Annotated in this window: 52 protein-coding genes and 1 rRNA gene (1 of these 53 running past the window's edge); 28 read left to right on the forward strand and 25 right to left on the reverse strand. The window is 62.8% G+C overall.

Annotated features, from left to right (window positions below):
* A 16S ribosomal RNA gene (locus FFS60_RS19115) occupies positions 1–76 on the reverse strand; the annotation flags it as partial.
* Positions 77–579: 503 nt separating this feature from the next.
* Complete coding sequence (gene tyrS / locus FFS60_RS19125; protein ID WP_028631045.1) at positions 580–1,779, reverse strand: tyrosine--tRNA ligase; 1,200 nt, start codon at positions 1,777–1,779, stop codon at positions 580–582.
* Positions 1,780–1,963: 184 nt separating this feature from the next.
* Here tyrS and FFS60_RS19130 point away from each other — a divergent pair, with 184 nt between their 5' ends.
* Both FFS60_RS19130 and FFS60_RS19135 read left to right on the forward strand, forming a co-directional pair.
* A complete protein-coding gene (locus FFS60_RS19130; RefSeq protein WP_137822856.1) occupies positions 1,964–3,403 on the forward strand; it encodes a peptidoglycan DD-metalloendopeptidase family protein in 1,440 nt (479 codons plus the stop codon).
* 4 nt (positions 3,404–3,407) lie between these two features.
* Entirely contained in the window at positions 3,408–4,499 is a 1,092-nt protein-coding gene (locus FFS60_RS19135; RefSeq protein WP_137822857.1) for an anhydro-N-acetylmuramic acid kinase, read from the forward strand.
* Positions 4,500–4,561: 62 nt separating this feature from the next.
* On the opposite strand, the gene erpA is transcribed toward FFS60_RS19135, so the two are convergent.
* Together erpA and argC are read right to left on the reverse strand one after the other, a co-directional pair.
* The gene (gene erpA / locus FFS60_RS19140) at positions 4,562–4,912 is read right to left on the reverse strand and encodes an iron-sulfur cluster insertion protein ErpA (RefSeq protein WP_028631048.1); all 351 of its coding nucleotides are present in this window, start codon (positions 4,910–4,912) and stop codon (positions 4,562–4,564) included.
* A gap of 151 nt (positions 4,913–5,063) precedes the next feature.
* Positions 5,064–6,098 carry an N-acetyl-gamma-glutamyl-phosphate reductase gene (gene argC, locus FFS60_RS19145; protein WP_028631049.1) on the reverse strand — a complete coding sequence of 345 codons (1,035 nt, stop codon included), beginning with the start codon at positions 6,096–6,098 and terminating at the stop codon, positions 5,064–5,066.
* Positions 6,099–6,231: 133 nt separating this feature from the next.
* Between argC and hemJ the strand changes: the two genes are divergently transcribed.
* The 5 genes from hemJ to FFS60_RS19170 all read left to right on the forward strand — a co-directional run bounded on the left by hemJ (position 6,232) and on the right by FFS60_RS19170 (position 10,120).
* Positions 6,232–6,657 carry a protoporphyrinogen oxidase HemJ gene (hemJ, locus tag FFS60_RS19150; RefSeq protein ID WP_137822858.1) on the forward strand — a complete coding sequence of 142 codons (426 nt, stop codon included), beginning with the start codon at positions 6,232–6,234 and terminating at the stop codon, positions 6,655–6,657.
* Positions 6,658–6,677: 20 nt separating this feature from the next.
* Complete coding sequence (locus FFS60_RS19155; protein ID WP_137822859.1) at positions 6,678–7,640, forward strand: nitronate monooxygenase family protein; 963 nt, start codon at positions 6,678–6,680, stop codon at positions 7,638–7,640.
* A 220-nt stretch (positions 7,641–7,860) separates the two neighbouring features.
* Positions 7,861–8,145 carry a hypothetical protein gene (locus FFS60_RS19160; protein WP_028631052.1) on the forward strand — a complete coding sequence of 95 codons (285 nt, stop codon included), beginning with the start codon at positions 7,861–7,863 and terminating at the stop codon, positions 8,143–8,145.
* 93 nt (positions 8,146–8,238) lie between these two features.
* The gene (locus FFS60_RS19165; protein ID WP_137822860.1) at positions 8,239–9,276 is read left to right on the forward strand and encodes a DUF805 domain-containing protein; all 1,038 of its coding nucleotides are present in this window, start codon (positions 8,239–8,241) and stop codon (positions 9,274–9,276) included.
* Between the two features lie 55 nt (positions 9,277–9,331).
* Positions 9,332–10,120, forward strand: a complete 789-nt coding sequence (locus tag FFS60_RS19170; RefSeq protein WP_028631054.1) for an SDR family oxidoreductase — start codon at positions 9,332–9,334, stop codon at positions 10,118–10,120.
* A gap of 6 nt (positions 10,121–10,126) precedes the next feature.
* On the opposite strand, the gene FFS60_RS19175 is transcribed toward FFS60_RS19170, so the two are convergent.
* Entirely contained in the window at positions 10,127–11,608 is a 1,482-nt protein-coding gene (locus tag FFS60_RS19175; RefSeq protein ID WP_028631055.1) for an AAA family ATPase, read from the reverse strand.
* A gap of 90 nt (positions 11,609–11,698) precedes the next feature.
* Between FFS60_RS19175 and FFS60_RS19180 the strand changes: the two genes are divergently transcribed.
* Positions 11,699–12,037, forward strand: coding sequence for a histidine triad nucleotide-binding protein (locus FFS60_RS19180; RefSeq protein ID WP_028631056.1), 339 nt, complete (start codon positions 11,699–11,701; stop codon positions 12,035–12,037).
* 118 nt (positions 12,038–12,155) lie between these two features.
* Positions 12,156–12,803, forward strand: a complete 648-nt coding sequence (gene coq7, locus FFS60_RS19185; RefSeq protein ID WP_137822861.1) for a 2-polyprenyl-3-methyl-6-methoxy-1,4-benzoquinone monooxygenase — start codon at positions 12,156–12,158, stop codon at positions 12,801–12,803.
* 60 nt (positions 12,804–12,863) lie between these two features.
* On the opposite strand, the gene speD is transcribed toward coq7, so the two are convergent.
* Positions 12,864–13,658: an adenosylmethionine decarboxylase gene (speD, locus tag FFS60_RS19190; RefSeq protein ID WP_137822862.1), complete on the reverse strand. Its 795-nt coding sequence runs from the start codon at positions 13,656–13,658 to the stop codon at positions 12,864–12,866.
* Between the two features lie 248 nt (positions 13,659–13,906).
* Positions 13,907–14,329, reverse strand: coding sequence for an OsmC family protein (locus tag FFS60_RS19195; protein ID WP_028631059.1), 423 nt, complete (start codon positions 14,327–14,329; stop codon positions 13,907–13,909).
* 226 nt (positions 14,330–14,555) lie between these two features.
* On the opposite strand from FFS60_RS19195, the gene crp reads away from it, so the two are divergent.
* Positions 14,556–15,200: a cAMP-activated global transcriptional regulator CRP gene (gene crp / locus FFS60_RS19200; RefSeq protein WP_028631060.1), complete on the forward strand. Its 645-nt coding sequence runs from the start codon at positions 14,556–14,558 to the stop codon at positions 15,198–15,200.
* A gap of 60 nt (positions 15,201–15,260) precedes the next feature.
* On the opposite strand, the gene trpC is transcribed toward crp, so the two are convergent.
* The 12 genes from trpC to FFS60_RS19260 form a co-directional block, all read right to left on the reverse strand.
* Positions 15,261–16,097, reverse strand: a complete 837-nt coding sequence (trpC, locus tag FFS60_RS19205) for an indole-3-glycerol phosphate synthase TrpC (protein WP_028631061.1) — start codon at positions 16,095–16,097, stop codon at positions 15,261–15,263.
* Positions 16,094–17,143 (reverse strand): anthranilate phosphoribosyltransferase, encoded by a 1,050-nt coding sequence (trpD, locus tag FFS60_RS19210; RefSeq protein WP_028631062.1) that lies wholly within the window; start codon positions 17,141–17,143, stop codon positions 16,094–16,096. The genes trpC and trpD overlap by 4 nt, the downstream gene beginning before the upstream one ends.
* Entirely contained in the window at positions 17,143–17,736 is a 594-nt protein-coding gene (locus FFS60_RS19215) for an aminodeoxychorismate/anthranilate synthase component II (protein ID WP_028631063.1), read from the reverse strand. Before FFS60_RS19215 ends, trpD begins: the two co-directional genes overlap by 1 nt.
* A gap of 10 nt (positions 17,737–17,746) precedes the next feature.
* Entirely contained in the window at positions 17,747–19,234 is a 1,488-nt protein-coding gene (gene trpE / locus FFS60_RS19220; RefSeq protein WP_137822863.1) for an anthranilate synthase component I, read from the reverse strand.
* A 91-nt stretch (positions 19,235–19,325) separates the two neighbouring features.
* Positions 19,326–20,165 carry a phosphoglycolate phosphatase gene (locus FFS60_RS19225; protein WP_137822864.1) on the reverse strand — a complete coding sequence of 280 codons (840 nt, stop codon included), beginning with the start codon at positions 20,163–20,165 and terminating at the stop codon, positions 19,326–19,328.
* Position 20,166: 1 nt separating this feature from the next.
* Positions 20,167–20,835: a ribulose-phosphate 3-epimerase gene (rpe, locus tag FFS60_RS19230; protein ID WP_137822865.1), complete on the reverse strand. Its 669-nt coding sequence runs from the start codon at positions 20,833–20,835 to the stop codon at positions 20,167–20,169.
* Positions 20,836–20,974: 139 nt separating this feature from the next.
* Entirely contained in the window at positions 20,975–21,802 is an 828-nt protein-coding gene (locus FFS60_RS19235) for an ABC transporter permease (protein ID WP_028631067.1), read from the reverse strand.
* A 10-nt stretch (positions 21,803–21,812) separates the two neighbouring features.
* A complete protein-coding gene (locus FFS60_RS19240) occupies positions 21,813–23,060 on the reverse strand; it encodes an ABC transporter permease (protein ID WP_028631068.1) in 1,248 nt (415 codons plus the stop codon).
* A gap of 112 nt (positions 23,061–23,172) precedes the next feature.
* Positions 23,173–24,204: an ABC transporter substrate-binding protein gene (locus tag FFS60_RS19245; protein ID WP_028631069.1), complete on the reverse strand. Its 1,032-nt coding sequence runs from the start codon at positions 24,202–24,204 to the stop codon at positions 23,173–23,175.
* A 49-nt stretch (positions 24,205–24,253) separates the two neighbouring features.
* Entirely contained in the window at positions 24,254–25,363 is a 1,110-nt protein-coding gene (locus tag FFS60_RS19250) for an ABC transporter ATP-binding protein (protein WP_028631070.1), read from the reverse strand.
* A gap of 151 nt (positions 25,364–25,514) precedes the next feature.
* Complete coding sequence (locus FFS60_RS19255) at positions 25,515–26,144, reverse strand: response regulator transcription factor (RefSeq protein WP_028631071.1); 630 nt, start codon at positions 26,142–26,144, stop codon at positions 25,515–25,517.
* A complete protein-coding gene (locus tag FFS60_RS19260) occupies positions 26,141–28,531 on the reverse strand; it encodes a PAS domain S-box protein (RefSeq protein WP_137822866.1) in 2,391 nt (796 codons plus the stop codon). The genes FFS60_RS19255 and FFS60_RS19260 overlap by 4 nt, the downstream gene beginning before the upstream one ends.
* 134 nt (positions 28,532–28,665) lie before the next feature.
* Between FFS60_RS19260 and FFS60_RS19265 the strand changes: the two genes are divergently transcribed.
* Entirely contained in the window at positions 28,666–29,685 is a 1,020-nt protein-coding gene (locus FFS60_RS19265) for an alpha/beta hydrolase family protein (RefSeq protein ID WP_137822867.1), read from the forward strand.
* Between the two features lie 15 nt (positions 29,686–29,700).
* On the opposite strand, the gene FFS60_RS19270 is transcribed toward FFS60_RS19265, so the two are convergent.
* From FFS60_RS19270 to FFS60_RS19280, 3 genes are read right to left on the reverse strand one after another with little or no spacing between them, the layout of a single operon-like run.
* Positions 29,701–30,468, reverse strand: coding sequence for a TerB family tellurite resistance protein (locus FFS60_RS19270; protein WP_028631074.1), 768 nt, complete (start codon positions 30,466–30,468; stop codon positions 29,701–29,703).
* A gap of 1 nt (position 30,469) precedes the next feature.
* Positions 30,470–31,141 (reverse strand): N-acetylmuramate alpha-1-phosphate uridylyltransferase MurU, encoded by a 672-nt coding sequence (gene murU / locus FFS60_RS19275; RefSeq protein ID WP_137822868.1) that lies wholly within the window; start codon positions 31,139–31,141, stop codon positions 30,470–30,472.
* Entirely contained in the window at positions 31,138–32,163 is a 1,026-nt protein-coding gene (locus tag FFS60_RS19280; RefSeq protein WP_137822882.1) for an aminoglycoside phosphotransferase family protein, read from the reverse strand. Before FFS60_RS19280 ends, murU begins: the two co-directional genes overlap by 4 nt.
* Before the next feature lie 126 nt (positions 32,164–32,289).
* Between FFS60_RS19280 and FFS60_RS19285 the strand changes: the two genes are divergently transcribed.
* The 12 genes from FFS60_RS19285 (at position 32,290) to FFS60_RS19340 (ending at position 46,927) form a co-directional block, all read left to right on the forward strand.
* Positions 32,290–35,067, forward strand: coding sequence for an LPS-assembly protein LptD (locus tag FFS60_RS19285; RefSeq protein ID WP_137822869.1), 2,778 nt, complete (start codon positions 32,290–32,292; stop codon positions 35,065–35,067).
* Positions 35,048–36,340: a peptidylprolyl isomerase gene (locus tag FFS60_RS19290; protein ID WP_137822870.1), complete on the forward strand. Its 1,293-nt coding sequence runs from the start codon at positions 35,048–35,050 to the stop codon at positions 36,338–36,340. Before FFS60_RS19285 ends, FFS60_RS19290 begins: the two co-directional genes overlap by 20 nt.
* Positions 36,341–36,414: 74 nt before the next feature.
* Entirely contained in the window at positions 36,415–37,413 is a 999-nt protein-coding gene (pdxA, locus tag FFS60_RS19295; protein WP_137822871.1) for a 4-hydroxythreonine-4-phosphate dehydrogenase PdxA, read from the forward strand.
* A 123-nt stretch (positions 37,414–37,536) separates the two neighbouring features.
* Positions 37,537–38,343 carry a 16S rRNA (adenine(1518)-N(6)/adenine(1519)-N(6))-dimethyltransferase RsmA gene (gene rsmA / locus FFS60_RS19300; RefSeq protein WP_137822872.1) on the forward strand — a complete coding sequence of 269 codons (807 nt, stop codon included), beginning with the start codon at positions 37,537–37,539 and terminating at the stop codon, positions 38,341–38,343.
* 31 nt (positions 38,344–38,374) lie between these two features.
* On the forward strand, positions 38,375–38,755 hold the full coding sequence (gene apaG / locus FFS60_RS19305; protein WP_028631081.1) for a Co2+/Mg2+ efflux protein ApaG: 381 nt from the start codon (positions 38,375–38,377) through the stop codon (positions 38,753–38,755).
* 10 nt (positions 38,756–38,765) lie between these two features.
* On the forward strand, positions 38,766–39,605 hold the full coding sequence (locus FFS60_RS19310; protein ID WP_137822873.1) for a symmetrical bis(5'-nucleosyl)-tetraphosphatase: 840 nt from the start codon (positions 38,766–38,768) through the stop codon (positions 39,603–39,605).
* Positions 39,598–39,927: a thiosulfate sulfurtransferase GlpE gene (glpE, locus tag FFS60_RS19315; protein WP_137822874.1), complete on the forward strand. Its 330-nt coding sequence runs from the start codon at positions 39,598–39,600 to the stop codon at positions 39,925–39,927. The genes FFS60_RS19310 and glpE overlap by 8 nt, the downstream gene beginning before the upstream one ends.
* A 288-nt stretch (positions 39,928–40,215) precedes the next feature.
* Entirely contained in the window at positions 40,216–42,138 is a 1,923-nt protein-coding gene (locus tag FFS60_RS19320) for a PrkA family serine protein kinase (protein ID WP_028631084.1), read from the forward strand.
* A gap of 98 nt (positions 42,139–42,236) precedes the next feature.
* Entirely contained in the window at positions 42,237–43,508 is a 1,272-nt protein-coding gene (locus tag FFS60_RS19325) for a YeaH/YhbH family protein (protein WP_028631085.1), read from the forward strand.
* Positions 43,509–43,521: 13 nt separating this feature from the next.
* Positions 43,522–45,087, forward strand: a complete 1,566-nt coding sequence (locus FFS60_RS19330) for a SpoVR family protein (protein ID WP_028631086.1) — start codon at positions 43,522–43,524, stop codon at positions 45,085–45,087.
* A gap of 65 nt (positions 45,088–45,152) precedes the next feature.
* The gene (locus FFS60_RS19335; RefSeq protein WP_028631087.1) at positions 45,153–45,662 is read left to right on the forward strand and encodes a DUF4136 domain-containing protein; all 510 of its coding nucleotides are present in this window, start codon (positions 45,153–45,155) and stop codon (positions 45,660–45,662) included.
* 32 nt (positions 45,663–45,694) lie between these two features.
* Positions 45,695–46,927 (forward strand): multifunctional CCA addition/repair protein, encoded by a 1,233-nt coding sequence (locus FFS60_RS19340; RefSeq protein WP_137822875.1) that lies wholly within the window; start codon positions 45,695–45,697, stop codon positions 46,925–46,927.
* Here the strand turns inward: FFS60_RS19340 and folK are convergent.
* Both folK and folB read right to left on the reverse strand, forming a co-directional pair.
* The gene (gene folK, locus FFS60_RS19345; RefSeq protein WP_137822876.1) at positions 46,900–47,442 is read right to left on the reverse strand and encodes a 2-amino-4-hydroxy-6-hydroxymethyldihydropteridine diphosphokinase; all 543 of its coding nucleotides are present in this window, start codon (positions 47,440–47,442) and stop codon (positions 46,900–46,902) included. The two genes, FFS60_RS19340 and folK, sit on opposite strands and share 28 nt — an antisense overlap.
* Positions 47,433–47,786 carry a dihydroneopterin aldolase gene (folB, locus tag FFS60_RS19350; RefSeq protein ID WP_028631090.1) on the reverse strand — a complete coding sequence of 118 codons (354 nt, stop codon included), beginning with the start codon at positions 47,784–47,786 and terminating at the stop codon, positions 47,433–47,435. Before folB ends, folK begins: the two co-directional genes overlap by 10 nt.
* A gap of 51 nt (positions 47,787–47,837) precedes the next feature.
* Here folB and plsY point away from each other — a divergent pair, with 51 nt between their 5' ends.
* The gene (gene plsY, locus FFS60_RS19355; RefSeq protein WP_028631091.1) at positions 47,838–48,407 is read left to right on the forward strand and encodes a glycerol-3-phosphate 1-O-acyltransferase PlsY; all 570 of its coding nucleotides are present in this window, start codon (positions 47,838–47,840) and stop codon (positions 48,405–48,407) included.
* Between the two features lie 31 nt (positions 48,408–48,438).
* Here the strand turns inward: plsY and tsaD are convergent, their stop codons facing one another.
* Positions 48,439–49,464, reverse strand: a complete 1,026-nt coding sequence (gene tsaD, locus FFS60_RS19360; RefSeq protein ID WP_137822877.1) for a tRNA (adenosine(37)-N6)-threonylcarbamoyltransferase complex transferase subunit TsaD — start codon at positions 49,462–49,464, stop codon at positions 48,439–48,441.
* A 206-nt stretch (positions 49,465–49,670) separates the two neighbouring features.
* On the opposite strand from tsaD, the gene rpsU reads away from it, so the two are divergent.
* From rpsU to FFS60_RS19380, 4 genes are all read left to right on the forward strand, one after another.
* The gene (gene rpsU / locus FFS60_RS19365) at positions 49,671–49,886 is read left to right on the forward strand and encodes a 30S ribosomal protein S21 (protein ID WP_010795989.1); all 216 of its coding nucleotides are present in this window, start codon (positions 49,671–49,673) and stop codon (positions 49,884–49,886) included.
* Between the two features lie 189 nt (positions 49,887–50,075).
* Positions 50,076–52,064: a DNA primase gene (dnaG, locus tag FFS60_RS19370; protein ID WP_137822878.1), complete on the forward strand. Its 1,989-nt coding sequence runs from the start codon at positions 50,076–50,078 to the stop codon at positions 52,062–52,064.
* Between the two features lie 66 nt (positions 52,065–52,130).
* Positions 52,131–53,984 carry an RNA polymerase sigma factor RpoD gene (rpoD, locus tag FFS60_RS19375; protein WP_137822879.1) on the forward strand — a complete coding sequence of 618 codons (1,854 nt, stop codon included), beginning with the start codon at positions 52,131–52,133 and terminating at the stop codon, positions 53,982–53,984.
* A gap of 141 nt (positions 53,985–54,125) precedes the next feature.
* On the forward strand, positions 54,126–57,671 hold the 5' portion of the coding sequence (locus FFS60_RS19380; RefSeq protein WP_137822880.1) for a bifunctional diguanylate cyclase/phosphodiesterase. It continues 192 nt past the right edge of the window; 3,546 of the gene's 3,738 nt are visible here — the first part of the coding sequence; the start codon lies at positions 54,126–54,128; its stop codon lies off the right edge, out of view.

Here is a 57,671-nt window from a genome sequence, read left to right on the forward strand (position 1 = left end):
CCCGCTGCCGCTCGACTTGCATGTGTTAGGCCTGCCGCCAGCGTTCAATCTGAGCCATGATCAAACTCTTCAGTTCAATACTGCTTGGGTTTTGAGAAAACCCTAAACTTGGCTCAGCAATCGCAAATAAACTCTCGAATTCACGAGTGTTACTTGTGATGCTGATAATCAGTTGACTATCAGTCTTACCTCACAAGCACCCACACGAATTGCTTGATTCAGTTGTTAAAGAGCGTTTCGATCAAGCCTTTCGGCTCAACCGAGGCCGCGCATTCTACAGCAGCCTTTCTTACTGTCAAGCTGTTTTTCGAAAATCTCTTTTCTACTCAACCGCTTGCGCCTTCGATCCGATCTCTCTTCTCGTCAGCGGGAGGCGCATTCTACAGCGCTCAATCACGCTGTCAACACCTCCTTTCCAACTTCATTCGCCAGTGGCGAACCTTGCGAAGCGGAACCTCCCAGCACCCTCACCAACCACTTAACTCATTGATCTACAAGGAGTTTTGCTTGGCAACTGCGCTGGAAGAGGTGCGCATTATAGGGATGCAGATTCTGCCGTCAACACTTAATTGAAAGGTTTTACTCGACAGCCAGGGATACGCGAGCAAATGCCTTCTTGCCGGCCTGCAGCACATGAGTTGCGCCCAGCTTGAAGGTAAAAGCACGATCCACAACTTGACCGTCCACACGCACACCACCAGAGCCAAGAAGGTCACGGGCGACCGCGGCATTCTTCACCAGACCTGCCTTATTAAGGACAGACGCAATGGGCATGTCTTCGGCGGAGTACAGCTGAACCTCCGGTAAATCCATCGGCAGTTCGCCTTCCTTCATGCGATTGCCGGCGGAGCGGTGAGCAGTGGCCGCAGCTTCCTCACCATGGAAACGAGCGACGATCTCCTCAGCCAGCTTGATCTTGATGTCGCGAGGATTGGCACCCGCCGCTACGTCACACTTGAACTGCTCGATTTCCTCCATGGAACGGAAGCTAAGGAGCTCGAAGTAACGCCACATCAATTGATCCGGGATGGACACCAGCTTGTTGTACATGACACCCGGCGCCTCCTGGATGCCCACGTAGTTACCCAGGGACTTGGACATCTTCTTCACGCCATCCAAACCTTCCAGCAATGGCATGGTCAGGATGCACTGGGACTCCTGCCCGTAGGCACGCTGTAGCTCACGCCCCATCAGCAGGTTGAACTTCTGATCAGTACCACCCAACTCGACATCAGCGCGCAGCGCTACGGAGTCGTACCCCTGCACCAGCGGATAGAGGAACTCATGGATGGCAATAGGCTGATTGGTGCCGTAGCGCTTGCTGAAGTCATCGCGCTCGAGCATACGGGCGACGGTGTACTGGGAGGCCAGGCGAATAAAGTCCGCTGGAGTCAACTGGTCCATCCAGGTCGAGTTGAACGCCACCTCGGTCTTGGCCGGATCAAGAATCTTGAACACCTGAGCCTTGTAGGTCTCAGCATTCTCCAGAACCTGCTCACGAGTCAGCGGCGGGCGAGTGGCGCTCTTGCCGCTGGGGTCGCCGATCATCCCGGTGAAGTCACCGATCAGGAAGATCACCTGATGCCCCAGCTCCTGAAACTGCCGCAGCTTATTAATAAGGACGGTGTGCCCCAGATGAAGATCGGGGGCGGTCGGATCGAATCCTGCCTTGATACGCAACGGCTGGCCACGCTTGAGCTTTTCGACCAGCTCGGACTCGACCAGAACCTCTTCCGCACCGCGCTTGATCAGCGCCAGCTGCTCTTCAACCGACTTCATGACAGGACTCGTAGACCGTTGGATGGACAAAAGGGGAACCAACCATACAAGATCGCGAACTAATTACAAGTTCTGAGCCCAGCGCCGTGCCAGTCAGCGGAAGGCTGCACTCCAAGGTTGCCTAGGGCGGATTTTGATTATATTTTAGGCAGTTAGTTCATATTCCAAAACAACACCACACGCCATGACGCATTCAGTACCCAAAGCGCCGCCCTATCCGAAGAGCCACTTGCTGGCTGCTAGCGGTGTGGCTGCGCTGCTCAGCCTGGCCCTGCTGGTGTTCCCGTCTCGCGAAGTCGAGGCGAAGAAGACCTACATCAACCTGGAGCTGGAGAACAGCTCGGAGATGGTAATCCAGGAGAAGGACGACCTCCGACCAGGTTCCATCACCGGGGATGAGGGTTTCTCGCCATTCACCAAGATCGAGAACCCTGCCGACAACCAGAACAGCGCCGGAAAAGACGCGGATAAGAAGAAAGAAGAAGCTACCGACCTCGTTGCCACTCAGAAGCCTGTCGATCCCAGCCTCAAGGCCGTGACCGTAGGCAACGGCGATACTTTGTCTACGGTGTTCGCCAAGGTCGGCCTATCCGCCAATGTCCTGCACGACGTCCTGAACAGCAGCAAGGACGCCAAGCAACTCAGCCGCCTGAAGGTTGGCCAGAACTTCGAATTCAAGCTCACACTCAGCGGTGAGCTCGAAAAGATCAGCACCAAGGTTAGCGGTCTCGAGAGCGTTCACCTGGAAAAGACCCCCAAGGGCTACGCCTTCAAGCGTGATGTAATCAAGCCGGAGTTGCGCTCTGCGTACGCCCGCGGCGTAATCGACAGCTCGCTGTTCCTGTCCGCTAAACGCGCCGGCCTTTCCCACGATCTGGCCATGGATCTTGCCAATATCTTCGGCTACGACATCGATTTCGCCCTCGACATCCGTGAAGGCGACGAGTTCGAGATGATCTACGAAGAGAAGGTGGTTGAGGGCAAGAAAGTAGGTAGCGGGGAAATCCTCGCCGCTCGCTTTATCAACCGTGGTAAGACCTTTTCCGCGGTCCGCTATGTCGACAAGCAGGGCACTGCCAGTTACTTGCGCGGCGACGGCACAGCTATGCGCAAGGCCTTCATCCGCACACCAGTGGACTTCGCCCGCATCAGCTCGCGCTTCTCCAACGGTCGCCGCCACCCAGTCCTGAACAAGATCCGCGCTCACAAAGGCGTGGATTACGCTGCTCCCCGCGGTACTCCGATCAAGGCCACCGGTGACGGCAAGATCGTCCTGGCAGGCCGCCGCGGCGGTTACGGCAACGCCGTGATCATCCAGCACGGCAGCAAATACAAGACGCTGTACGGCCACATGCAAGGTTTTGCCAAGGGCATTCGTACCGGCGGCAGTGTCAAGCAGGGCCAGATCATTGGTTATGTGGGTACTACCGGCCTGTCTACCGGTCCGCACCTGCACTACGAGTTCCAGGTCAACGGTGTGCATGTCGACCCGCTGGGCGTGAAACTGCCGATGGCTGATCCGCTGATCGCCAGCGAGAAGAAGCGCTTCCTGCAGATGAGCCAGCCGCTGATGGCACGCATGGATAGGGAAAAGGCCAGCATGCTTGCCTTGAACAAGCGCTGACCGCATGCAGCGCTATCTGGGGGTGATGTCCGGGACCAGCCTTGATGGCCTGGACATTGCCTTGGTCGAACAGACCGATCGGATCACCCTTCTCGACACCCACTACATCCCCATGCCCGGCTCGCTACGTAGCGAGCTGCTGGCGCTCTGCGCCTCCGGCCCCGACGAGCTCGCCCGCGCTGCACTGGCGGAGAACGGCTGGGTCGAGCTGGCCGCTGCGGGTATCAACGCCCTGCTGGTTCGCAACAACCTGGGCGCCAGGGATATTCGCGCCATCGGCAGCCACGGACAGACCGTGCGCCACGAACCTGCGCGTGGTTTCACCATCCAGATCGGCAATCCCGCACTGCTTGCCGAGCTCACAGGTATCACCGTGGTTGGAGATTTCCGCCGACGCGACGTCGCTGCTGGCGGACAGGGTGCGCCTCTCGTACCCGCCTTCCATGAATCGTTGTTCGGCGACGCCAACAGCTACCGTGCCGTGCTCAACGTCGGCGGTTTCAGCAATCTGAGCCTGATCGAGCCGGGCAAAGCAGTGCATGGATTCGACTGCGGTCCTGGCAACGTTCTGCTGGACGCCTGGATTCATCTTCAGCGCGGCGAGAGCTACGACCGCAATGGTGACTGGGCCGCCAGCGGAACCCTGCAGCAGCGGCTGCTGGATACCCTGTACGGTGACGCCTTCTTCACCACCCAAGGGCCCAAGAGCACTGGCCGCGAGCTATTCAACCTCGGTTGGCTGCAGTCCCGGCTGGCACGTCTGCCGCTCTTCAAGCCCGAAGATGTACAGGCCTCCTTGCTGGAGCTCACTGCCCGCAGCATCACGGAAGCCCTCCGCGCCGCGCAGTCGAAGACTGACGACCTGCTGGTCTGCGGCGGCGGCGTCCACAATCAGCATCTGATGCAGCGTCTCGCTGTCCTTTTGCCTGACACTCGCGTGTGCAGCACTGCCGACTTTGGCGTGGACCCGGACTGGGTCGAGGCCATGGCGTTTGCCTGGCTGGCCCACTGCTGTCTGGAAGGTATTCCCACCAACCGCCCCAGCGTCACTGGCGCCCGCGGCTTGCGCATCCTCGGCGCCATTTACCCCGCCTGAACGAAGTCAGCAGAAACTAAAACGCCGTGCATAAGCACGGCGTTCGCTGTACGAGCTGAAAATCAGATCGAGAACGAAGACCCACAGCCACAGGTGGTGGTGGCATTCGGGTTCTTGATCACGAAACGCGACCCTTCGAGACCTTCCTGATAATCAACCTCGGCACCCGCCAGGTACTGGAAGCTCATCGGGTCGACGACAAGGCTGACGCCGTCGCGTTCGACGATGGTGTCGTCGTCCGCCACGTCTTCATCGAAGGTGAAGCCGTACTGGAATCCCGAGCAGCCGCCGCCGGTCACGAAGACACGAAGCTTCAGGCGCGGATTGCCCTCTTCATCGATCAGGTTCTTCACCTTGCTGGCCGCGCCCTCGGTGAACATCAGGGCTGAAGGGGTGAAGGTTTCGACGCTCATGCTGCAACTCTCCCGGCTTGACGCCGCCATACTGCGCTAAGGCGAGGCATTATCCGCTTACCCTAGAAAACTGGTCAACTATTAAGCGATTCGACCCTGCCAATGGATCGAGGTGCGGCGCCGGGACACGAACCTCCGGCGCCGCCTGACATCACGGCAGCAGAGCCGCGTGGGAGAGACCAAGGCGCTCATCAAGGCCGAACATGATGTTCAGGTTCTGTACCGCCTGACCGGACGCACCCTTCACCAGGTTGTCGATCACCGAAAGCACCACCACCAGGTCGCCGCCCTGGGGACGGTGAACCGCGATGCGGCATACGTTGGCGCCGCGCACACTGCGGGTTTCGGGATGGCTGCCGGCCGGCATCACATCGACGAAGGGTTCGTTGGCGTAGCGCTTCTCGAACAGCGACTGCAGGTCGACGCCTTTGTCCACAACGTTCGCATAGAGGGTGGCGTGGATACCGCGGATCATCGGAGTCAGGTGCGGTACGAAAGTCAGGCCTACCGGGCCACCGGCGGCGCGGCGCAGGCCCTGGCTGATTTCCGGCAGATGGCGATGCCCCTTCACCGAGTAGGCCATCATGCTTTCGCCTGCCTCGCAGAACAGCGAGCCCACCTTCGCACCACGACCGGCACCACTGACACCGGACTTGCAGTCGGCGATCAGTTGATGCGTATCGGCCAGGCCGGCTTCCAGCAGCGGGATGAAACCGAGCTGCGCAGCAGTCGGATAGCAACCGGGGACGGCGATCAGGCGTGCGCCTTTGATGGCTTCACGATTCACTTCCGGCAGGCCGTAAACAGCCTCCGGCAACAATGCCGGCGCGCCATGGGGCTGGCCGTACCACTTGGCCCATTCCTCGGCGTCTTGCAAACGGAAGTCCGCGGAGAGGTCGATGACCCGGGTTCCGGCCGCCAGCAACTCACCGGCCAGCGCATGGGCTACGCCATGGGGCGTGGCGAAGAAGACCACGTCGCACGCTCCCAGGGTTGCGGCGTCAGGCACGCTGAATGCGAGGTTGTCGTAGTGACCGCGCAGGTTCGGATACATGTCGGCGACCTTGACCCCGGCCTCGGATCGCGAGGTGATCACCGCGACCTCTGCCTGCGGATGCTGAGCCAGCAGACGCAGCAATTCGACACCGGTATAGCCTGTGCCGCCGACGATTCCGACCTTGACCATCACTTGCCCCTCAATGAACCGATTGGAAAGCTGCCGATGATAAGGCCGCATCGGCCAGGGGCCAACCGCTGAGGTGACGTGCGGCCGCTCAAGCCTCTACTATCCGGACCATCTGTCCGATGGAAACCTTCCCATGCTCTATCTGTGGCTCAAGGCCTTGCATATCATCGCCGTCGTCTGCTGGTTCGCCGGCCTGTTCTACCTTCCGCGACTCTTCGTCTATCACGCCCAGGCCGAGGACGAGCCCAGCCGTGAGCGCTTCAAGGTCATGGAGCGCAAGCTCTACCGCGGCATCATGGGGCCCTCGATGATCGCCACCCTGGTCCTGGGAATCTGGATGCTCTATCTCAACTCGGGCTGGCTGAGCCAGGGCTGGCTGCACGCCAAGCTCACTCTGGTGATCCTGCTGATCGGCTATCACCACGCCTGCGGCTCCCTGCTCAAGCGTTTTGCCCGGGGCGAAAATCGCCGGGGCCATGTGTTCTACCGCTGGTTCAACGAAGTCCCGGTGCTATTCCTGATCGCCATCGTCGTCCTGGTGGTGGTCAAGCCCTTCTGAACTGACAAGAGGAACTCCAGATGTCCCTGCCTGCCTTGCTCGATCAACGCCTGCGCTTGCCGGTCGTGGCCGCACCAATGTTCCTGGTGTCCAATCCCAAACTGGTCCTGGCCTGCTGCAACAACGGTATCGTTGGCAGCTTTCCCGCCCTCAACCAGCGCGAGAGCAGCGGCTTTCGCGCCTGGCTGGATGAGATCGAGGCGGGACTTGCGGCAGACGCTGCGCCCTTCGCGGTGAACCTCATCGTTCACCACAGCAACCCGCGACTTTCGGCCGACCTGGCCATCTGTGTCGACAAGCATGTCCCCATCGTCATCACCAGCCTCGGCGCAGTGAAGGAGGTCGTAGACGCTGTGCACAGCTACGGCGGTCTCGTATTTCACGACGTGACCACTCGCCGCCACGCCGAGAAGGCAGCCGAGGCAGGCGTGGACGGCCTGATCGCCGTAGCGGCGGGCGCCGGCGGCCATGCCGGCACCTTGAGCCCCTTTGCGTTGATCGCCGAAATTCGCCAGTTCTTCGACAAGACCCTGCTGCTCGCTGGCTGCCTCAACCACGGCCACGAAATCTTTGCCGCGCAGATGCTCGGCGCCGATCTGGCCTACCTCGGCACCCGCTTCATCGCCACTCAGCAGAGCGATGCCGAAACCCGCTACAAACAAATGATCCTCGATGCCCGCGCAGCCGACATCATCCACACTCCGGCCGTTTCCGGCGTACCTGCGAGCTTCATGCGCCAGAGCCTGGAAGCGGCCGGCTACGACCTGAAGCGCCTCGCCGACAAGGGCGATATCAACTACGGCGAGAAGTTGAAACCCGTCAGCGATGAAGCCAAGGCCTGGAAGACCGTTTGGTCAGCTGGCCAGGGGGTGGGCAACATTCGCGACCTACCCACGGTGGACGAGTTGATCGCCCGTCTTGACCAGGAGTATCGCGCCGCCCGCGACAAGGCCGGGCAACTGGGTCAACGCTGGGCTCAATGAGGCGGCGCACCCTGCTCGGGCTCGGGCTCGGAGCGCTAGGCGCCCTGGGCCTGTGGTCCGCGCGTCCGACTGATCACGGCCGCCCCCACGATGCCTACTTCATGGGCCTCAACCATTCGACAGTGACCTGCTCCACGAGCACCTGCCGGCCCTGTGGATAGCCACACCCGTACTCAAGGTACTCGATGGCGCCTTACCCTATCTGGAAGGCGCACAAGGAGTGCTGCAGGGCTGGAACCCCAATTGCCAGCGCGCCCATTACCTCTATGGAGGCAACTGGCAAGCCACCCCGGTTTCCCCGGCCGGACCCACCCATGACAACCTCTACGGCCGCAGCGCCAACCAGGAGCGCTTGGCCGGCTCCCACGCTACAGGGCTCGCCGTGGACGACTGGGTCTTCCTGCGTCCGACGCATTCTGAAGGCACCCTAGGCGAGTTCGCTGACCTGCGCCTGTTGCGCCGCGGAAGCCTGGTCGGACGCTGGAGCCCGCTCGGCCTCGCCTGAACCCTGTTTTTTGTGCGCCAGCCCGCTTGTGCCGCGGGCCAGAGCGCAATTACGCTGTGCCATCATTTTTCTGTCGCTGACAAGGATGCTCGCATGACCGAAGCCCGCTACAAGATCGTCTTCGACGGAGAACCCATGCCCGGTGTGGCGCTGGACACCGTCAAGGAAAACCTCGCCCGCCTGTTCAAGAGCGATACCAGCAAGATCGACAGCCTGTTCGGCGGCCGCAGTGTCGCCCTCAAGCGCGACCTGGTGGAAGCCGAGGCGGACAAATACCTCGCCGCGCTGCAACGCGCCGGCGCCAAAGTGCGCAAGGAGCACGACCTGGCAGCAGGCCTGAGCCTGGTGTCCACGGATGATCACCCGGAGCCCAGCGCCCCTGCAGCCGAAGCCGCCCCGGCAAACGACAGCATGAGCTGCCCGAAATGTGGCCATGAGCAACCGAAATCGACTGAGTGCCAGGCCTGCGGGATCATCATCGACAAATACCTGGCCCGTCAGGCGCAACTGTCTGAAGAAGCCGCCTTGGTGAAAGCCTCAATCACCAGCAGTGAACCCGCATCACCCTACGCTCCGCCCCAGGCCCAGGTCGGCGAGCAGTTACCGGAGTTCGGCGAGCTGAAGGTGTTCGGTACCAACGGCCGCATCGGCCGGGTGCGCTACCTGGGCTGGAGCATGGCGCTGCTGCTGGCATTCCTGCCTATCGGCGGTGTCATCCTGGGCAGCTTCGCGCTTTCCGAGACCCTCGCCGGTCTGCTGACTCTGGTCGCGAGTCTGGCGCTAGTTGTGGTCAGCGTATGCATTGGCGTGCAGCGCCTGCACGACATCGGCTGGTCCGGGTGGCTCTGGCTGTTGAACTTCGTCCCCGTCGTCGGCAGCGTTTTCGCGCTTCTGATGCTCTTCGTCCCTGGCACTGACGGCCCGAACCGCTACGGCCCGCCACCGCCGCCAAACAGTCGTGCAGTAAAAGTGCTGGCCTGGCTGATCATTCTGGTGCCGGTAATCGGTATAGTCGCCGCCATTTCGATACCGGCCTATCAGGACTACCTGATGCGCGCCCAGATGGACGCTGCCGCCAGCTTCGAGCAACCGGCCGAAGTGCCCCCGCTCGAAGGCGAGTCCGCCGAGTAAGCAACCTCCCGGGGCCGGCGTTGTCCAACCCGGCCCCATTATGGAGAACCTCCAGATGCCCCGTTATGCCTTGATCACCGGCGCCTCCAGCGGTATTGGCCTGGCCCTGGCCGAGGCCCTGGCGAGACGGGGGCGCCACCTGCTGCTGGTGGCCCGACAGCGGGACGTGCTGGAGAGCATCGCCTGCGAGTTGACCCAGCGCTTCGGCGTCGAGGTGCTGTTCCGCTACTGCGACCTCGCCGAACCCTTGCAGGTGTCCGGCCTGCTGATGGACCTGGAACAGGGTGAGCGGGAAATCGACCTGCTGGTGAACAACGCAGGCATTGGTTCCTGCGGCGCCTTCGTTGACCAGGACTGGGGCCGCGAGCAGGAGCTGATCGAGTTGAACATCCTCGCCTTGGCCCGGCTCTGCCATGGCATTGGCGGTCTGATGGCACGCCAGGGTGGCGGGCAGATCCTCAACGTCGCCTCGGTGGCGGGCTTCCAGCCCGGCCCCTGGATGAGCAACTACTACGCCAGCAAGGCCTACGTCTTGAACCTCTCCGAAGGCCTGCGAGAAGAACTGCGCCCGCGCGGCGTGAATGTCTCGGTGCTGTGCCCTGGCCCAACCCGCACCGCCTTCTTCCGCGGCGCCCATCTGCAAGTCGACAGCCTGGAAGGCAGCAAACTGATGATGAGCCCCGAGGAAGTAGCGCTGATCACCGTACGCGCCCTGGAAAAGAACCGCGCCATCATTATCCCCGGCTGGCGCAACCGGCTCGCCGCCCTGGTCCCCAGGCTGGCCCCGCGCTGGCTGGTACGCCGCTTGCTGGGCCGGGTCATTCGCCGTTTCGCCCAACCCTGAGGGGCCTCACTCGGCTTTCACGCAACGCCCGTTCGCCCATGCCCGCAAGTTTGCCAACTGCTCGGCCATCAGCACCGACAATGGCGCGGTACCCTTGATCTCACGCAGCAGCAGAGCCTGGTCGGCCGGGCATTGCTGGGCCTGGGCAGCGTAGAGCATGCCTACCACCGCCTGTTCGATCTCAGCGCCGGAAAAACCGTCACTGGCACCCACCAGTTGATGCAGGTCGAACTGCGCCGGGTCCAACTCGCGTCGGCCCAGGTGAATACGGAAGATTTCGGCACGAACTTCAGGCTGCGGCAAGTCGACGAAAAACAGCTCATCAAAGCGTCCCTTGCGGAGCAGCTCTGGCGGTAGCCGGTCGATGGCATTGGCAGTCGCCACCATGAACACCGGCGCCTTGCGCTCGGCCATCCAGGTCAGCAAGGTCCCCAGCACGCGCTGGCTGACACCGCCATCATGGTCGCCGCTTGCCAGGCCTTTCTCCACCTCATCCATCCATAGCACGCAGGGGGCCATCTGCTCTGCCAGCTTCAGCGCTTCGCGCAGGTTGCGCTCGGTTTCGCCAAAGAATTTGTTGTACAGGCAAGCGAAGTCCAGGCGCAGCAGTGGCAAACCCCAAAGGCCGGCTACTGCCTTGGCCGCGAGGCTCTTGCCTCCACCCTGCACACCGACCAGCAATACCCCTTTGGGTCGGTCCAGGCCCTTGTCGTCCAGCAACGCAGACTGACGCTCGGCCAACCAACGCTTGAGGTTGGCCAGCCCCCCAACCTCGGCAAAACGAGCCGTCTCGTACTCGAAACTGAGCACGCCCTCCAGATCCAACAATTGAAACTTCGCCTTGTTCAGCTCCGGAAGGTCTTCCTGGGTAATGGCGCCGTCGTCGCAGATCACATTGCGCGCAAGGGCCCGGGCCTCACCATGACTCATGCCACGCAAATTCTTCACCACCTGTTGCAAGGTGCGGTTGTCGGTGCGGACCCGCGCACCACGATTACGCTCGCTCCAGCGCGAGGCCTCTTCGCGAACGATGCTCAGCAACTCATCCTCACTGGGTAGTGCCAGATCAAAGCGCGCCGCGTAGCGCTGCACTTCCGGCGGCAGCTTGAGCGCATGGGACACCAGCACCAGGGTTGGCTTATGGGTGCCCTCGGCCATGGCCACTTCCTTGAGCAGCCTTACCACCTTGGGGTTGTCGCCCAGAAAGGGATGCAGATCGCACATCACATACAGGTTTGGTTGCGGATCAGCCTTAATCAGCTTGAGCGCCGTTTCCGGCTCGCGACTGTCACCCTCGCCCATGCTGTCACCACCGAAACCCAGGCGCTGCAGCCCTTCGCTGACCGCCCAGGTGAAGAGTCCGAGACCGCGCTTGACGGCCAGGCTGGTGAGGGTTTCAAGTACCCGGCGCTCATCCCAGGACTCGATCAGGACCAGCTTGACCCGCGAGTCCAGCACCAGGCTGAGGTCGTGGATATCGTTCTTCACAGAGGCTCCTTGTGGGCATCGGCCGATGCTGGCCGGGGAAATCACTCGCCGTTAAACTCGGTCATTCTTATAACAGGCCGGAGAATTCCCGTGGACTGTCTGTTCTGCAAAATCGCTGCCGGGGAAATTCCCGCGCGCAAGCTCTATGAGGACGATCAGGTCGTCGCCTTCCACGACATCGCGCCGCAGGCTCCCGTGCACTTCCTGGTGATCCCGAAAAAGCACGTGCGCACGCTCACCGACCTCACCGAGGACGACAAGGCGCTGGTAGGCCATATCGCCTACACCGCCCAGCGCCTGGCGATGGCGCAAGGCTGCGACGAAGGCTTCCGCGTGGTGATGAACTGCAACGAACAGGGTGGCCAGACCGTCTACCACATCCACATGCACGTGCTTGGCCAGCGCCAGATGCACTGGCCGCCGGGCTGATCCGGCCTCGTCCCAAGGGCGGGAAGCCCTCCCGCCCACCGACCACCGTCTGACTCCGGTCAAACCTTGGTCATCCCCTTGCGGTAGAATGCCTGCCGACGTCCTACGGAGGTGCCGCATGGCCAGCGAACGTTCCTACTCCCCCGCCGACCGCCTGTTGCTGCAGGCCGATGCCGCACTGCGCACCCTGCTGCCATTTACCGGTCAGCCTTTCCGCCCCTCTCCCGCCGATGGCCAACCCGATGCTGAACTCAAGGCAGAGGACGCCCGCCACATCGCCGGGCTGATGCGTATCAACCACACCGGCGAAGTCTGCGCCCAGGCGCTCTACCAGGGGCAGGCGCTGACCGCGAAGCTGCCGGAAGTGCGCGAAGCCATGGAGCACGCCGCCGAGGAAGAGGTCGACCACCTGGCCTGGTGCGAACAGCGTATCCGCGAGCTGGGCAGCCGCCCGAGTGTCCTCAATCCGATCTTCTATGGTTTGTCGTTTGGCGTCGGCGCCGTAACCGGCCTGATCAGCGATCGAGTGAGCCTGGGCTTCGTTGCCGCGACCGAAGACCAGGTGTGCAAGCACCTCGACGAGCATCTGGAGCAACTGCCCGCCGAAGACGCCAAGTCCCGCGCCATCCTCGAGCAGATGCGTACCGACGAGGAGCAACACGCCACTAGCGCCATTGAGGCCGGCGGCCTGCGCTTCCCCGCTCCGGTGAAGTTCGGCATGACACTGCTGTCGAAGATCATGACCAAGAGCACCTACCGGGTCTGAACGCCGCACATGAAAAAGGGCGCCATCAGCGCCCTTTTTCGTTTCTACCGGGAAGCGTCCTCAATGAGGCATGTTTCGCGCGTAGAAGATTTCCAGCATCTCGTGCCGTACGCGCTCTTCGACTTCCTTGCGCTGCTCGACAGTCAGATTGCTGGTGGCATCGCCGAACAGGTAATTGTCCAGTTCGAAGTTCTTGAGCAGCATCTTGGTGTGGAACATGTTCTCCTGGTACACGTTGACGTCCGTCATCTGATAGGCGTCTTGGGTGTCGTCGGAGAGGTAGTTCTGGATCGAGTTGATCTCATGGTCGATGAAGTGCTTCTTGCCTTCCACATCACGGGTGAAACCGCGCACGCGATAGTCGACGGTGACGATGTCCGAGTCGAACTGGTGGATCAGGTAGTTGAGCGCCTTCAGCGGAGAAATCACGCCGCAGGTGGAAACATCGATGTCCACCCGGAAGGTGGCGATACCCGACACCGGATGGATCTCCGGATAGGTGTGAACGGTGATGTGGCTTTTATCAAGGTGCGCCAGGATGGTCTCCGGCAGCGGGCCCGGAGATTCCTCGATCTGGCTGTCGGTAGGGGTCACCGGCTGCTCGGAGATCAGGATGGTCACGCTCGCGCCCTGGGGATCATAGTCCTGGCGGGCAATGTTGAGGATGTTGGCACCGATGATGTCCACCACGTCGGTGAGGATCTGGGTCAGGCGCTCGGCGTCGTACTCTTCATCGATGTACTGGACGTAGGCCTGCTGATCCTCGGGGGTCTCCGCGTAGCAGATGTCATAGATGTTGAAGCTCAAGGTCTTTGTCAGGTTGTTGAACCCGTGGAGCTTGAGTTTGCTTTTCACCGTTGAGAGCTCTCTGTGCATATGCGGCTCTGCCGCGTGGTTGAGCATGCCCGTCAGAAGCGCACGACACTTCTGCGTAGGACGGTTTACACCTCTTCGCGTTGGCGATTGTGGTCGTAGGTTCGGGGCCCGACGCCCCGGAAATTGAAAGGGGGCGAATTATGCAGACGACGGGCGCCGTCTGCCAGAGTTTGCCGCGCAATTATGATGGCCGGATGTCGTTATCCGGCCATCCATCGGGACCGGGCTCAGCCCAGCTCGACGATTTCGTAATCATGGGTGATCTCGACACCTGCGCGGCCGAGCATGATCGAAGCCGAGCAGTACTTCTCCGCAGACAGCTCCACCGCGCGCTTGACCTGGGCGTCCTTGAGTCCGCGCCCCTTCACCACGAAGTGCACGTGGATCTTGGTGAAGACCTTGGGGTCCTCGCTGGCGCGCTCGGCTTCCATGAAGGCTTCGCAGCTTTCCACCGGCTGGCGGGATTTCTTCAGGATGCTCACCACGTCGAAGTTGGTGCAACCGCCAAGACCGATCAGCAGCATTTCCATGGGACGCACGCCCAGGTTGCGACCGCCAGCCTCGGGCGGGCCATCCATCACGACCGCGTGGCCGCTGCCGGATTCGCCAAGGAACAGGGCTTCGCCCGCCCATTGGATGCGTGCTTTCATCGCCTGGAACTCCGCTCGGAAAAAGGTGCGGTAGCTTATCACAGCGCGTTTTCCATGCCGGGCTGCAAATAGTTCCGGGGCAGGTGTTAGGTGCGTCGCAAAATCACGTTGTCGAATCAGGGTCCTCTGTTAAGCTGGCGCCGGATTACTGGCACACTTGGCCGGACAACTATTAGAAAATTGCCTGTTGGACAAAGGCTTACCTTCTCTATTTCGGGACTCGGGCATGGTCGCAATTACCCTTACACCAAAAATAAAGAGCCTGGACAAGATTCTCGCGCATTGTCACCGCCGCCGTTACACGGCCAAGAGCACCATCATCTATGCGGGCGATCGCTGCGAAACCCTCTTCTTCATCATCAAGGGCTCCGTCACTATCCTGATCGAGGATGACGACGGTCGCGAGATGATCATCGCCTACCTCAACGCCGGCGACTTTTTCGGCGAGATGGGCCTGTTCGAAAAGGAAGGCGCGGAGAAGGAGCGCAGCGCTTGGGTCCGTGCCAAGACCGAGTGCGAAGTGGCCGAGCTGAGCTACGCCAAGTTCCGCGAGCTCACTCAGCAGGATCCGGAAATCCTCTACGCCCTCGGCAGCCAGATGGCCGACCGCCTGCGCAACACCACGCGCAAGGTAGGCGACCTGGCCTTCCTCGACGTGACTGGCCGCGTAGCACGCACCCTGCTCGACCTGTGCAAGCAGCCGGACGCCATGACTCACCCGGACGGCATGCAGATCAAGATCACCCGCCAGGAAATCGGCCGTATCGTCGGCTGTTCCCGCGAAATGGTCGGCCGCGTGCTCAAGAGCCTGGAGGAACAGGGCTTGGTGCATGTAAAGGGCAAGACCATGGTGGTCTTCGGCACCCGCTGAAGCCGCAAACGAAAAAGCCGGCGCAAGCCGGCTTTTTCATGTCTGAAGCAAAGGCCTTGCTCAGTCCGGATCGATGCCCGCCACCACGCGATTACGCTCGGGGAAGAACAGGCGGCTCAGTTCGGTGCCCGGCTCTTCGGCGCGCATGAAGGCTTCGCCCACCAGGAAGGCATACACGCCGCTGACTTCCATCAGCTCCACATCGGCACGATTGAGAATACCGCTCTCGGTTACCACCAGGCGGTCACGCGGAATGCGCGGCAGCAGGTCGAGGGTGTTTTCCAGGCTGACTTCGAAGGTGTGCAGGTTGCGGTTATTGATGCCCACTAGCGGGGTATCCAGGCAGTTCAGCGCGCGATCCAGTTCCTTGCCGTCATGCACTTCCACCAGCACATCGAGGCCGACGTCCTTGGCGGTGGCCGCCAGCTCCTTCATCCGCGAATCTTCCAGCGCGGAGACGATCAGCAGGATGCAGTCAGCACCGAGCGCACGGGCCTCGACCACCTGGTACGGATCGATCAGGAAGTCTTTGCGGATCACCGGCAACGAGCAGGCCGCACGGGCTTCCTGCAGGTAGGCATCGGCGCCCTGGAAGAAGTCCACATCGGTCAGCACCGACAGGCAGGCGGCACCGCCGGCCTCGTAGCTTTTGGCAATCTGCGCCGGAATGAAGTTCTCGCGCAGCACGCCCTTGCTCGGGGAGGCCTTCTTCACTTCGGCGATTACTGCTGGCTCGTGGCGCTCGACACGCTCCAGCAGCGCCCGGGCGAAACCACGAGGGGCGTCGGCGGCGCGGGCCAACGCTTCGACTTCGGCCAGTGAGACGCGGGCACGGCGATCAGCCACTTCCTCGGCCTTGCGCGCCAGGATCTTCTCAAGAACGGTTGGGATGCTCACGCTTCATTCTCCACTCGGAACACCGCGGTAAAGGAGGCCAGCTCGTCCAGCTTTTCGCGGGCCAGACCAGTGTGCAGAGCGTCCTGCGCCAGGCGCACACCTTCTTTCAGGCTGGACGCCAGGTCGGCAGCATAGAGCGCCGCGCCGGCGTTCAGCACGATCATGTCGGCGGCCTTCTGGCCGTTTTCCGTCTTGCGCCTGCCCAGGGCGTCGCGGATCAGCTCCAGCGACTCCTGCGGACTGCCGACGGTCAGGCCGATCAGGCTTTGGCTCTTGATGCCGAAGTCCTCGGGCTGGATCTGGTACTCGGTCACTTCGCCGTCCTTCAGTTCGGCGACATGGGTCGGTGCGGCCAGACTCACCTCGTCCAGGCCATCACGGGAGTGGACCACCAGGATGTGCTCACTGCCCAGGCGCTTGAGTACCTCGGCCAGCGGGCGACACAGCGCCTGGCTGAATACGCCGACCACCTGATGCTTCACCCCGGCCGGATTCGTAAGCGGGCCGAGCATGTTGAACAGGGTGCGCAGACCCAGTTCGCGACGCGGGCTGGCGGCGTATTTCATGGCCTTGTGATGCACCTGGGCGAACATGAAGCCGACACCGATGCCTTCGATGCAGCGCGCCACCTGCTCCGGCTTGAGGTCCAGGTAGATGCCGGCGGCTTCCAGTACATCAGCGCTGCCGGTCTTGCCGGATACCGCGCGGTTGCCATGCTTGGCCACTTTGCCGCCTGCCGCAGCGACCACGAAGGTGGCGGCGGAAGAAACGTTGAAGATGTTGGCGCCATCACCGCCGGTCCCCACTACGTCGACCACGTGGTCGAGGCTGGAGAGTTCCACACGGGTGGCCAGTTCACGCATGACCGAGACCGCACCGACGATCTCTTCGATCGTCTCGCTCTTCATGCGCATGCCCATGAGGAAGGCGCCGATCTGTGCGTCGGTGCACTGGCCGGTCATGATCAGGCGCATCACGTCCTGCATTTCTTCGGTGGTCAGATCCAGTTGGTTGACCACCCGGTTCAGGGCTTCCTTGATGTCCATCAGCGCACTCCACCGGTTTGCTTGAGGAAGTTGGCCAGCAGTTCATGGCCCTGTTCGGTAAGGATGGACTCCGGATGGAACTGCACACCCTCGATGTTCAGCGTCTTGTGACGCAACCCCATGATTTCGTCCACCGAGCCGTCGGCGTGCTGGGTCCAGGCGGTGACTTCCAGCTCGACGGGCAGGGTTTCCAGCTTCACCACCAGGGAGTGATAGCGGGTGACGGTCAGTGGGTGGTTCAGGCCTTCGAACACGCCCTGGTCCTTGTGGAACACCGGGCTCGTCTTGCCGTGCATGGCCTGGCGCGCACGCACGACGTCACCGCCGAAGGCCTGGCCGATGCTCTGGTGGCCAAGACAAACGCCGAGGATCGGCAGCTTGCCGGCGAAATGGCGGATCACTTCCAGCGACACGCCCGCTTCGTTGGGCGTGCAGGGGCCAGGGGATACCACGATGCGTTCCGGGTTCAGCGCCTCGATCTCGGCGATGGAGAGCTCGTCGTTGCGGATCACATGCACGTCCGCGCCCAGTTCACCGAGGTACTGCACCACGTTGTAGGTAAAGGAATCGTAGTTGTCGATCATCAGCAGCATGGTGCAATCCTCAAGCGTCGGTCTTGGCGGTCTGTTCGGCGAGAGTCACGGCCCGGAACATCGCCCGGCGCTTGTTCAGCGTCTCTTCCCATTCCAGGGCTGGGACCGAATCGGCGACGATGCCGGCGCCAGCCTGTACATGAAGTTCGCCGTCCTTGATGACCGCGGTACGGATCGCGATGGCCGTATCCATGTTGCCGTTCCAGGCCAGGTAGCCCACGGCACCGCCGTATACACCACGCTTGACCGGTTCGAGTTGGTCGATGATTTCCATGGCGCGAATCTTCGGCGCACCGGAAAGCGTGCCGGCCGGCAGGATGGCGCGCAGCGCTTCCATTGCGGATATACCTTCCTTGAGCTGGCCGGTGACGTTGGAAACGATGTGCATCACGTTGGAGTAGCGCTCGATCACCATCTTCTCGGTGACCTTGACGCTGCCCGTGCTGGCGACGCGGCCTACGTCATTGCGGCCGAGATCGATCAGCATCAGGTGTTCTGCCAGCTCCTTGGCGTCGGAGAGCAGGTCTTCTTCCAGGGCGCGGTCGGCTTCCTCGGTCGCACCACGTGGGCGGGTACCAGCGATCGGGCGCACGGTGACCAATCCGTCCTCGACACGCACCAGCACCTCCGGCGAGCTGCCCACCACGTGGAAGTCGCCAAAGTTGAAGAAGTACATGTAAGGAGTGGGGTTGAAGCAGCGCAGGGCGCGGTAAAGGTCGATAGGAGCGGCCTGGAAGGGAATCGACATGCGCTGGGAAATCACCACCTGCATGCAGTCGCCGGCCAGGATGTACTCCTTGATCTCACGCACTGCCTGCTCGTAGTCCTCACGGGTGAAGCTGGAGCGGAATTCCGGCTCGCCCCCAACCGGTAGGCTCGGGTCCACGCCCAGGCGCGGCACTACCGGCTGCCGCAGCTTCTGCCGCAGCTCGACCAGGCGGGCCTGACCCTTTTCGTAGGCCTCGGGCTGGGTCGGGTCGACCAGAACGATGGCGTGCAGCTTGCCGGCCAGGTTGTCGAACACGACCACCGCGTCCGAGACCATCAGCAGGATGTCCGGGGTACCCAACGGATCGGGGTTCGGGCAGTTGGCCAGGCGCTTCTCGACGTAGCGCACGCAGTCATAGCCGAAGTAACCCACCAGGCCGCCGTTGAAACGCGGCAAGCCGGCGATGGGCGCCACCTGGTAGCGCTCCTTGAAGTCTTCGACGAAGGCCAGCGGGTCTTCGCAATCGTGGGATTCCACCTCGACATCGTCGACGCTGACGCTGACCTTCAGGCCGTGGGCGCGCAGCACAGTGCGGCTCTGCAGGCCGATGATGGAGTACCGCCCCCACTTCTCGCCGCCCTGCACGGACTCCAGCAGGTAGGAGTATGGGGTGTCGGCAAGCTTCAGGTAGAGGGAGAGGGGAGTGTCGAAATCCGCCAGGGTTTCGAACGCAAGCGGAATGCGGTTGTAGCCTTCGGCGGCCAAACGCAGGAATTCTTCGCGGGTCATGATCAGCCTCGTGGGCAAGGAGCCCGTTGAGGACTCCTGGAGATTAGAACGTCGGTGTGCAAGCGCGCCGGAGCATCCGGCCAGAATGAATTCAGGCGCGCCAGCGCCAACGGGCGACGGCCTTGATGATCTTCATTCCGGCTCGTTCGAGCCGATGCTTGCAGTGAACCACCACGTTTCTGTCTCGTTGAGGCGGATTGTCGGAGGAGTCCGGCGACATTAGCGCAGCACCGTGAGCGGCGCAACCGCCAGGCAACAGCTCGCGCAGGTCATCCACCACCAGGGCCGGTTCCTCCTCGCTAATGGGGCGGCCATGGTTGTAACCGTAGCTCAGCGCCACGCATTGCACCCCGGCAGCCTTGGCTGCCAGCACATCGTTGCGCGAGTCACCGACGAACAGCGCATCGGTACGACTGACCCCGGTCATGTGCATCACATGGAGCAGCGCGGCCGGGTCGGGCTTTTGCTGCGGCAGGGTGTCGCCAGCGATGATCAGCGGGAAATAGCGCCCAAGCTTCATCTCGTCCAGCAGGGGGGCGACGAAGCGTTCCGGCTTGTTGGTGACCAGCGCAAGTTCAACGCCTTTTTTCTTCAGCCACTTGAGGGTTTCCGCCACGCCCGGGTAGACGGTGGTCAGGGCATGGCTCTCGGCATAGGCGTCCATGAACAGCACCAGACCGCGCTCGGCGTCGCTGTCATGCACTGCGGAATGATCGATATCCCCGGCCAGGGCACGGCGCACCAGCACCCGAGCGCCGTTGCCGACCCACTCGCGAACCCGCTCCACTCCGGCGGCAGGTCGGCCAAGGGCAAGCAACATGCTGTCGACAGCGGCCGCCAGGTCGGGAACTGAATCCACCAGAGTGCCATCCAGGTCAAACATCACCAGGCGTGGCAGGCGCCCGTCGAACAGCCGCTGCAGCGCGCTCATATCAAACCAGCGCCAGCTCGGCGCGCATGGCGGCGATGACTTCGGCGTAGTCCGGGGTGTTGAAGATGGCCGAGCCGGCGACGAAGGTGTCGGCACCCGCAGCAGCGATCTCGCGGATGTTCTTCACGTTGACGCCGCCATCGATCTCCAGGCGGATGTCACGGCCGGAGGCGTCGATCAGGGCACGCGCCTCGCGCAGCTTGTCGAGGGTGCCGGGGATGAACTTCTGTCCACCGAAACCGGGGTTGACGCTCATCAGCAGGATCATGTCGACCTTGTCCATCACGTACTTCAGCACGTCCAGCGGAGTCGCCGGGTTGAACACCAGGCCGGACTTGGCACCGCCATCGCGGATGAGTTGCAGGGAGCGGTCGATGTGCTCGGAGGCTTCCGGATGGAAAGTCACGTAGGTGGCGCCCGCCTCGATGAAGTCACCGATGATGCGATCCACCGGCTTGACCATCAGGTGCGCGTCGATCGGCGCGGTGATGCCGTACTTGCGCAGCGCCGAGCAGACCATCGGGCCAATGGTCAGGTTGGGCACATAGTGGTTATCCATCACGTCGAAGTGAACGATGTCGGCGCCGGCGGCGAGGACGTTCTCCACTTCTTCGCCCAGGCGGGCGAAATCGGCGGACAGGATCGACGGTGCGATGGCGAAAGGCTGCATGGCGGACCTCAGGGCAGAATCACGGTGGCGCGGATTGTAGCCGGGATGAATGGCGCGCGGGGATTCGACCGATGACTGAGGTGAGGCGGAAAAGAACCTGCCCGCGATGGGGACGCGGGCAGGCGAAGGTTGGAGAGGCTTACTCCGGCATGGAGGTGCGCATGCGCTCACTGCGACCACGCAGCCATTCCAGCACCAGCAACAGCGCGACGGAGAAACCGATCAGCAACGTCGCGGCAGCGGCGATAGTGGGGCTGAGGTTCTCGCGAATACCACTGAACATCTGCCGCGGCAGGGTGGCCTGCTCGGGGCCGGCGAGGAACAGGGTAACCACCACTTCGTCGAAGGAAGTGGCGAAGGCGAAGAGCGCTCCAGAGATCACCCCCGGCGCGATCAGCGGCAGGGTCACCTTGAAGAAGGCGGTCAGTGGCGGCGCTCCCAGGCTGGCGGCGGCGCGCACGAGGTTGTAATTGAAGCCCTGCAGGGTGGCCGACACCGTGATGATCACGAAGGGCACACCCAGCACCGCATGCACCAGGATCAGCGACAGGTAGCTGTTGCCAAGCCCCAATGGTGCGAAGAACAGGTAGCTGGCGACACCGATGATCACCACGGGCACCACCATCGGCGAGATCAGCAGGCTCATCACCAGCGCCTTGCCGCGGAACTCGCCCCGGGTCAGGCCGATGGAGGCCAGAGTGCCGAAGACCATGGCCAGCACAGTGGCCGCCGGGGCGACGATCATGCTGTTGGCCAGCGAGCGCATCCACTCCGCCGAGCCGAAGAAATCGGCATACCAGCGCAAGGAGAAGCCCTGCAGCGGATAGACGAGGAAGGTGCCGGAGTTGAACGACAGCGGGATGATCACCAGCACCGGCAGGATCAGGAACAGCAGCACCAGGCCGCAGAGGCCGCGCAGGGTGAAGTACCACAGGCGCTCGACCGGGGACATGTAGGGACTCAGCATTTTTCTCTCCTCAACCCAGACGCAGGCGGCCAGCGCCCACCAGCCAGCTGTACACCACATAGAGAATCAGGGTGGCGAACAGCAGCATGCCGCCCAGGGCCGTGGCCATACCCCAGTTGATGGTGGTGTTGGTGAAGAAGGCGACGAAGTAGCTCACCATCTGGTCGTTCGGGCTGCCCAGCAGCGCCGGGGTGATGTAGTAGCCGATGGACAGGATGAACACCAGCAGGCACCCGGCACCAACGCCGGCCACGGTCTGCGGGAAGTACACCCGCCAGAAACTGGCGAAGGGGTGGCAGCCGAGGGAGATCGCCGCCCGCATGTAGCTCGGCGAGATGCCCTTCATCACGCTGTAGATCGGCAGGATCATGAACGGCAGCATGATGTGCACCATGGCGATGTAGACGCCGGTGCGGTTGAACACCAATTGCAGCGGCTGGTCGATCAGGCCGAGCTTGATCAGCGCGCCGTTGATCAGGCCCCCAGACTGCAGCAGCACGATCCAGGCGGCGACGCGCACCAGGATGGAGGTCCAGAACGGCAGCAGCACCAGGATCATCAGCAGGTTGCTCTGCCGGGTCGGGAGGTTGGCCAGCAAGTAGGCCAGCGGGTAGGCCAGCAGCAGGCAGATCACTGTAATCACCGCGCCCATCCAGAAGGTGCGGGCGAAGATATCCAGATAGATCGCCTGGTCCGGAGTGGCCGGGGCAACCTCGCCCAGGTCATCGATGCGATGGTCGAGGGCCGCCAACAGGTAATAGGGGGTCAGTTCACTGGCGTTGCGGCGGATCGCCTGCCAGTAGGCCGGGTCGCCCCAGCGCTCATCCAGACTTTCCAGGGCATCTTTATACGAGGCTGGCTCGGTCTTGAACGGCAGGGCACGGGCAGTCTTGGCCATCAGGCTGCGGTAGCCGGCCAGCTCCATGTTCAGGCGCTTGGAAAGGTCGCCGATAGTCTGGTTCTTGCGCGCCGCGGCGAGGTCTTCAGCCAGGGCCTTGTACACCGGTTCGTCGGGCAGCGCCTTGCCGTCCCAACTGGAAATGGCGTCGACGGTGCGCGGCATGGAACCGACCACTTCCGGGTTGTTCACGCTCCTGTATAGCAGCGCGCCGATGGGCACCAGGAAGGTCAGCAGGAGGAAAATCAGCAGCGGCAGGATCAGCGCCTGGGACTTCAGGCGATTCATCCGCTCGGCACGGGCGAGGCGCTGCTTCAGGCTGGGGCCGGCGACCTCGGTAAGGGGCACTGCAGTGGCCATGACGAACTCCGTTGGAACAGGGTTGGACTTTCAGCCCGGTAGGGCCGAGGTGAGGAAAGACTTCCCTCACCCCCAGCCCCTCTCCCGGAGGGAGAGGGAAATAGCGGCAGCCTTACTTGGCCGCCCAGGAGTTGAAGCGCTGCTCCAGTTGCTCGCCGTAGTCAGCCCAGAAGGTGACATCCATGGCGACCTGGTCCTTGATGTTCTCCGGGGTGGTCGGCATGTCCTTGAGCAGGGCCTTGTCCAGCAGCGGCACTGCCTGGGTGTTGGCCGGCCCGTAGGCGATGTTCTCGGAGTAGATCTTCTGCTGCTCGGGCTTGACCGAGAAGGCGATGAACTCCTTGGCCTTGTCGATATCCTTGGCGCCCTTCGGAATCGCCCAGGAGTCGAAGTCGTAGATACCGCCGGTCCACACGACTTTCAGGTTGCTTTCCTTCTGCACGGCAGCGATGCGGCCGTTGTAGGCGGAGCTCATGACCACGTCGCCGGAAGCGAGGAACTGCGGCGGCTGGGCGCCGGCTTCCCACCATTGGATGCTCGGCTTGATCTCGTCGAGCTTCTTGAAGGCGCGGTCCTGGCCTTCCTTGGTGGCGAGCACGCTGTAGACGTCTTTCGGCGCAACGCCATCAGCCATCAGGGCGAACTCCAGGGTGTACTTGGCGCCCTTGCGCAGGCCGCGCTTGCCGGGGAATTTCTTCACATCCCAGAAATCAGCCCAGCTGGTGGGCGCGCTCTGCAGCTTGTCGGCGTTGTAGGCCAGCACGGTGGACCAGACGAAGAAGCCGACGCCGCAGGGCTGGATGGCACCGGGGACGAAGTCTTCGGACTTGCCGAACTGGGCGGCGTCGAGCTCTTCGAACATGCCTTCGTCGCAGCCACGGGAAAGCTCAGGCGACTCCACTTCCACCAGGTTCCAGGACACGCTGTTGGTGTCGACCATGGCTTTCACCTTGGCCATTTCGCCGTTGTACTCACCGGCGATGATCTTGTTGCCGGTGCTCTGCTGGTAGGGCTCGTAGAACGCCTTGACCTGAGCATTCTTGTTGGCGCCGCCAAAGGACACCACGGTCAGGTCAGCAGCCATCGCCTGGGAGGCGCAGGCCAGCCCGAGAGCGATGGCGGTGAGTTTCAGGGATTTCGACATTGTTATTTTCTCCACAGTGCAGGGTTGCTAATGCCTTGGCGCCGTCGCGTCATTCCGCCAGAAGCGGGTCCAGTGCGCGGACGTGCTCCACTTGCCAGCCGAGCGGCACCACATCGCCTACCGCCAGTGCGGGGTCGAGCTCAGCAATAGGTTGCTTGACGAAGAAATCGGGCTTGCCGCACACCTCCATGCGGATACGCACGTGATCGCCCAAGTAGATGAACTCGGCAACGCGCCCGGAAAAGCGATTCACGCAGCTCTCGCTGTGGCCATTCAGGCGGACGCGCTCCGGACGGATCGACAAGGTCACCGACTCACCCGGCTTGCCGACGTTGATCGCCAGCGCCTCGATCTTCTCGCCACGGGCCAGACGCACCACGCAGCGATCGCCGTCGTGGCTTTCCAACTGCCCGTTCATGCGGTTGTTCTCACCGATGAAGTTCGCCACGAAGGTGTTGCGCGGCAGCTCGTAGAGCTCGCGCGGCGGGGCGATCTGCTGGATCTCACCCTGGTGGAACACGGCCACGCGGTCGGACATGGTCAGGGCTTCGCCCTGGTCGTGGGTCACGTAGACCACGGTCACGCCGAGGCGTTGATGGATGTGCTTGATCTCCATCTGCATGTGTTCACGCAGCTGCTTGTCCAGTGCGCCGAGAGGTTCATCCATCAGCACCAGCTGAGGTTCGAACACCAGGGCACGGGCCAGGGCGACACGCTGCTGCTGACCGCCGGAAAGTTGGCCCGGGTAGCGATTGCGGAAGGCGTCGAGCTGGACCATGGAGAGCGCACGCTTGACCCGCTCGCTGGCGTCGGTCTTGCTCATGCCGCGCACCGAGAGCGGGAACGCGAGGTTCTCGGACACGGTCATGTGCGGGAACAGCGCGTAGTTCTGGAACACCATGCCGATGTCGCGTTTGTGCGGGGGCACGTTATTGATGGAGCGACCGGCCAGGAGGATCTCGCCGCTGGTGGGGGTTTCAAACCCGGCGAGCATCATCAGGCTGGTGGTCTTGCCGGAGCCGGACGGCCCGAGCAGGGTCAGGAACTCGCCTTTGCGAATGTCCAGGTTGAGGTCTTTGACGATCAGGGTCTCGCCGTCGTAGCTCTTCTGCACGCCGCGAAAGCTGACCAGGATGTCGTTGCCTTGTGTCTCGGCCATAACCGCACCTTTGTTTTTGTGTCTGCCGTAGACAAAAGCCTAGAGAAGGTGGCAGGTCACGCAAATCGGGCGGTATGAGAGATTGCTATAAGGCTTAGAGAGGATTTCTTGTAGGGATCGCCCTACAAACCAGAGCGCCATTGTCGGACACTCACAGCAGCTTGTGCTCCACGGCGTATTTCACCAGGTCCGCAACGGAATGCAGCCCCAGCTTCTGCATCAGGCGGGCCTTGTGGGTGCTTATCGTCTTGCTGCTGACCGCCAGTTGCTGGGCGATTTCGTTCACCCCTTCGCCCCGCACCAGGCGCTCGAACACCGAGAACTCCCGCTCCGAGAGCAAGGTATGGGCAGGGCGGGCATCAGTCAGCCCGACCTCGAAGACCATGCGGTCGGCCAGGTCAGGGTCGATATAACGCCCACCCGATGCCACCTTGCGTATGGCCGTGAGCAACAGCGCCGGGTCGCTGTCCTTGGTCGCGTAGCCGGCCGCACCGATCTTCAGCGCCCGCGCAGCCATCTGCGCTTCATCGTGCATGGACAGCACCAGTACCGCTGGCGGATTTGTCAGGGCGCGGATGCGAGGAATGGCTTCCAGGCCGTTGACGCCGGGCATGGAGATATCCAGCAGCACTACTTCGCAGGGCGTCTGGCGCAGGGTTTCCATCAACTGCTCACCATTGCCGGCTTCACCCACCACGCAAAGGTCCTTGGCCAGCCCGATCAGTTGCTTGATGCCCTCGCGGACGATGGTGTGGTCTTCGGCCACCAGTACTCGGATCACGCTGCTTTCTCCTTATCCAATGCCACGCGTACACAGAGGGTGGTGCCCTCCCCTGGTTGGCTCTCTATCTGCAGGCTGCCGCCCAGCATCAGCACCCGCTCGCGCATGCCCACCAGGCCGAAAGAGCTGCTACGCGCGGCGCGGGTGTCGAACCCTCGACCGTCATCGCTGATCCGCAGGCTGAGCATGCCGTCCTCCTCGCAGAGACGAACCGCGACAGTATGCGCTTCGGCATGACGCATGACGTTGGTCAGCGCCTCCTGCAGCACCCGGAATAGCCCAACCGCCTTGGCATCGGACAGCTGCGGCAGTTGCTCGGGCACTTCCACCAGGCAGGGAATCTGAGTGCGCGCCTCGAAACGCCGGGCCTGCCATTCGATGGCCGAAGCGATACCTGCATCGAGGATGGGTGGCCGCAGCGCGGTGGCGACATCGCGCACCAACTGGAAGAGCTGAGCGATCAACCGCTTCATGCTTTCCAGACGCTCGCGCAGGCCCGCATCGAGCCCGGCGAACGCCAGCTCGCACATGGACGTTTCCAGCTTGAGCACCGTGAGTACCTGGCCCAGTTCGTCATGCACTTCGCGAGCGATACGCGCCTTCTCTTCTTCGCGCACGCTTTCCAGGTGCGCCGAGAGGTCGCGCAACTGGGCGCGGGATGCGGCCAGTTCCAGCTCGATCTGCTTGTTGCCGGTGATGTCCCAGACCACGCCGTCCCAGACCGCACGGCCGTCGTCGAAGACCCGCGCACTGGCCTTGATGTCGGCCCAACGCAGTTCGCCATCGCGAGTCAGGATCCGCCCCTGCCAGTGCCAATCACGGTCAGCGTCCAGCGCCTGGGTCTGGCTGTCCCAGTAACCATCGCGGTCATCCGGATGGACCAGGCCTCGAATGCCACGCCCGGTATCCAGCAGCTCGCTTGCGCTGTAGCCCACCAACCCCTCGCTACCTTCACCGATGAACGCAAAATTCGACGGCGCGCCGGCCTTCGGTCGTTCCAGCCGGAACACCAGGCCGGGAACGTTGGAAGCGATGCCCTTGAGGCGCGCCTCGCTTTCCTCCAACGCCTCGCGGGCGCGACGGCGCTCGGTGGCATCGGAAAGGAAGACCACCAGGTACTCCGAGGAACCGAAGCGCAGGAAGCTCAGCGACACATCCGCCGGCAGCCAGCTGCCGTCCGGCCGCAGGCTGCGCGTCTCGAAGCTCAGCGGGCCCTCGTCGCTATTGCGCGCGCGGCGCCAGAGGTTCAGCCAGCGGTCCATGTTCAGTTCGGGCTGGAAGTCCGCCAGGGGCCGGTCCGCCAGGCTGCCAGGCGCATAACCGAGCATCTGTTCGGCGGCTCGGTTGGCGTAACGCACATGGCTGTCCCAGTTCACCCAGAGGATGCCGAGGGTGCTGTGGTCGATCGAGAACTGGGTGAGGCGCAGGGCTTCCTCGGCCGCTTCGCGCAGTTGCAGCGCCTGGCGGGCATCGAGCAGTTGCCGCTCAAGCCCGCGCCGCTGTCGACGCAGCCAGGTGATGATGGCCGCAGCGGCCAATAGCAGTACGCCGAGCAGCAGGCTGAGGTTCTGCCAGAAGCCGGCGGACTCACCCAGGCGGGGGTACTTGGGTTGCAGCCAGCGCTCATGGAGCTGGTCGAGGTCTTTGGCCGGCAGGCTGCGCAGGGCGATATCGACGATGGTCGCCAATTCCGGCCAGTCGCGCCGCGACGCGACTCGCAGCAGCTGTGGAAAACCGACATCCGCCACCACGGCGAGCCCGGCGAACTCCTGCTCACGGGACAATCGACTGAGCTGGGCCTCGTCCAGCACGGCATAACGCACCTGCTCGGCGAGCAATGCCTGCAAGGCCTGCCGTTCGCTAGCCACGGGCTTGAGGTTGAGGTTGGAGTATGTGGCTCGCAGGTAGTCGGCCACCGCGCTGGGCTCGCGCAGGGCGACCGGGGAGGTGGCGTCCAGCTGCTCCAGGTCCACCGCCGCGTTGCCCTCTCGCTCCCCAACCATCAATTGCGAGACCCGCATATACGGGTCGGAAAATAACCACAGGCGCAGACCGGCAGGTGTCTGGCCGAGGCCAGGAGCCAAATCGATCTGCCCGGCACGCAAGGCCTGCTCCAGCTCGCCCAGGCTGTCGTAGGTACGCCAGACCAGCTCCACCCCCATGGACGTGGCCAGCCAGTTCATCAACTCGACGTTGGCCCCCGAGAGCTGTTGCAGGCGACGGTCCAACTGGACATAGGGCGCCTGCAATACGGCGCCGACGCGGAGTTGACTATGGTTCTCGAGCCATTGTCGCTGGCTCTCTGCCAGTGGCAGCCGGGCAGGTGCCGCCGATACGGGTATCGCCAGGCAGCAGGCAAACAACAGGGAAAGGAGCGCACGCATCATCGAAGGCCAACCGCAACGAGGAGAACAGCCGACATACCTTACTCCAGCCTCGACGAACCATGCGAAGGCACGGCCTGACAAAGATCCAACGAGCCATTAGGCTCCTGCTTTCCAGCTCGACCAGGAACTCCCAGATGCCCCGCGTCTTTCACCCGACCCTTGCAGCCCTTTGCTTCGCCCTGTTGCCCGCGTCTCCCGCCTTGCTGGCGGAAGACGAGGCCGCAACCATGTCCAAGGAATCCGCACCAACGCTAGAGCGTGCGCCCCTGGTGGAGCGCAGCCAGGAGGAAGCCGCCAACCTGGAGCGCAAACTCCCGAGCCGGGAGCAACAATCGCTCGTGGCCGGTGAAGAGGCGTTCCTTGCACTCTGGCAGCCGGCCAATGTGAGCAATCCCAACGGCCTGGTAATCCTCCTGCCCGGCGAGGGCGAAAGTGCCGATTGGCCAGAAGCCATAGGCCCGTTGCGGCGTCAGTTGCCGAACGCTGGCTGGAGCACCCTCGCACTGACCCTGCCGGACCCCAGCGGCAACCCGCCGCCACCGCGTCCGCTGAAAACCGAAGAACCGACCAAGGCGGAACCCGCGGTAAGCCCGGAGAAGGCGCAGGAGGAAGGCCCGGCCAATACCGAACAGGCCGGCAGCGCCGAGCCCAACACCGACCCGGCGCCTCCAGCGCTGTCTCGCGACGCCATTCAGAAGACCCAGACCGATCGGGTATTCGCCCGCATCGAAGCGGCCCTGGCCTTCGCCCGCCAGCAGAAGCCGAAGTCCATCGTGCTGCTTGGGCACGGCAGCGGCGCCTACTGGGCAACGCAATTCCTCACTGCCCATGAACCGAAGGACGTACGCAACCTCTTGCTGGTTGCAGCAGAGCTGCCCCCCGGCTATGAACCGGCGTTGGAAGATTCGTTGCCTGAGCTGAAACTGGCCACCGGCGACTTCTACTACAAGGACCAGCCCACGGACCGCGATGCGGCTCTGCGACGCATCCAGGCGAGCAAACGACAGCAACACCCGGCCTACATCCAGATCGCCATGAAGGCGCTGCCGGCCGATCCCGACACCGAGCAGGCACAACTGATCCGGCGCATTCGCGGGTGGCTGAGCCTGCATCTGGAAGCGGACAACGGCAAGTCCCCGGCCGGAGGCGGTTGAGCGACGAACGAGCAATCAACGAAAGCCGTGGCGCTCGCGAATCAAGTTGTACGCACTGTGCAATTCGCGAGTGCGGTCAGTGGCGGCGCGCACCACGGCCTGGCTGGCGCCGGAGCCGGCCAGCTTGTCCGGGTGGTTCTGGCTGATCAGGCGGCGGTAGGCTCGCTTGATCACCGCGGGTTCGCAATCGGCGGTCACGCCCAACAAGGTCAACGCCTCTTTATAGCTGTTGCTGCGTTTGGGCGGTAGGCCTTGAGGCGTGTCATAACCGGCACCAAGGGTCTCCACCCGGGACGCCGAGAAACCAAGCCAGCGCCCCCACTGCAGGATGAGCTCGCGCTCGCGCTGGCCGATCCTGCCATCGGCCGCAGCCATCTGCCAGCAACTGCGCAGCAGGCGCTCGGCCGTCAGGCGTTCGTCCTTCAATTTGCACAGGCAGGGATGCAGGTTGTCGCCGCCCGCTTTGCCCCGGTTGAATGCGGCAATCGCGCGGCGGGCACCCGCCTCGTCCAACCCGAGACGTTTCATTTCGGATCGCGCCTGCTGGATATGAGCTTCTTGCACCCGGCCATCGCTCTTGGCGAGGCGACCGAGCAGGATGAACAGCAGGTCCTGCTGGTCAATGGCAGGATCACCGCGCAGCCGGGCGCGCAGGGCGCTCCAGGAATCCAGCGCCAGACGGCGATCGAGCACATGCCCCAGGAGCCCGCCAAGCATGGCCCCTGGAATGCTCGCCAAGGCGAATCCGGCGGCGGCGCCGATCAGGGTGGCTGGCCAGACCAACTCAGGCCTCCGCCAGCAACAGGCTTTCGACTTCCGCCAGGCGCTCGTGGGTGCCGACATCCACCCAGCGCCCGCGGAAATGCTCGCCGCTCACCTGGCCGGCAATCATCGCCTGCCTCAGCAGCGGCGCCAGCTTGAAGGCTCCCGCCTGGCAGCCCTCGAACAGGCGCGGATGGAGCACGGCGATACCGCTGTAGGTAAGGTTCGGTTCGCCGTCCACGGCATCACTCACCCGGCCGCCGTCCAGGCGGAAGTCACCGCGCGGGTGATGCGCCGGGTTATCCACCAACACCAGGTGGGCCAAGCCGTCCAATGGCCGGCGCAGGTGGTTGAAGTCGAAGTCGGTCCAGACATCACCGTTGACCACCAGGAAGGGTTCGCCCCCCAGCAGCGGCAACGCGCGGAAGATGCCACCTCCGGTTTCCAGCGGCTCCCCTTCAGCGGAATAGCGGATGGACAGGCCGAAGCGTGCGCCATTGCCCAGGTGATCCTCGATCTGCTGGCCCAGCCAGGCATGGTTGATCACCAGCTCACGGAAACCGGCCTGCTCCAGGGCGCGAAGATGGAACTCGATCAGCGGAATGCCCGCGGCACGGACCAGCGGCTTTGGGGTATGCAAGGTCAGCGGGCGCATACGCTCGCCCTTGCCAGCGGCAAGAATCATGGCCTTCATGGTTGTCTGACCTCGTCCTGGGGCAGGCTGGCCAGCAGGTCACTCAGCTCTGCCAGCTCGGGGCGGCGTTCGATCACTGCCTTTATATAGGCGAAGAATCGCGGCACATCACCCAGGTACTTGGGCTTGCCGTCGCGGTGGCAGATACGCGCGAAGATGCCGATGACCTTGAGATGGCGCTGCACACCCATCAAGTCGCTGGCGCGATGGAACTCGGCGAAATCCGCCTGGACCGGAATACCCTCCTCGCGGGCCTGATTCCAGTAACGCTCCAGCCAACCGGCGACGCGCTCCTCCGGCCAACTGAGGAAGGCGTCCTTGAACAGGCAGGTAACGTCGTAGGTGACCGGACCGTAGACCGCATCCTGGAAATCCAGCACGCCGGGGTTGGGCGCGCTCAGCATCAGGTTGCGCGGCATGTAGTCGCGGTGCACCAGCACCTTGGGCTGGGCCAGGGCGCTATCGATCAGCAGGTCGGAGATACGCTGCCAGGCGGCCAGGCGCTCACCTTCCAGCTCGACGCCCAGGTGGCGCTGCAGGTACCACTCGGGGAAGAGCTGCAGCTCACGACGCAGCAAGGCGTCGTCGTAGCTGGGCATGGGCACGTCGAGACTGCGCTTCTGGAAAGTCAGCAGCGCCTGCAGGGCGTCATCGAACAACTGATCAGCGTTGTCGCTGTTGATCACGTCGAGGTAGGTCTGGCGCCCGAGGTCGTCGAGAACAAGGAAGCCCTGCTCCACATCGGCCGCAAGGATGCGCGGCACATGCACACCCGCTTCGGCGAGCATTCCGGCCACCTTGACGAAGGGCCGGCAGTCCTCGCGGGGCGGCGGGGCGTCCATCAGGATCAGGGTGCGGCCTTCGGCCTCCCAGCGGAAATAACGGCGGAAGCTGGCATCGCTGCTGGCTGGAACCAGCTCGGCGGCAGGCACGGGGCCCCAGCCTTGGGCAGCGAACAGGGTCGGCAACTGCTGGTCAAGCCATTGGCTCAGCTGCTGAAGGCGAAGGTCTTCATGGTGCATCAGGTGGTCTCCGGCGGCGCTAGCCGTTGTGCGGGTCATGCTTTATTATCCAGCATCTTTTTCAGCCCATCGAGAGGCGTGCGGCCCCAGCGGGCCGAAGGCGCGCAGGAAGCCCGGACTAACAAGATGGCAGTAAGATCCCCCGCGTTTCGTAGAAAGTTCCCTCTGCTGGTGACCGGCAGCCTGCTGGCCCTTCAGCCAGTAGCCACCTCATTCGTCGTCGCCGCCGAGCAGTTCGACTGCCAGGCTTCCGCCACTGGGAGCTGGGCGTGCGCGCCCAAAGCCAGCGCCGAGAGCCTGCCGCCGCGCCCTGTTCACAGCGGCAGCGCCGTGAGTTCGACCACTGGCGGTGCTACCCAGGCCTCCGAAGGCGGCGAAGCTGAAGGCAGCAAGGCCACCCTGGTGACCGAGGCCGAAGGCAAGGGGCTGACCTCCCGCAGTGCCGACTACAGTCACCTCGACTGGGTACCGCGCGACAAACTCACCCCCGCGCAGCTGGCCGAAGCCGGCCCCTATTGCGCTGGCGCTTATATAGAGCCGCCGCGCCCGGGCATGGACGATGACACGCCAACGGAGGATGCGCCCACCTATATCTCCGCCAAAGCCTCGCGCTATGAGCAGGAGAAGCAGATCGCCACCCTCGCTGGTGATGTCGTGCTTCGCCAGGGCAGCATGCAGGTAGAGGCCGACGAGGCCAACCTGCACCAGGCGGAAAACCGCGGTGAACTGGTCGGAAACGTCAAGCTGCGTGACAAAGGCGCCCTGGTAGTCGGTGATCACGCCGAGCTGCAACTGGACAACGGCGAAGCCAAGGTCGACAACGCCGAGTACGTCCTGCACCAATCGCACACCCGCGGTAGCGCGCTCTACGCCAAGCGCCAGGAAGACGCCATCATTCGCCTGAAGGACGGCACCTACACCCGCTGCGAACCGGGTGACAACGCCTGGCACCTGAAAGGCAACAACATCAAGCTGAACCCGGCTACCGGCTTCGGCACCGCGACCAACGTCACGCTGCGGGTCAAGGACATCCCGGTGTTCTATACCCCGTACATCTATTTCCCGATCGACGACCGTCGCCAGTCCGGCTTCCTGCCGCCAACCATCGGCAGTAGCACCGACACCGGTTTCCTGCTGGTCACGCCGTACTACTTCAACCTGGCACCGAACTACGACGCCACCCTGTACCCACGCTACATGGCCAAGCGCGGCATGATGGTGGAAGGCGAGTTCCGCTACCTGACCCACAGCAGCGAAGGCCAGCTGGGCGCCGCCTACCTGGACGACCAGGAAGACGAGCGCAAGCTCATGTCCGAGTACGAGAAAAAACGCTGGCTGTACAGCTGGAAACACACCGGCGGCCTGGACTCCCGCCTGCTGGCCGAAGTCGACTACACCGATATCAGCGACCCGTACTACTTCGACGACCTGGATACCGACCTGAGCGTCAGCACTCCGAATTTCGTCAACCAGCGCGGAACCCTGACGTACCGCGGCAACTCCTATACCGCAAAACTGAACGCTCACGCCTACGAGCTGGCGACTATTACCGATACCACGCCGTATGACCGTCTACCGCAGATCACCTTCAACGGTGTTTTGCCCTACCAGCCCGCCGGCTTTAGCTTCGCCTACAACACCGAGTTTGTGCGCTTCGACCGCGACTTGCGCAAAGGCAACTTCACCGATATCGACGGTAATTCCTCCCCCTGGAACGACAACAACGTGCGCGGCCTTGCCCGTTCCAATGGCGATCGTACCCACTTGGAACCGATCGTCAGCTTGCCGATGAACTGGACCTGGGGCTTCGTGAAGCCGCAGATCAAGTACACCTACACTCAGTACGAGCTGGACCTCGACCAGCGCGGAAAGAGCACGCTGCTGGCCGAGCAAACCTTCCATGGCAGCCAGGATCGCCAGGTGCCGATTTACAGTGTCGACAGTGGTCTCTACTTCGACCGCAAGACTCAGTTCTTCGGCAAGGACTACACCCAGACGCTAGAGCCTCGCCTGTTCTACCTCTACGTTCCGGAAGAAGATCAGACCGATATCCCTGTGTTCGACACCGGTGAGTACACCTTCAACTACGCCCAGCTCTTCCGCGACAACCGCTTCTCCGGCCGCGACCGCATCGGCGACGCCAACCAGATCTCGTTGGGCGTTACGAATCGCTGGATCGAGTCCAACGGCTTCGAGCGCCAGCGTTTCAGCATCGGTCAGGCGTTTTACTTCCAGGACCGCAAGGTGCAGCTTCCCGGAATCGATGCCGACACCCGCGCCGATGCCCAATCCTCGGTCTCACCCTATGCACTGGATTACCTATACCGCTTCAATCGCGATTGGCGCCTGAGCTCCAACTTCAACTGGGACCCCGACTCCCATCGCACTCGTTCCGGTGCGGCGATGTTCCACTACCAGCCTGAAGACAACCCGAACAAGGTGGTCAATGCCGGCTATCGCTACCGCAACGACGCCGTCCGCTACGACCAGTCCACTGGTAACTGGGTCGTTGGCGGCGGTGACTTCGGTACCCCGGGTACTCCAGGCTTCATCGAGGACTACTACAAGATCAGCCAGCACGACTTCTCGGTCATCTGGCCGGTGGTCCCGCAATGGAGCGCCATTGCTCGCTGGCAGTACGATTACAACCGCAACCGTACCCTGGAAGCCTTCGGCGGCTTCGAGTACGACAACTGCTGCTGGAAGCTGCGCCTGATCAACCGCTACTGGGTGGACTACGACGAGTTCGACCAGACGCCGGATACAGCCAACGAAAGCGGCGACCGCGGGATCTTCCTGCAGATCGTCCTGAAGGGCCTCGGCGGCATCGTGGGCAACAAGGCCGAAGGCTTCCTGGAACAAGGCATTCAAGGTTACCGTGAACGTGAAGACCAAGCTCTCTGATTGTCTGCGCCCGCTGTTGCTGGGCGCCTTGCTCCTTGGCGGTGTTGCGCACGCCGAGGTTCGCTCCATCGACCGCGTGGTCGCCATTGTCGACAACGACGTAATCATGCAGAGCCAGCTGGATCAGCGCCTGCGTGAAGTGCAGCAGACCATCGCCAAGCGCGGTGCCTCGCTGCCACCTGAGCATGTGCTCAACCAGCAAGTGCTGGAGCGCCTGATCATCGAGAATATCCAACTGCAGATCGGTGATCGTTCCGGCATCCGCATTGCCGACGAAGAACTGAATCAGGCCATCGAAGCCATTGCCCAGCGCAACGGCATGACGATCGACCAGTTCCGCGGCGCCCTGTCCCGTGACGGCCTGTCCTACGACGACGCCCGCGACCAGGTGCGCCGTGAGATGGTCATTAGCCGTGTGCGTCAGCGCCGCGTGGCCGAGCGCATTCAGGTCACCGACCAGGAAGTGCAGAACTTCCTGGCCTCCGACATGGGCAAGATCCAGCTGTCCGAAGAGTTCCGTCTGGCCAACATCCTGATCCCGGTTCCGGAAGGCTCGTCTCCCAGCACCATTCAGGCCGCAGAACGCCAGGTCCAGGAGCTATACCAGCAGCTGCAGCAAGGTGCTGACTTCACCCAACTGGCCATCTCGCGCTCCGCCGGTGAAACAGCACTGGAAGGCGGCGAGATTGGCTGGCGCAAGGCCGCACAGCTGCCGCCCCCTTTCGACGGCATGATCAGCGCCCTGCAACCCGGCCAGGTTACCGAGCCGGTTCGCACTCCAGGCGGCTTCATCATCCTGAAGCTGCTGGACAAGCGCGGCGGCGAAACCCTGGTTCGCGACGAAGTGCATGTTCGCCACATTCTGCTCAAGCCGAGCGAGATTCGCAGCGAAGCGGATACCAAGCGTCTGGCCGAGCGCCTCTACGAGCGCATCCAGTCCGGCGAAGACTTCGCCGAACTGGCGAAGAGCTTCTCCGAAGACCCGGGCTCTGCTCTCAACGGCGGTGATCTGAACTGGATCGACCCCAATGCACTGGTTCCTGAGTTCCGCGAAGTCATGAGCCAGACCCAGGCAGGCAAACTCTCCAAGCCGTTCAAGAGTCCCTACGGCTGGCATGTGCTGGAAGTGCTGGGCCGCCGCGCCACGGACAGCAGCGAGCAGTTCCGCGAGCAGCAGGCCTTGAACATCCTGCGCAATCGCAAGTACGACGAGGAATTGCAGGCCTGGCTGCGCCAGATCCGCGACGAGGCCTACGTCGAAACCAAGCTGTAATCGCACGGGTCGCAGGACAGCGCGCTGGCGGTACAATCACCGCCAACGCGCTGGACACCACGCAAGGACCCGGAATGAACCCTCTCCGCTTCGCCCTCACCCCTGGTGAACCTGCCGGCATCGGCCCCGACCTTTGCCTACTCCTCTCCCGCTCCGCCCAACCCCACGCCCTGATCGCCATCGCCAGCCGCAGCCTGCTTGAACAGCGCGCCGCTGAATTGGGCCTATCCATCCGGTTGATCGATGTCGATCCCACCCGGCTTCCGGACGCCCCCGCCCCTGCCGGCAGCCTTTTTGTCTGGGATACGCCACTGCGAGCGGCGGTCAAACCAGGCCAACTGTCACCGGAGAACGCGGAGTATGTGCTGGCGACCTTGACCCGGGCCGGGCAGGGCTGCCTCGACGGCCTCTTCGCCGGGATGATCACCGCGCCGGTGCATAAAGGTGTGATCAACGAAGCTGGCATCGGCTTTTCCGGCCACACCGAGTTCCTCGCCGATCTGACCGCTACCCGCCAAGTGGTGATGATGCTCGCCACCCGGGGCCTGCGCGTGGCACTGGTCACCACCCACCTGCCGCTCAAGGACGTCGCCGCTGCCATCACCCCGGAGCGACTGCAACGGGTCAGCCGCATCCTGAATGCCGATCTGGTGAACAAGTTCGGTATTGCCAAGCCGCGCATCCTGGTTTGCGGGCTCAACCCCCATGCCGGAGAAGGTGGCCATCTGGGAAGGGAGGAACTGGAAGTCATCGAGCCGACCCTGGAAGGCCTGCGCGCCGAAGGCCTGGACCTCATCGGCCCACTGCCGGCCGACACCCTGTTCACGCCGAAGCACCTCGCGCATTGCGACGCCGTGCTTGCGATGTACCACGATCAGGGGTTGCCGGTACTCAAATACAAGGGGTTCGGCGCCGCCGTGAACGTCACGCTCGGCCTGCCGATCATCCGTACCTCGGTGGATCACGGCACTGCCCTGGATCTGGCTGGCACCGGCCGAATCGACTGCGGCAGCCTGGAAGTCGCGCTGGAAACCGCCTACCAGATGGCCACCGCGCAGCAACGCAATCAGTGATCAGCCCTTCCCGCGACGCTTTCTCGGTCATGCCTTAGGCGGCGCGGGCTGACGCCTGATAAACTGCGCGATCTACGTTTCCACGCCAGGCTCGCAGCCTGGCCCCAAGGCCTGGAGCCTTCGATGTCCGAACACTACCAACACCGCGCGCGCAAGCGTTTCGGCCAGAACTTCCTGCACGACGCCGGCGTGATTCATCGCATCCTGCGCAGCATCTATGCCCGCCCAGGCGAGCGCCTGCTGGAGATCGGCCCAGGCCAGGGCGCCCTTACCGAAGGCCTGCTGGCCAGCGGCGCGCAACTGGATGTGGTCGAACTGGACCTGGACCTGATCCCCATCCTGCAGCACAAGTTCGGCCAGTTGCCGAACTTTCGCCTCAACCAGGGCGATGCGCTGAAGTTCGATTTCCGCCAACTAGACGCTGAACCGCACAGCCTTCGGGTGGTAGGAAACCTGCCGTACAACATCTCCACCCCGCTGATTTTCCACCTCCTGGACCATGCAGACCTGATTCGCGACATGCACTTCATGCTGCAGAAGGAAGTGGTCGAGCGCCTGGCCGCCGAGCCTGGTGGCGGCGATTGGGGCCGGCTGTCGATCATGGTCCAGTACCACTGCCGGGTGGAGCACCTGTTCAATGTCGGCCCCGGTGCCTTCAACCCGCCACCCAAGGTGGATTCCGCCATCGTCCGACTGGTGCCCCACGACGTGTTGCCGCATCCCGCGAAGGACCCTGCACTGCTGGAACGTGTGGTACGCGAAGCCTTCAACCAGCGGCGCAAGACCTTACGCAATACCCTCAAGGGCCTGCTGGACGCCGCCGCCATCGAAGCCGCGGGCGTCGACGGCGGTCTGCGTCCGGAGCAACTCGACCTGGCCGCCTTTGTCCGCCTGGCCGATCAACTGGCCGTGGCCAGCCCCAGGCCCTAGACTCCAATCCCAGCTACTCGAGAGCTTTCGCGTGTCCGATTCCCGCTATAAGGTCGACGTCAGCGTCGTCACCCGCTTCCTCCCGGAACAGTCACAGCCGGACGAGAATCGCTTTGCCTTCGCCTACACCGTGACCATCCAGAACAACGGCGAACTGCCAGCCAAACTGCTCACCCGCCACTGGGTGATCACCGACGGCGACGGGCACGTCCAGGAAGTCCGCGGTGCTGGCGTGGTCGGTCAACAGCCCCTGATCGAGGCCGGCGCCAGCCACACCTACACCAGCGGTACAGTGATGGCCACGCGAGTCGGCAGCATGCAGGGCAGCTATCAGATGGTCGCCGACGACGGCAAACGCTTCGACGCCATCATCGCGCCCTTCCGCCTCGCCGTTCCCGGCTCGCTGCACTGAGGGGGCCAGCATGACGGCTTATGCGGTTGGCGATATCCAGGGATGCCTGGATCAGCTGAAATGCCTGCTGGAGCAAGTCCGCTTCGACCCGGTCAGGGACCAGCTCTGGCTGGTAGGTGATCTGGTCAATCGTGGCCCCAGATCCCTGGAAACCCTGCGCTTCCTCTATTCCATCCGCGAATCGGTAGTCTGCGTACTCGGCAACCACGACCTGCACCTTCTGGCCGTCGCCAACAACATCGAGCGACTGCGCAAGGCCGACACCCTGCGCGAGATCCTCGATGCGCCGGACTGCGCCGACCTGCTGGACTGGCTGCGCCGACAGAAGCTGCTGCATTACGACGAGAAGCGAGACATCGCCCTGGTCCACGCCGGCATCCCGCCACAGTGGTCGCTGAGGAAGGCCCTCAAGCGCGCCGCCGAAGTCGAAGAAGCGCTGCAGGACGACGCCCGCCTGCCACTGTTCCTCGACGGCATGTATGGCAACGAGCCGGCCAAGTGGGACAGCGACCTGCACGGCGTCACCCGCCTGCGCGTCATCACCAATTACTTCACCCGCATGCGCTTCTGTCGCGCCGACGGCACCCTGGACCTCAAGTCCAAGGAAGGCCTAGGCACCGCCCCGCCCGGCTTCGCCCCCTGGTTCAGCTTCCCCGAGCGCAAGACCCGTGGGCAGAAGATCATCTTCGGCCACTGGGCGTCCCTGGAAGGCAAATGTGACGAACCCGGCCTGTTCGCCCTGGACACTGGCTGTGTCTGGGGCGGCGCCATGACCCTGCTGAATATCGACAGCCGCGAACGCATCAGCTGCAGCTGCAGCTGCAGCTGTGAGGAGAATCGCCATGAGTGAGTTCCAGCGCATCCCCCCTGAACAGGCCCAGGCCCTGCGCGAGCAAGGCGCAGTGGTGGTGGACATCCGCGACCCGCAGAGTTTTGCCCTGAGCCACATCAGCGGCTCGCACCACCTGGACAACTACTCCCTTGCCGACTTCATCGCCCATGCCGACTTCGACAAGCCCCTGATCGTTTCCTGCTACCACGGCAACTCGAGCCAGGGCGCGGCTGCCTATCTCGCCCATCAGGGTTTTGCCGAGGTCTACAGCCTGGACGGCGGTTTCGAGCTCTGGCGCAGCGTCTATCCCGGCGAAGTCACCCAGGGCAGCGTCGATTGAAATTTTTTTCGGTGAGGCGCAACCCCGCGCCATCACTGGCTTAGCGCCTCCCCTCCGACGAACGGTATTCCCCTGTTATCGTTCCGTCATGCTTGACCTTGCCGATAACGAACTACTCTTAGCTCAGGCCATCCAAAAAAGGGGAGAGCCGGTCCACCGGTTCCGGGCCATCGGCAGCGACCATTCAGGTGTTCTGGGGGACTTTCATCGGCCGACCTTCTTCGGCTGACTGCCCGCACCCGCACAACCGACCCCGCGCCGGCTTCCTGTTTCCAGCGAGGTGACGTCATGAGCATTTTCAGCCACTTCCAACAACGCTTCGAAGCGACCCGCCAGGAGGAATATTCCCTTCAGGAATATCTCGACCTGTGCAAGCAGGACCGTAGTGCCTATGCCAGCGCGGCGGAACGCATGCTCTTGGCAATCGGCGATCCGGAACTGCTGGACACCTCGCTAGACCCGCGGCTTTCGAGGATTTTCTCCAACAAGGTGATCCGTCGCTATCCGGCATTTGCGGACTTCCACGGCATGGAGGAATGCATCGACCAGATAGTCTCCTACTTCCGCCATGCCGCCCAAGGTCTGGAAGAGAAGAAGCAGATCCTCTACCTGCTGGGTCCGGTCGGCGGCGGCAAATCGTCCCTGGCGGAGAAACTGAAGCAACTGATGGAGCGCGTGCCCTTCTACGCCATCAAGGGTTCCCCCGTGTTCGAGTCGCCCCTCGGGCTGTTCAATGCCGACGAGGATGGCGCCATCCTCGAGGAAGAGTACGGCATCCCGCGACGCTACCTGCGTACGGTGATCTCGCCCTGGGCGACCAAGCGCCTCAATGAGTTTGGGGGCGACATCAGCAAGTTCCGCGTGGTCAAGCTCTACCCCTCGGTCCTCAACCAGATCGCTATCGCCAAGACCGAACCAGGCGACGAGAACAACCAGGACATCTCCGCCCTGGTGGGCAAGGTGGATATCCGCAAACTGGAGGAGTTCCCGCAGAACGACGCCGATGCCTACAGCTACTCGGGCGCGCTGTGCCGGGCCAACCAGGGCCTGATGGAATTCGTCGAGATGTTCAAGGCGCCGATCAAGGTGCTGCACCCGCTGCTGACCGCCACCCAGGAAGGCAACTACAACAGTACCGAGGGGCTGGGCGGCCTGCCCTTCAGCGGCATCATCCTGGCCCACTCCAACGAATCGGAATGGCACAGCTTCCGTAACAACAAGAACAACGAGGCCTTCATCGACCGGATCTACATCGTCAAGGTGCCCTACTGCCTGCGGGTCACCGACGAGATCAAGATCTACGACAAACTGCTTGTCGGCAGTTCCCTGGCTCACGCCCACTGCGCACCAGACACACTGCGCATGCTGGCGCAGTTCTCCGCGCTGTCGCGCCTGAAGGAGCCGGAAAACTCGAACATCTACTCGAAGATGCGCGTCTACGATGGCGAGAATCTCAAGGACACCGACCCCAAAGCCAAGTCCATCCAGGAGTACCGCGACTCCGCCGGCGTGGACGAGGGCATGAACGGACTGTCCACTCGCTTCGCCTTCAAGATTCTTTCCAAGGTGTTCAACTTCGACCCGCACGAAGTGGCGGCCAACCCGGTGCACCTGCTCTATGTGCTGGAACAGCAAATCGAGCAGGAGCAGTTCCCGGCTGAAATGCGTGAACGCTACCTGCGCTTCATCAAGGAGTACCTGGCGCCGCGCTACATCGAGTTCATCGGCAAGGAAATCCAGACCGCCTACCTGGAGTCCTACAGCGAGTACGGCCAGAACATCTTCGACCGCTATGTGCTGTATGCGGACTTCTGGATCCAGGACCAGGAATACCGCGACCCGGAAACCGGCGAAATCCTCAACCGGGTGGCCCTGAACGAGGAACTGGAAAAGATCGAGAAGCCGGCCGGCATCAGCAACCCGAAGGACTTCCGCAACGAGATCGTCAACTTCGTTCTCCGCGCTCGGGCCAACAACAACGGCAAGAACCCCAGTTGGCTCAGCTACGAGAAGCTGCGCGTGGTCATCGAGAAGAAAATGTTCTCCAACACCGAAGACCTTCTGCCGGTCATCAGCTTCAACGCCAAGGGCAGCAAGGAGGAGCAGCAGAAACACAACGACTTCGTCAAACGCATGGTCGAACGCGGCTATACGGAGAAACAGGTACGCCTGCTGTCCGAATGGTACCTGCGGGTACGCAAGTCGCAGTAAAACAGTCTCAAGCTGCAAGCCAGGAATACGCTAGCCGGAGGCGCCGTCTCGTACGGCGTCCTCCGCGTCTTGCAGCCTGAAGCTCCCCGGAGGGGTCTATGAGCTATGTCATCGACAGGCGTTTGAACGGCAAGAACAAGAGCACGGTGAACCGCCAGCGGTTCCTGCGGCGCTACCGCGAGCACATCAAGAAGGCCGTGGAGGAGGCCGTGAGCCGCCGTTCCATCACCGATATGGAGCATGGCGAACAGATCAGCATCCCTGGTCGCGACATCGACGAACCTGTCCTGCATCACGGCCGTGGCGGTCGGCAGACCATCGTCCATCCCGGCAACAAGGAATTCACCACCGGCGATCGCATTCCGCGCCCCCAGGGCGGGGGTGGAGGCCGTGGCGGCGGCAAGGCCAGCAACCAGGGTGAGGGCATGGACGACTTCGTCTTCCAGATCACCCAGGAAGAATTCCTCGACTTCATGTTCGAGGACCTCGAATTACCCAACCTGGTCAAACGTCACCTCACCGGTGCCGATACCTTCAAGACCGTGCGCGCCGGGATCAGTAATGAAGGCAATCCTTCGCGCATCAATATCGTCCGCACCCTGCGCTCAGCCCATGCCCGGCGCATCGCCTTGTCCGGCAGCAGCCGCGGCAAGCTGAAGGAAGCGAAAGAGGAACTGGAACGCCTGAAGCGCGAGGAACCGGATAACTTCGGCGATATACAGGAACTTGAAGCAGAAATCGCAAAACTTCGCGCCAGGATCGAACGTGTACCCTTCCTCGACACGTTCGACCTCAAGTACAACCTGCTGGTCAAGCAGCCCAACCCCTCCTCCAAGGCAGTGATGTTCTGCCTGATGGACGTCTCCGGCTCCATGACCCAGGCCACCAAGGACATCGCCAAGCGCTTTTTCATCCTCCTGTACCTGTTCCTCAAGCGGAATTACGACAAGATCGAGGTCGTGTTCATCCGCCACCACACCAGCGCCCGTGAGGTCGACGAGGAGGAGTTCTTCTATTCCCGTGAAACCGGCGGCACCATCGTCTCCAGTGCGCTCAAGTTGATGCAGGAGATCATGGCCGAGCGCTACCCCATCAACGAATGGAACATTTATGCCGCCCAGGCCTCGGACGGCGACAACTGGAACGACGATTCACCCATCTGCCGGGATATCCTGATCAAGCAGATCATGCCGTTCGTGCAGTACTACACCTACGTCGAGATCACTCCACGCGAGCACCAGGCGCTGTGGTACGAGTACGAGCAGGTCTGCGATACGTTCGGCGATACCTTCGCCCAGCAGCAGATCGTCTCGGCGGCGGATATCTACCCGGTGTTCCGCGAGCTGTTCCAACGCAGGCTCGTGACCTGAGGGGAGGCGTGAAATGACTGCCAGCAAGAAGGAACGCAAGCCCATCTCCACGGGGTCGGAATGGACCTTCGACCTGATCCGCACCTATGACCGCGAGATCAGCCGGATCGCCGAGCGCTATGCGCTGGACACCTACCCGAACCAGATCGAAGTGATCAGCGCCGAGCAGATGATGGATGCCTACGCCTCAGTCGGCATGCCCATCGGCTACCACCACTGGTCCTACGGCAAGCACTTTCTCGCCACCGAGAAAGGCTATTCGCGCGGCCAGATGGGCCTGGCCTACGAGATCGTGATCAACTCCGATCCCTGCATCGCCTACCTGATGGAGGAGAACACCATCACCATGCAGGCCTTGGTCATCGCCCACGCCTGCTACGGCCACAACAGCTTCTTCAAGGGCAACTACCTGTTCCGCACCTGGACTGACGCCAGTTCCATCATCGACTACCTGGTGTTTGCCAAGCAGTACATCATGCAGTGCGAGGAACGCCATGGCATCGACGCGGTAGAAGACCTGCTGGACTCCTGCCATGCCCTGATGAACTACGGCGTTGACCGCTACAAGCGCCCCTACCCGATCTCCGCCGAGGAAGAGCGGCGCCGGCAGAAGGAGCGCGAAGAGCACCTGCAGAAGCAGATCAACGACCTCTGGCGCACCATTCCCAAGGGGGCCGGCAAGGGTGGCGAGCGGGACAACCAGCGCTTCCCCGCCGAACCACAGGAAAACATCCTCTACTTCATCGAAAAACACGCTCCCCTGCTCGAACCCTGGCAGCGGGAAGTGGTGCGCATCGTGCGCAAGATCGCCCAGTACTTCTACCCGCAACGCCAGACTCAGGTGATGAACGAGGGCTGGGCCACCTTCTGGCACTACACCATCCTCAACGATCTGTACGACGAAGGCCTGGTCACCGACGGCTTCATGATGGAGTTCCTGCAGTCGCACACCAGCGTGGTCTACCAGCCGCCTTTCGACAGCCCCTACTACAGCGGCATCAACCCTTATGCCCTGGGCTTCGCCATGTACCGCGACATCCGTCGCATCTGCGAGGAGCCAACGGAAGAAGACAGGTACTGGTTCCCGGACATTGCCGGCAGCGATTGGTTGTCCACGCTCAAGTTCGCCATGAATAGCTTCAAGGACGAGAGCTTCATCCTGCAGTTTCTCTCACCCAAAGTGATTCGCGACTTCAAACTGTTCAGCATCCTCGACGACGACCAGAAAGACGAATTGCTAGTTCCGGCCATCCATGACGAGCAGGGCTACCGCCTGATCCGCGAAACCCTGGCGGCCCAGTACAACCTGGGCAACCGCGAGCCCAACGTACAGATCTGGAGCGTCGATCGCCGTGGTGACCGCTCGCTCACCCTGCGCCACCAGCAGCACGACCGCAAACCGTTGGGCGAATCCACCGAGGAGGTACTCAAGCACCTGCACCGCCTCTGGGGTTTCGACATTCACCTGGAGACCCGACACGGCGAGCAGATCACCGGGAGCCACCACGTACCCCCAAAGGGGGAACGCACTGAGGACGGGGAATACCCACGCCTGGACCTGATCATTCCACCCATTTGATCGGTTGACCGCATGCCCGGCGCACGCCGAGCATGCGGCTCACCCTCTATGGGAGCCGCCCTCAGATGCGTCTGTTCCTCGTCCTGCTGCTGTGCCTGGCCCTGGCCACCTGTTCCACCCCCGTGCCCCAGATTCGCATCCTGCAGCCGGCCACTGCCGAGCTGGCTGGGCGCATCCGCTTCGAGCTGGTTTCACCGGCGCAGGCAGTAGATGGAGAACTGCCGTACCAGGAGCGCTATGCCCAGGTCGCACCACTGATCCGCCGAGGCCTGGAGGCACGCGGCTACCGCGCCACCCGCGATGCACAGTTTCGGGTCTACTACTGGCTGGCGGTGAACGACCAGCCGCTGGAATTCAAGGTCGATCAAGCACCGCCCAGCCCCCTCGGCCCCTACCAGGCCATCCACCGACTGCGCGATGAAACCGGCACCTTGCGCCTGCGCTTGACCGACACTGCCGGCAATGTGCTTTGGGAAGGCCTGGCCAGCACCGGCCTCAGCCCCTCCTGGGAGAGCGCCGAACTGCTGGAAAGCGCGGTTCGCGCACTGGTCGAGCAGGTCCCTGCGGCCCGCTAGGCTGCTATCCTCCGCAGCCACGGAGGCAAGCCATGCAGATATACAGAGTGGGCGGAGCAGTACGCGACCGCCTGTTGGGTCGCGCAGCGACCGAGAATGACTGGGTCGTGGTGGGCGCCACCGCAGAGGAAATGCTCGAGAAAGGCTATCGCCCGGTGGGCGCCGACTTCCCGGTGTTCCTCCACCCGGAGACCGGCGAGGAATATGCGCTGGCGCGCACCGAGCGCAAGAGCGGGCGCGGCTACGGCGGATTCACCTTCTATGCCAGCCCGGACGTGACACTCGAGCAAGACCTGATCCGCCGCGACCTTACGGTCAATGCCATGGCCGAGGACGATCACGGGCACCTGATCGACCCCTACGGCGGCCAGAAAGACCTGAAAGCCCGGCGACTGCGCCATGTATCCCCGGCATTCGCCGAAGACCCCCTGCGCGTGCTGCGGGTGGCGCGCTTCGCTGCACGCTACGCGCCGCTGGGGTTCACAGTTGCCAAGGAAACCCTCGCGCTAATGCGACAGATCGCCGAGTCCGGCGAACTGGACGCACTGACGCCGGAGCGTAGCTGGAAGGAAATCTCCCGCGCCCTGATGGAGCCGCGTCCGGATGTGTTCATTCAGGTACTGCGCGACAGCGGGGCCCTCGCTGCCTGGCTGCCTGAAGTGGACCGCCTGTTCGGCGTGCCGCAGCCGGAAAAGCACCATCCCGAGGTGGACTCCGGCGTGCATGTACTGGCCGTGTTGCGCCAGTGCGCCGAGCACGACCAGCCGCTGACGGTGCGCTGGGCCAGCCTGCTGCACGACCTGGGCAAGGGGCTTACCCCTGAAGAGGAGTGGCCCCAGCACATCGCCCACGAGAAGCGTGGACTGAAGCTGATCAGGACGGTGAACGAGCGGTGCAAGGCACCTCGTGACTGTCAGGAACTGGCGCTGCTGGTGGGCGAGTATCACACCCATGCCCATCGCGCCCTGGAGCTGCGCGCCTCGACCTTGCTTGAACTGCTACAGAGCTTCGACGTCTATCGCCGGCCGCAACGTTTCGAAGAGTTCGTTGCTGCCAGCGAAATGGATGCCCGCGGCAGGACCGGCCTCGAACAGCGCGACTATCCCCAGGCTGCCTATCTCCTGGGGGCAGCCGCAGTCGCCCGCGGCGTGGCGGTGCAGCCGCTGCTGGCGAAGGGACTCAAAGGCGCAGAGTTGGGTGAAGCGCTCAAGGGCGAACGCCTCAAAGCGCTCAAGGCTTACAAGGAAAGTCGCGGAAAGGCCTGAATCAGGTCTGGCGGCGTCAACTCGACGCCGCCCCAGGAGAAGGACGCAGGCCAGAGTGCCTGCTGGATGGCGGCGTTTTCCCAGAGCTCAGCGAAGGTGCGGTTCTCACCCGGGTGCCTCACCTCCGGCGCCAGCAGCGCCAGGGGCCAAAGCACAAAGGCATTCTTCAACACCTCGGGGCGCGGCAGGACCAGGCCATCGAAGTTGCCCACGCGGTCGCCATAGAGCAACACGTCGATATCCAGCGGCAGGCCCTTTCGACCCGGTGCATAGCGGCCGTTGTTAGCCTCGATCTCCTTCAGCCGACGATCCAGCTCGTGCAACGACAAGTCGGTGCGGGCGGCCACCACGAAATTGAAGAAATTCCCGCTCTTGATACCCACGGGAAGACTCTCGAACACCGGCGAACAACGGATGTCCTGCAGGAAGCTACCCAAGGCCTCGAGCCCTGCCGTCAGGTTGCGCTCGCGCTCGATGTTGCTGCCGAGGCCAAGGTAGATAGGGGTCAGCGACATCCGCGCTCGATCTCCACGCCAACGCTACTGGCGGCCGGTACGGCGCCAGGCTTGTGCAATTTCAGACGGACCCACGGGATGTTGAACTCGGTCATCAACACGGCAACCAGCCGCTCGGCGAACGTTTCCACCAACAGGAACTGTGCTTCGGCGGCGAAGGCCTGGATGCGCTGGGACACAGCCGCGTAATCGAGTGCCTTGTCCAGGTCATCGCCCTCGGCGGCGGGGCGATTGTCCCAGCCCAGTTGCAGGTCCAGGCGCAGGCACTGGCGAATGCTGCGCTCCCAGTCATAGGCACCGATTACGGTGTCGACCTCAAGACCCTCGATGAAAACCGTGTCCACGTCAGTGCTGCCCCGCTAGAATCGGGACTTCCTCGCCCCGGAATGGATACCATGTTTTGGCTGCTGGCGACTCTCGCCTACCTGCTCGGATCGTTGTCCTTCGCCATTCTGCTCAGCCGTGTGTTCGGCACGGGCGACCCACGCGCCCAGGGCTCCGGCAACCCTGGCGCCACCAACATGCTGCGGGTGGCGGGAAAGAAGCTGGCGATCCTGACCCTGCTCGGCGACCTGTTAAAGGGGCTGCTGCCCGTACTGGTCGCCCATCTCTGCGGCCTCGAGGTCCAGCAGCAGGCCTGGGTTGGCCTTGCCGCAGTGCTCGGGCACCTCTACCCCCTGTACTTCCGCTTCCGAGGCGGCAAGGGCGTTGCCACCGCCGCCGGCATGCTTTTGGGGCTATACCCCCCGGCCGCACTGCTGGCTGTTTGCGTCTGGCTGCTGACCTTTCATCTGACTCGTACCAGCTCGCTGGCGGCGCTGATCGCTACGCCGCTGACCTTGCCATTGCTGGCCTGGCAGCAACCCGGTGCGCTCTTGCCAATGACGGTACTGACCGGACTCATCGTCTGGCGCCATCGCGGCAATCTACGCGACCTTTTTGCCGGACGCGAACGGCATTTCTGAACACCTTGAGTGAAAACAGCTCAAGCCGCCATCAGATCGCGGGAAGCTGTTCCATCGGCCAACGTGCCTGAACCGCAATTGCGGGACCGTCGTGCTGTCCCGCCAGCAGTCGCTGGCATCCGGCGTAGGCAATCATCGCGCCGTTGTCGGTGCAAAAACGCGGTCGCGCGTAGAACACGTCGCCCTTGAGATCGCCCAGCATCTTGCCCAGGGACTGGCGCAGCGACTGGTTGGCACTGACACCGCCCGCGATCACCAGGCGATTCAGGCCGGTCTGCTTGAGAGCACGCTTGCACTTGATGGTGAGAGTCTCCACCACCGCCTGCTCGAAGGCCAGAGCGATGTCGCAACGGGTTTGTTCACCGTCGTCCCCAGCATCGCGGCACTGCTGCCAGGTGTTGAGGGCGAAGGTTTTGAGGCCACTGAAGCTGAAATCGAGGCCGGGGCGATCAGTCATCGGACGGGGGAAGGTGAAGCGACCCGGCGTACCACTCTGGGCCAGGCGGGCGATCTCCGGACCACCGGGGTAACCGAGGCCAATCAGCTTCGCGGTCTTGTCGAAGGCCTCGCCAGCAGCGTCATCCACCGATTCGCCGAGCAGCTGGTAACGACCGATGCCGTCTACCCGGACCAGTTGGGTATGACCACCGGAAACCAGCAAGGCGACGAACGGAAACCCCGGCGGCTGCTCTTCCAGCATGGGCGCCAGCAGGTGGCCTTCCATGTGGTGCACGCCGAGCGCTGGCACGCCCCAGGCAAAGGCCAGCGCCTGGGCGCAGGACGCGCCCACCAGCAGCGCACCCACCAGGCCTGGGCCGGCGGTATAGGCGATGCCGTCAATATCCTCGGGTTTGCGACCGGCCTGCTCCAGCACCTCACGCAGCAACGGCAGCATGCGCTTGACGTGGTCGCGGGACGCCAGCTCGGGCACAACGCCGCCGTAGACCCGATGCAGGTCGATCTGACTGAACAGCGCGTCGGCCAGCAGGCCGCACTCACTGTCGTATAGAGCGACGCCGGTTTCGTCGCAGGAGGTTTCCAACCCCAGCACTAGCATGGGTACGAGCCCTTCTGGCCTGGCAAAAGAAGAAGGCGCGAATCATAATCGCCGCCCCCTGTGCCGACCAGCGGTTTTCGACTGAAGGCTTTGCATTCCGAGCCTTGAGGCGTTAATATCCGCAGCCCTTGAAATCCGACGCGCCACCGAGCCTGCTTTTGCCGGAATGCGTCGACCATTCGGTAATTGATGAAGGTACGACCTGGATGCCAGCCGTCAAAGTTAAAGAGAACGAACCCTTCGACGTAGCCCTGCGTCGTTTCAAGCGCTCCTGCGAGAAAGCCGGCGTACTGGCTGAAGTCCGTAGCCGTGAGTTCTACGAGAAGCCCACTTCCGAGCGCAAGCGCAAAGCCGCAGCCGCGGTCAAGCGTCATGCCAAGAAAGTGCAGCGCGAGCAGCGCCGCCGCGAGCGTCTGTACTGAGTTAACAGGCACCGCCGCACGCTCAAGCTTCGCCCGGCCCCGGCCGGGCGAGTGCATCATGAGCACACAAGAAACTCCGCTTCGCCCCGGCGAATAGCGGAGTTTTTTGCTTTCCAGCTTCCACCTCCCGCCTGTCGTCACCGACCTGGCGCGAGTATGCTTTGAACCTTCCCGCGCCCCGAGCACCCTATGGCTGGCCTGATCCCCCAAGGCTTCATCGACGACCTGCTGAACCGCACCGACATAGTCGAAGTGATCGGCGCGCGCGTGCAGCTGAAAAAGGCCGGCAAGAACTACACCGCTCGCTGCCCCTTCCATAGCGAGAAGACGCCGTCGTTCAGCGTCAGCCCGGACAAGCAGTTCTATTACTGCTTCGGCTGCGGCGCTGGCGGCAATGCCCTCGGCTTCGTCATGGACCACGACCACCTGGACTTCCCCCAGGCGGTTGAGGATCTAGCCAAGCGCGCCGGCCTTGAAGTCCCACGGGAAGAAGGCGGCCGCAGCAGCGGCCACCGCCAGCCGACCGACTCCCCGCTCTATGCCCTGCTCACCGCCGCGTCGGACTACTACCGCCACGCCCTGAAGCAGCATCCGACGCGCAAAGCCGCGGTCGAATACCTGAAAGGTCGCGGACTGACCGGCGAAATCGCCCGCGACTTCGCCTTGGGCTTCTCCCCACCCGGCTGGGACAACCTGCTCAAACATATGGGCGGCGACAGCCTGCAACAGAAGCACATGATCGACGCCGGCCTACTGATCGAGAACGCCGAGACCGGCAAGCGCTACGACCGCTTTCGCGACCGAGTGATGTTCCCGATCCGCGACAGCCGCGGACGCATCATCGCCTTCGGCGGCCGAGTCCTGGGCGACGACAAGCCCAAGTACCTCAACTCCCCGGAAACCCCGGTATTCCACAAGGGCCAGGAACTCTACGGGCTGTTCGAGGCACGCAAACACAATCGCAATCTCGACGAAATCATGGTCGTCGAAGGCTACATGGACGTCATCGCCCTCGCCCAACAGGGCCTGCGCAATGCCGTCGCCACCCTGGGCACCGCCACCAGCGAAGAGCACATCCGCCGCCTGTTCCGACTGGTACCGAGCATCCTCTTCTGCTTTGACGGCGACCAAGCCGGACGCAAGGCGGCCTGGCGCGCCCTGGAAGCCACGCTTCCAAGCCTCGAAGACGGCCGCCGTGCGCGCTTCCTGTTCCTACCCGAAGGCGAAGACCCGGACAGTCTGGTTCGCAAGGAAGGCACCGACGCCTTCCGCGCGCGCATCACCCAGCATGCGCAACCCCTGGCCGACTATTTCTTCCAGCAACTGACCCAGGAAGCCGACCCCTCATCCCTGGAAGGCAAGGCCCACCTAGCCACCCTGGCGGCTCCTCTGATCGAGCGCGTTCCCGGCGCCAACCTGAAAGTCCTGATGCGCCAGCGCCTGGCCGAAATTACCGGCCTCAATGGCGATGCCCTCAGCCAGTTCGCCCGCAGCGCCCCAGTCAGCAGCGGGGGCCACGAACACTCGGACGACGCCTACTACGAATCCTTCTCCGGCTACGGCGACCAGCAGTACGAGCCTGAGCCCGCGCACTACTTCGAGCAGCCCGCCGCGCAGCAGGGCAACTGGCAGAAAGACGAGCGGCGCAAAGAGAGCTGGAAAAAGGACGACTGGAAAAAAGACGGCAAGAAGTGGAACAAGCAAGGCCGCGATGACTTCAAGCGTCCACCTCGCACCGAAGTCAAGGTGGAATCCCCCACCCTCACCGCACTTCGCACCCTGCTGCACCATCCGTCGCTTGCACAGAAAGTCGAGGATGCCAGCCATTTTGCCGCAGAAGACGACACCTACGCCCAGCTCATGGTGGCGTTGGTAGAGGCCGTACAAAAGAACCCGAAACTCCGTTCACTGCAGCTGATCGCCCGCTGGCATGGCACTGATCAGGGCCGGCTGTTACGGGCCCTGGCGGAAAAGGAATGGCTGATTTCCGACGACAACCTTGAACAACAGTTTTTCGACACTATAACTAGGTTGTCGGCACGCCAGCGGGAACGCCGCCTGGAGAATCTGCTGCGCAAAGCGCGGCAAAGTGAACTCAGCGCAGAGGAAAAAGATCAGCTGCGCGACCTACTCAGCCGCAACACGTCTTCCCTGACTCCGACCTCAACTGGCGCGTAAGGCCCAGGATCAGGTATAATCCTCGGCTTGTTTTTAGCCCGCCAAGACCTAAGTGGATAGGGTGCTATGTCCGGAAAAGCGCAACAGCAGTCTCGCCTCAAAGAGTTGATCGCCCGTGGCCGTGAGCAGGGATACCTGACTTACGCGGAGGTCAACGACCACCTGCCGGAGGATATTTCCGATCCGGAACAGGTGGAAGACATCATCCGCATGATCAACGACATGGGGATCAACGTATTCGAGAGTGCCCCGGATGCGGACGCCCTATTGCTGGCCGAAGCCGACACCGACGAAGCCGCAGCAGAGGAAGCCGCTGCCGCCCTGGCCGCAGTGGAGACCGATATCGGTCGCACCACCGACCCAGTACGCATGTACATGCGTGAAATGGGCACCGTGGAACTGCTGACTCGAGAAGGCGAAATCGAAATCGCCAAACGCATCGAGGAAGGCATCCGCGAGGTGATGAGTGCCATCGCCCACTTCCCCGGCGCCGTCGACGGCATTCTCGCCGAATACCAGCGCGTCACCACCGAAGGTGGCCGTCTGTCCGACGTTCTCAGCGGCTACATCGACCCGGATGACGGCACCGTGCCGGCTGAAGAAGTCGAGCCTGTCGAGCTTAAATCCGATACCGCCGCGGCCAAGGACAAGGACGAAGACGAAGAGGAAGAAGGCGAAAGCGACGACGCCGAAGAAGAAGGCGATGGTGGTCCGGACCCGGAAGAGGCCCTGCGCCGCTTCACAGCGGTTTCCGACCAGCTCGACAAGGCCAAGAAGGCCCTGAAGAAGCATGGCCGCAGCAGCAAACAGGCTATCGAAGAACTGCTGGCCCTGGCCGAGCTGTTCATGCCGATCAAGCTGGTGCCGAAGCAATTCGACGCCCTGGTGGAAAAAGTCCGTAGCGCCCTGGACCGTGTCCGCGCTCAGGAACGCGCCATCATGCAGCTCTGCGTACGTGACGCCCGCATGCCACGTGCCGACTTCCTGCGCCTGTTCCCGGGCAACGAAGTCGACCTCGACTGGGCCGACGGCCTGGCCAAGGGCAAGGCCAAGTACGCCGAAGCCATCGGCAAGCTGGTTGGCGACATCAAGCGTAACCAGCAGAAGCTGGTGGATCTCGAGCAGGAAGTCGAACTGACTGTCAACGAGATCAAGGACGTCAACCGTCGCATGTCCATCGGTGAAGCCAAGGCTCGCCGGGCGAAGAAAGAGATGGTCGAGGCCAACCTGCGTCTCGTGATCTCCATCGCCAAGAAGTACACCAACCGCGGCCTGCAATTCCTCGACCTGATCCAGGAAGGCAACATCGGCCTGATGAAGGCGGTGGACAAGTTCGAATACCGTCGCGGCTACAAGTTCTCGACCTACGCCACCTGGTGGATCCGCCAAGCGATCACTCGTTCGATCGCCGACCAGGCGCGCACCATCCGTATTCCGGTGCACATGATCGAGACCATCAACAAGCTCAACCGCATCTCCCGTCAGATGCTGCAGGAAATGGGCCGCGAGCCCACTCCGGAAGAGCTTGGCGAGCGCATGGAGATGCCTGAGGACAAGATCCGCAAGGTTCTGAAGATCGCCAAAGAGCCGATCTCCATGGAAACCCCGATCGGTGACGACGAAGACTCGCACCTGGGCGACTTCATCGAGGACAGCACCATGCAGTCCCCGATCGACGTGGCCACGGTGGAAAGCCTCAAGGAAGCCACTCGCGAAGTCCTGGCCGGCCTCACCGCCCGCGAAGCCAAGGTCCTGCGTATGCGCTTCGGCATCGACATGAACACCGACCACACCCTCGAGGAAGTCGGTAAGCAGTTCGATGTAACCCGCGAGCGTATCCGCCAGATCGAAGCCAAGGCGCTGCGCAAGCTGCGTCACCCGTCGCGAAGCGAGCACCTGCGCTCGTTCCTGGACGAGTAAGCGATGCAAAGAACCCCCGGCCAGTCCGGGGGTTTTCTTTTGTGCCTCAGCAAGGCCGCAGCCGGGTGCTTTCCTCTTCCAGGCGACAGGCGGCCACGTCTACACTTCGGTCTGACATCCCTACCAGGAACGAGGCCGCCAATGGCGCGAGCGCGGGCCCTACTGATGCTCTGGCTGGCACTCTGGACCTTCCCGGCCGGCGCCCTGACACTCACCTCGGAAGAACAGGCCTGGCTCGACAATCACGGCGAGCTGCGCCTCGGCATCGACGCCTCCTGGCCGCCCTTCGAGTTTCGCGACGCTCAGGGTAACCACCAGGGTCTGGCCGCCGACTACATCGACCAGGTCCGCCGGCGCCTCGACGTGAAACTCACACCCGTCGAACCCAGCAGCTGGACCGAAGTGCTGCAACGTGCCCGCGCCGGCGACCTCGACCTGCTGCCCGGCATCATGTCCACCCCGGAACGCCAGCAATACCTGAACTTCACCCGCCCCTACCTCGACTTCCCCATCGTCATCCTGTCCCAGACCCGCGGCCCACAGCCGTCCAGCATTGACGACCTCTACGGCCTGCGCGTCGGCGTGGTAGCCGATTACGCCCCCCACGAGCTGCTGCGCAACCAGCACCCCGACCTGAGCCTGCAGGCCTATCCCTCCGTCGCCGCGGCCCTCCAGGCCCTGGCCACCGGACAGGTAGACGCCTTCGTCGGCGACCTCGCCTCCAGCGTCTGGAGCCTGCGCCAACTCAAGCTCGACGGCATCAGCATCAGCGGCGAAACGCCCTACCGCTACCAGTTGGCCATGGCGACACCGAAGAACCACCCGATGCTGGCCAGCATCCTCGACAAAGTTTTCGCCGAGATCACCCCCGAAGAAGCTGCCGCAATCCAGGAACGCTGGGTGGGCGGCGCCCTCTACCGAAAGCCTGACTGGGGCCGCATTCTGCTCTACGGCCTGCCTGCCCTGCTGCTACTGGCTGGCGTGCTGGCCTTCGTCCTGCGCGTCAACCGCCGGCTCAGCAACGAAATGGCCAGCCGCGCCGCCCTGCAAGACGAACTGCGCAGCAGTGAACAGCACTACCGCGGCCTGGTGGAAAGCCTGAACGCCATCGCCTGGGAAATGCGCGTCGACGATTACTGCTACACCTACGTCTCCCCCCATGCCGAACGCCTGCTCGGCTACCCCCTGAGCGACTGGCTGGAGCCAGGCTTCTGGCGCCGCACCCTGCATCCCGACGACACAGCCTGGGCCAACGCCTTCTGTGAAGCGGAAACCCTCGCCGGCCGAGACCACAGCCTCGACTACCGCATGATCGCCGCCGACGGCCGGGTGCTCTGGGTGCGGGACATCATCACCCTCATCCCCCACGGTGAGACCCAGATGATGCGCGGCCTGATGATCGACATCACCGAGGCCAAGCAGACCGAGCAGGCCCTGCGCCTGTCCGAACAGAAATTCGCCTCGGTGTTCCACAACTGCCCGGACATCATCGTCATCGCCCGCCGCACCGACGGCAGCCTGCTGGCCATCAACCACACCTTCGAGCAGCAGATCGGCCTCAAGGCCAGCGAAGCCCTTGGCCGCACCGCCACCGAACTCGACATCTGGGGCATTCCCGGCATCGGGCCGAAACTCCTGCAGCGTCTGCAACAGGGCAATCCGCTGCACAACCTGGAAATGCCCTTCCGCCGCGCCAATGGCGAAACCTTCATCGGCCTGATCTCCGCCCAGACCATCGATCTGGACGACACGCCCGCCCTCGTGGTGGTAGTCCGCGACATCACCCAGCTCAAGGAAACCCAGCAACTGCTGCAAGTCTCCGAAGAAAAGTTCGCCAGCGCCTTCCACGCCTCCCCGGATGGCCTGCTCATCACCCGCATCAGCGACGGACTGCTGCTGGAAGCCAACGACGGCTTCAGCCGCATCACCGGCTACAGCCAGCCGGAAGTCGCTGAGCGCTCCACCCTTGAACTCGGCCTATGGGCCAATCCCGCGGATCGTCAGCACATGATCCAGCTCATCGGCGACCAGGGCAGCCTGCACCACTTCACTACAGCCATCCGCACCAAGAATGGCCAGGTACGCATCTGCGAGCTCTCCGCCCAACCGATCCCCATCGGTGGAGAACCCTGCTTGCTGACCATCGCTCGCGACGTCACCGAGCGTCAGCAGATGCAGGAAAAACTGCTGCAAGCCGCCACCGTCTTCGAAAGCACCGCCGAAGGCGTGATGATCACCGACACCGGACAACGCATCACCGCAGTCAACCGCGCCTTCAGCGAAATCACCGGCTACAGCGAAAGCGAGGCGCTCGGCCAGTCACCGCGCCTGCTCGCGTCCGGCCAACATGACAGCGCCTTCTACGCCGCCATGTGGCACCAGCTGGAACGTGAAGGGCACTGGCAGGGCGAAATATGGAATCGCCGCAAGAACGGCGAGCCCTACCCCGAATGGCTCACCATCAGTGCCGTGCGCGACCGCTACCGCCAGGTCACACACTACGTCGGCGTGTTCGCCGACATCTCACCGCTCAAGCACGCCCAGGCGCGCCTCGACTACCAGGCCCACCACGACCCACTCACCGGCCTGCCCAACCGCCTGCTGTTCGAAAGCCGCCTGCAACTGGCCCTGGCCGACGCCGCCAACGACAACCACCACGGCGCCGTCCTGTTCATCGACCTGGACCGCTTCAAGCACATCAATGACAGCCTCGGCCACCCAGTGGGCGACCTGCTGCTCAAAGGCATCGCCGCCCGCCTGCGCGAGCAACTGCGCGATGTCGACACCGTAGCGCGCCTCGGCGGCGACGAATTCATCATCCTGCTACCCGGCCTGCACAGCGCCAACGACGCGCAATCCGTCGCCACCAAACTGCTGACCTGCTTCGAAGCCCCCGTCCCCGCCGGCCCACACGAGTTCTTCATGAGCGCCAGCATCGGCATCAGCCTGTTCCCGGAACATGGCCTGGACGTCGCCACCCTGGTGAAGAACGCCGACGCCGCCATGTACCGGGCCAAGGCCCGAGGCCGCAACCGCATCGAGTTCTACACCCACGACCTGACCAGCCAGGCCACCGAACGCATGGCCCTGGAAACCGAACTGCGCCGGGCCCTGGAGCGCAACGAACTGTCGCTTTCCTACCAACCCAAGTTCAGCCTGCAGTACCAAACCCTGGTGGGCGCCGAAGCCCTGGTGCGCTGGAACCACCCACAGTTCGGCGAAATCCCACCGGAGCGCTTCATCCCCCTGGCGGAAGAAAGCGGACTCATCCTCCCGCTTGGCGACTGGGTACTGGAACACGCCTGTCGGCAAATGCAGCACTGGCAGGAACGCCATGTCCCCTTCGGCCCACTCTCGATCAACCTCGCCGGCGCGCAACTGCGCCAGCCGCAGTTGGTGGAACGCCTGCAACGGCTCATCCAGACCCTCGGCCTCGAGGCGCAACGGCTGCAACTGGAAATCACCGAAAGCTTCATCATGAGCCAGGCCGAAGAAGCCCTCAGCGTGCTGCACAACCTCAAGGCCCTCGGCGTGCAACTGGCCATCGACGACTTCGGCACCGGCTACTCCTCCCTGAGCTACCTCAAGCGCCTGCCGCTGGACGTGCTGAAGATCGACAAGTCCTTCGTCCGCGGCCTGCCCGACGACCCCAACGACGCCGCCATCAGCCGCGCCATCATCGCCCTC

The sequence above is a fragment of the Pseudomonas sp. D(2018) genome (assembly GCF_005502555.1).
GTDB lineage: Bacteria > Pseudomonadota > Gammaproteobacteria > Pseudomonadales > Pseudomonadaceae > Metapseudomonas > Metapseudomonas resinovorans.

Coding starts and splice junctions, on each gene's coding strand:
- FFS60_RS19165 (WP_137822860.1), top strand. CDS start 8,239: ATGACCGAAGCCCGCTACAAGATCGTCTTCGACGGAGAACCCATGCCC.
- FFS60_RS19250 (WP_028631070.1), bottom strand. CDS start 25,363: ATGGCCGAGACACAAGGCAACGACATCCTGGTCAGCTTTCGCGGCGTG.
- FFS60_RS19195 (WP_028631059.1), bottom strand. CDS start 14,329: ATGAAAGCACGCATCCAATGGGCGGGCGAAGCCCTGTTCCTTGGCGAA.
- FFS60_RS19215 (WP_028631063.1), bottom strand. CDS start 17,736: ATGCTGCTGATGATCGACAACTACGATTCCTTTACCTACAACGTGGTG.
- rpsU (WP_010795989.1), top strand. CDS start 49,671: ATGCCAGCCGTCAAAGTTAAAGAGAACGAACCCTTCGACGTAGCCCTG.
- FFS60_RS19335 (WP_028631087.1), top strand. CDS start 45,153: ATGCGTCTGTTCCTCGTCCTGCTGCTGTGCCTGGCCCTGGCCACCTGT.
- hemJ (WP_137822858.1), top strand. CDS start 6,232: ATGCTCTATCTGTGGCTCAAGGCCTTGCATATCATCGCCGTCGTCTGC.
- tsaD (WP_137822877.1), bottom strand. CDS start 49,464: ATGCTAGTGCTGGGGTTGGAAACCTCCTGCGACGAAACCGGCGTCGCT.
- FFS60_RS19320 (WP_028631084.1), top strand. CDS start 40,216: ATGAGCATTTTCAGCCACTTCCAACAACGCTTCGAAGCGACCCGCCAG.
- FFS60_RS19170 (WP_028631054.1), top strand. CDS start 9,332: ATGCCCCGTTATGCCTTGATCACCGGCGCCTCCAGCGGTATTGGCCTG.
- plsY (WP_028631091.1), top strand. CDS start 47,838: ATGTTTTGGCTGCTGGCGACTCTCGCCTACCTGCTCGGATCGTTGTCC.
- glpE (WP_137822874.1), top strand. CDS start 39,598: ATGAGTGAGTTCCAGCGCATCCCCCCTGAACAGGCCCAGGCCCTGCGC.
- FFS60_RS19340 (WP_137822875.1), top strand. CDS start 45,695: ATGCAGATATACAGAGTGGGCGGAGCAGTACGCGACCGCCTGTTGGGT.
- argC (WP_028631049.1), bottom strand. CDS start 6,098: ATGGTCAAGGTCGGAATCGTCGGCGGCACAGGCTATACCGGTGTCGAA.
- erpA (WP_028631048.1), bottom strand. CDS start 4,912: ATGAGCGTCGAAACCTTCACCCCTTCAGCCCTGATGTTCACCGAGGGC.
- pdxA (WP_137822871.1), top strand. CDS start 36,415: ATGAACCCTCTCCGCTTCGCCCTCACCCCTGGTGAACCTGCCGGCATC.
- trpD (WP_028631062.1), bottom strand. CDS start 17,143: ATGGACATCAAGGAAGCCCTGAACCGGGTGGTCAACCAACTGGATCTG.
- rpoD (WP_137822879.1), top strand. CDS start 52,131: ATGTCCGGAAAAGCGCAACAGCAGTCTCGCCTCAAAGAGTTGATCGCC.
- FFS60_RS19245 (WP_028631069.1), bottom strand. CDS start 24,204: ATGTCGAAATCCCTGAAACTCACCGCCATCGCTCTCGGGCTGGCCTGC.
- FFS60_RS19285 (WP_137822869.1), top strand. CDS start 32,290: ATGGCAGTAAGATCCCCCGCGTTTCGTAGAAAGTTCCCTCTGCTGGTG.
- FFS60_RS19280 (WP_137822882.1), bottom strand. CDS start 32,163: ATGCACCATGAAGACCTTCGCCTTCAGCAGCTGAGCCAATGGCTTGAC.
- rsmA (WP_137822872.1), top strand. CDS start 37,537: ATGTCCGAACACTACCAACACCGCGCGCGCAAGCGTTTCGGCCAGAAC.
- FFS60_RS19235 (WP_028631067.1), bottom strand. CDS start 21,802: ATGCTGAGTCCCTACATGTCCCCGGTCGAGCGCCTGTGGTACTTCACC.
- murU (WP_137822868.1), bottom strand. CDS start 31,141: ATGAAGGCCATGATTCTTGCCGCTGGCAAGGGCGAGCGTATGCGCCCG.
- FFS60_RS19330 (WP_028631086.1), top strand. CDS start 43,522: ATGACTGCCAGCAAGAAGGAACGCAAGCCCATCTCCACGGGGTCGGAA.
- FFS60_RS19135 (WP_137822857.1), top strand. CDS start 3,408: ATGCAGCGCTATCTGGGGGTGATGTCCGGGACCAGCCTTGATGGCCTG.
- FFS60_RS19240 (WP_028631068.1), bottom strand. CDS start 23,060: ATGGCCACTGCAGTGCCCCTTACCGAGGTCGCCGGCCCCAGCCTGAAG.
- rpe (WP_137822865.1), bottom strand. CDS start 20,835: ATGCAGCCTTTCGCCATCGCACCGTCGATCCTGTCCGCCGATTTCGCC.
- FFS60_RS19260 (WP_137822866.1), bottom strand. CDS start 28,531: ATGATGCGTGCGCTCCTTTCCCTGTTGTTTGCCTGCTGCCTGGCGATA.
- crp (WP_028631060.1), top strand. CDS start 14,556: ATGGTCGCAATTACCCTTACACCAAAAATAAAGAGCCTGGACAAGATT.
- FFS60_RS19155 (WP_137822859.1), top strand. CDS start 6,678: ATGTCCCTGCCTGCCTTGCTCGATCAACGCCTGCGCTTGCCGGTCGTG.
- folK (WP_137822876.1), bottom strand. CDS start 47,442: ATGTCGCTGACCCCTATCTACCTTGGCCTCGGCAGCAACATCGAGCGC.
- FFS60_RS19325 (WP_028631085.1), top strand. CDS start 42,237: ATGAGCTATGTCATCGACAGGCGTTTGAACGGCAAGAACAAGAGCACG.
- FFS60_RS19130 (WP_137822856.1), top strand. CDS start 1,964: ATGACGCATTCAGTACCCAAAGCGCCGCCCTATCCGAAGAGCCACTTG.
- coq7 (WP_137822861.1), top strand. CDS start 12,156: ATGGCCAGCGAACGTTCCTACTCCCCCGCCGACCGCCTGTTGCTGCAG.
- trpE (WP_137822863.1), bottom strand. CDS start 19,234: ATGACCCGCGAAGAATTCCTGCGTTTGGCCGCCGAAGGCTACAACCGC.
- tyrS (WP_028631045.1), bottom strand. CDS start 1,779: ATGAAGTCGGTTGAAGAGCAGCTGGCGCTGATCAAGCGCGGTGCGGAA.
- FFS60_RS19265 (WP_137822867.1), top strand. CDS start 28,666: ATGCCCCGCGTCTTTCACCCGACCCTTGCAGCCCTTTGCTTCGCCCTG.
- FFS60_RS19310 (WP_137822873.1), top strand. CDS start 38,766: ATGACGGCTTATGCGGTTGGCGATATCCAGGGATGCCTGGATCAGCTG.
- dnaG (WP_137822878.1), top strand. CDS start 50,076: ATGGCTGGCCTGATCCCCCAAGGCTTCATCGACGACCTGCTGAACCGC.
- FFS60_RS19225 (WP_137822864.1), bottom strand. CDS start 20,165: ATGAGCGCGCTGCAGCGGCTGTTCGACGGGCGCCTGCCACGCCTGGTG.